This window comes from Glaciimonas sp. Gout2, assembly GCF_035018905.1.
Taxonomy (GTDB): domain Bacteria; phylum Pseudomonadota; class Gammaproteobacteria; order Burkholderiales; family Burkholderiaceae_D; genus Glaciimonas.
In genome coordinates this window covers 1-57,671 of record NZ_JASJXA010000024.1, presented here as the reverse complement: position 1 = coordinate 57,671, position 57,671 = coordinate 1, and the positions used below count along the sequence as shown (strand labels likewise).

Sequence of the window (57,671 nt, the reverse complement as noted above, 5' to 3'; positions counted from 1 at the left end):
TCTAAATTGAACGAAGACATGCTTAGGCTTGCGCAGCTACTTGTTTTTGTTTTTAACGATTAAACTTGCTTGCTCGCTTAATCGTTGCTTGCGTCATATTGCAACGCAGCCCATGATAATACAGTAATTTCGCCCGTGATACACGAAAAATGTTGCTGTTGCACATAAACAGCTTCAACAGAAACCTATAAGACCGTCGTTCGTTGTTTTTTTGTCGACTTCAGCCGCAGAGGAAAGCAAAACGTCCGAGACATCCGGACGTTGTTGATGTTTTAAGAAAATGGTAAGTGTTTACTCGGAGATGCCGCCCACGACTTTTGAGAAGCCGCCATCGACGTAGGTAATCTCGCCGGTGATGCCGCTTGCCAAATCAGACAGCAGGAACGCGGATGCGTTACCGACGTCTTCGAGGGTGACGTTACGACGTAATGGGGCGTGTTCGGCAACAAAGCCCAGAATTTTGCCAAAGCCTTTGATCCCGCTTGCTGCCAGTGTTTTGATCGGACCGGCGGAGATACCGTTGACGCGTACTCCTTTAGGGCCGAGCGACTCTGCAAGATAGCGGACACTGGCTTCCAGCGAAGCTTTCGCCAGACCCATGGTGTTGTAGTTCGGTACCACGCGGTCAGAGCCGAGGTAAGTCAACGTCAGTAATGCCGAATTTGGACGCAACATTGGTAACGCTGCTTTGGCCATTGCAGGGAAACTATAGGAGGAAATGTCATGCGCAATCTTGAAGCCTTCGCGGGACAAACCATCCAAAAAATCACCTGCTATCGATTCTGCCGGGGCGAAGCCAATGGCATGGACCATACCATCTAGCTGATCCCAGGATTTTCCCAGATCGGCGAATAATGCGTTGATTTGCTCATCGCTGCCAACGTCACAATTAAAAATGAGTTTACTGTCAAACTCGGCTGCAAATTTGGTAATACGGTCTAAAAAGCGCTCGCCGACGTATGTAAACGCGAGTTCCGCACCTTCACGTTTACACGCTTGAGCGATGCCATAAGCGATTGAGCGATTCGACAATACGCCGGTGATCAGGATTTTTTTTCCTTGCAGAAATGCCATGTTGACTCCAGATATGCGCGCCATGTGACGGCGGCGCGGTTGTGCGGTGCGTTCCTGCGCAATGACAAATACCAAGGTATCAATCGCAGTGTAACGGATATGTTTTTACGCGAACTGGGCCAGATTGTAGGGGTTCATTACGATCCCGGCAACTAGTCCCCGCCATATCGCGAATTATCTTGCGCTATCCCGTGATGTTTATCTCAGCATAGGTAAGCGTATTGATCGGAATATAAGGATTACTGCTTCCGTGTGCTACGGCTAGACGCGATTAGTTCACCCTTGGTATCTGCTGCGTGTGCTTTTTTGGAGGCGACGACTGTATTGTGTTTTGTTGCACTCCCTTTTCTCACTGGGCTTGCTACTTTTACAATGCGCTCTGTGCGTTGACCACGGCTATTTACCAACACGGCTTTATGATATTGCGTTCCAGTGGAAGCGCGTTTGGCCCCGCCATTGGAGGCGCCGGGTCGGTTTGGTACCTGCAATTGCAGACTTTGACCGCGGTTAATGCTATCGCGACGTAAACTGTTCCACGATTTGACCTGACTTATACTAACGTTGTAGCGCCCTGCGATGGATGCAAGCGTATCGCGTTTTCCAACTTTGACGAAAATGCGGCGCGTTTCTGGAATATCCGGTGCCACTGCCATCGTCGCATTGTCAGCGACTTCTGCTGTGATATCGCTATTTTGTGTTTCAGTTTTAGGCACCAGGATAGTTGATCCAGCCTTCAATACCATGCGCGGTGGAATATGGTTGACTTCGCGCAAGATCGCAGGTGTTGTGTCGAATTTGGCGGCAATCGCCTCAATCCGTTCGCGTGCATTTCCGACGGTGTGAGATGTCCAGGTGGACAATGATTTCGTCCATTGGGCAATATTTTTCTTAAATTTTTCTGCATTCGATTGCGGAAGCAAAATTTTGGTGTCCGAACTACCGATAATTACTGGTCGGTTAAATTGCGGATTGAGCGCCTTAAAATCATCAAGCGACAGTTCTGCCAGTTGGGCTGCTACCTTGACATCAATGTCACGGGTTTTGCCAATGGTTACAAAGTACGGTTCATTATCGATCTTCGGGAGCGCAATATTGTATGCGTCCGGTGCTGCGATGATATTTTTAACGGCTTGCAATTTGGGGACGTAATTACGCGTTTCCGCTGGCATTTGAGAGGCGAGACTGGCAAAGTCGGTTGGTAAACCAGCCGCCTGATTTCTGTCGATCGCTTTTTGGACTGAGCCCTGACCCCAGTTATATGCTGCCAGCGCCAGTTGCCAGTCGCCAAACATGCCGAACAAGGTTTGCAAATAAGTCAGTGCGGCGTCCGTTGACGCCAGAACATCACGCCGGTCGTCCTTAAACATATCTTGCTTGAGATTGAAATCGCGTCCTGTTGCGGGCATGAACTGCCATAGACCGACCGCTTTGGCGCTAGAAAAAGCTTGCGGATTGAAGGATGACTCGATGAACGGCAATAAAGCTAGTTCAGTTGGCATGCCGCGTTTTTCGAGCTCCTGTACAACGTGAAACAAGTAGGGAGATGCGCGCAATGTGGTGCGTTCAAAATAATCGGGACGCGAGCTATAAAATTCAGTTTGGGAGGTGACTTGTGCGTTGTCCAGGTCGGGAATGCTGAAACCTTTTCGTATTCTCGCCCAGACGTCGACCTGCGTCATACCAAGCACACCAGCGCTTGGATTGGCGGGGTCGATTAAACTAAAAGTGGGGGCGTAAATAGAAATATCGCTAGCATGGGCCAGCAGCGGATTGCCGAAAAAAGCGATGGCAGCAAGCGCGAATGTCTTGAATTTAAATGGCATGGAATCTTTTTTGCGAAACCGGCCAGTAGGGCCAAGTAATAGAAATATAGAGCGTAGTGTACGTAAGCAGCTTTTGTCGCGTCAAGCAAAAATTATGCTTTCTCAAGGAGATAAGTGATTGATTAATAGCGTAATTAATAACCTAGACCTTACAGCAGGACGACAATCCGTCACTTTAAGGGCGGTTGCCCTCTGGCAAGAGATAATCTAAGGCGTTGGATCATGGGGCGTGACGAAAGGACGGCTGTTGGATTTGGAGCATATTATTTGAAAGTATTTTTCCAAAGCCGCAGCGCGGCAAACGCAGCGATGGGATTATCTTGATCGGTATGTGGAAGATGATCGCTATGTCGCAAGCTGGCGATAATTTCCGGCTCTCCATAACGCAAAAAAGGATTGGTGGCGTTTTCCTCGCCAATACTCGATGGTATTGTTGGGATTTGGCGATCACGTTTTGCTTGTTCTGTCGCAATGCGACGGGTCAGTGCTCCGTTGCCAGGTTCAACTGCCTGCGCAAAACGCAGATTGGACATTGTATATTCATGTGCGCAATAAACTTGTGTTTCTGCGGGCAAGGCGCTCAGCTTTGAGAGCGACGTCACCATTTGGGCTGGTGTGCCCTCGAATAAGCGTCCGCATCCGCCTGCAAACAAGGTGTCACCGCAAAACAACCAATTTTGTTGGTTCGCAACATAGGCGATATGACCACTAGTATGGCCCGGTACATCCAGTACTGACAGTGTTAATGGCAGTTGCGGAACGTCAATAATATCGCCTTCCTTTAATAGTTTGGTAACATCAGCAATGACTTCATGTGCGGGGCCGAAAACGGGGACATTGGCATGCTGCAACAAAATTTGCACCCCGCCGACATGGTCAGCATGGTGATGTGTCAGTAAAATAGCGCTAAGTTTGAGTGTCAGGGTGCCCAGCGCGGCGATTACCGGGGCGGCATCACCCGGATCAACCACTGCGGCGTGACATCCATCATGTATAAGCCATATGTAATTGTCATTGAAAGCCGGAATCGCCACTACACTCAACGCGTTACTTAACAAGGCAGTCATGGAATATCCGTCTTCAAAAAAGTCTATTATAGCGCTCGGCCCGTGGCTGCAAACGCCAATTGGCCAATATATGCTTACCTGGGAACAGGCGCATCTGGACGCGATGACCGCAGATATTTTCGGCTTTAATGCGATGCAAATTGGTTTGCCTCAAATGGATACCTTGCGGGCGAACCGAATGCGTCACAAGTGGTTAAGTGATAGTGAACCGTTGGAGAATTGGGCGCAAAATAGGAACGAAAGTTGCAATAATTCCACGTCAATGCAGGCGGCGGGCCAAGATCAGATGCATGACCAAACACAAGGCAGAATGGAGACTAATCAGGGCCAATCAAAAATAGTTATTGCCCACGATTTCGCCGACCTGCCATTTGCCTCGCAAAGCCTCGATCTTGTCGTTCTGCCGCATGTGCTGGAATTTGCTGCCGAGCCGCATCAGGTGTTGCGCGAGGTGGAACGCGTGTTAATCCCCGAGGGCCAAGTCATTATTTGTGGCTTCAATCCAGCCAGCCTATGGGGAATACGGCAATCGACCGGTCGGCTTTCAGGCGCCCATTTTTTGCCGCAAAATGCCGAATTTATTAGCTTGCTCCGACTTAAGGATTGGCTGAAGTTGCTCAACATGGAAGTGAATCGCGGGCGTTTCGGTTGTTATGCACCGCCTTGCGCAACCGCGAAATGGCTGAACCGATTTTCATTTATGGAGAAAGCGGGTAACCGTTGGTGGCCATATTTTGGTGCCACGTATATAGTGCAAGCGATCAAGCGCGTTAAAGGAATGCATCTGATTGGTCCCGCGTTTAGCAAAAAAGCGATCAAGGCGGCTAACGGCGTGCCGGCGACGAACAGAACACACAAAGCAGGTAAGAATTAAGACGGCGATAACGCTGTAGATCAAAGAATTTAGATTTCTTTTTCTTTTCAATTAACAAACTACTAACGAATAAGATATCAAGCATGGACAAAGTAGAAATATTTACCGATGGCGCCTGTAAAGGTAATCCTGGCACTGGCGGTTGGGGCGCATTACTTATTGCCAACGGTAGCGAGAAGGAACTATTCGGCGGCGAGCGCAATACCACCAACAATCGGATGGAATTGTTAGCCGTCATCGAGGCCTTAAAGGCGCTAAAAAAGCCATGTGAAGTCATCGTTCATACCGATAGCCAATATGTTCAAAAAGGCATTAGCGAGTGGATTCATGGATGGAAGGCGCGCGGCTGGAAGACCGCAGCAAAAGCCCCGGTAAAGAATGTCGATCTGTGGCAGGCTCTGGATGCCGCGCAAGCACAGCACCAAATGGATTGGCGCTGGATTAAGGGGCATGCAGGTCATGTTGGCAACGAACGTGCTGATGAACTGGCTAACCGTGGCGTGACGACGGTCTTATAGTTCAGGCTTTTTTTTGCCCAATATCTAGGTCTTGTCGTTGATCTGGTCCCCAATTGGTACTACATGCACCCAAGGGCATGCATTTGCGGACAGTCCTTTTTTGTACACCTTTTAGTAGCAGCTGACCACTTCGCCAATCGTTGCTGACAATACAGATCACCATCAAATTGTAACAACGCCATCTTGGCTTTTTGTATACCTTTACCAGTTTTTAAAAATAAGTGACTATGCGACAAATTGTTTTAGATACCGAAACCACAGGCCTTAACCCGCGCACCGGTGATCGGGTCATCGAAATCGGCTGCGTTGAATTGATTGACCGTCGTTTGACAGGCAATAACTATCATCAATACATTAATCCTGAACGCGACTCTGAAGACGGCGCGTTGGCAGTTCATGGATTGACCACAGAATTTCTGAGTGATAAACCAAAATTTCGACAGATTGCCGCCGAACTTAAAGAATATATTAACGGCGCAGAAGTCATCATTCACAACGCACCGTTCGATCTGGGCTTTTTGGATGCTGAATTTAAACGCCTGGACCTTGAAACTTTTAGTAGCGAGATTGACGGCGTGATCGACACGCTGGTGCAAGCTAAGGAAATGTATCCCGGAAAGCGGAATTCGCTGGATGCGCTCTGTGATCGCTATGGCATTTCAAATGCGCATCGGACTTTGCATGGCGCTTTGCTCGATTCTGAGTTGCTGGCAGAAGTTTACCTTGCCATGACGCGCGGTCAGAATAGCTTTAGCATTGATTTTGGCGATAACCAGGATGGAGAGGGTGAAGATGGGGCGCGTTTGCCATTAACGCCTTTGGCGGAAATTTTCGTTCGTCTTGCCAGCGTCGACGAGCTTGAATTGCATGAGGGTGTGCTAGGGACCATCGACAAAGAGGTTCGAGGCCTCAGCGTCTGGCACAAATTACCTGCGGAAATTGCATCTAATTAATAGTAGGGCGCCATATGAGTCCTGCGTTCTGGTGGTTGATGGTCAATCTTTGCAAGAAGCTTTAAAATAAGGTTGTACAGATGCGAGTGTTGTTGTATTATTCTGTCCTGTTGCAAACGGGCGGTTAGTTCAGCTGGTTAGAATACTTGGTCGACATCCAAGGGGTCGCAGATTCGAATTCTGCACCGCCCACCAGAATATAAAAGGTCTTTCTTCGGAAAGGCCTTTTTCATTTTCAGCGCCATTCTTAGCCGTTCCCCGATTCGCGTGCCAGTGCATGCCTAGACATTGGGCGCATTGCTAGAATCCCAGACGCGTCGCGCACTCCCAATAATAACGTTAGGAAAATCATGATTTGTCATCAGTGCAAGACGGAAAGCCTCACGACCGATTTAACATGCACGCAATGCGGCGCTGATCTGGTTGGCAAAACAGGCGGTGCAAATTCACCGCCCATTCAAAAAAAAGTGCCACTCAATCCCAGATATTATGGACAGATAGCGTCGTGGGTTGTGATCTGCTTGTTTGTGCTGCTTTATAAGCTAGTACTTCCGGCATTCATAGTAAGTACCATTTGGGAAAACTCGACAATCTTTGGTGTTGGCGTTGCATTGTCGTGGATTGCAGGACGCTTAATTGGCAAGATTCTGGCGCAGAAAAAAGCAAACTGACGGCCGTCAACATTAGGCAAACCTTTTAAGCGGATGCCAATCTGGACAATAGAGTATGCAGATGCGTAGCTATGACAAGCTCGGATAAAGTAGTCTTGTTTTTTCCATGGTAGGATATTCCTAACAATGAGGAGACTACGATGCCATCCGAACTTTTAGGTACGTATGAAATTGAGTATTCGGCCGTCTTATTGCCTGACAGCGAGCATTGGGCCGCATATCTAACCATCTTTGCGCCGTCACCCAATCCCATGCACCGGAATAATATTTTTCCTAATCAACGGGTTTCCGTTGAGCACGTCTTTGCGAATCAAGAAGACGCGGAGCGAGAGGCGCAAAAAATCGGCGCTGAGATGATCAATAAGTGCAGCTCCAACAAAGCTTGATGCGATAGAAGGTTGATGCAGGTAAGATGCCCGAGTTAGCTGTTGAGCTACTCCAAAGAAGTATCAAAGGACGGATCAAATCGCCAGCAACACAGCTAGGGCAATGATGGCGGGAAGCGCCTGAACGATCAAAATTTTCTTGCCCACCGTTGCTGCGCCAAATAAGCCAGCAATGATGACGCATAGCAGGAAAAACACTTTGATCGAGAATCCGTTTGGTCCCAACCAAAGTCCCCACAACAAACCGGCAGCTAGAAACCCGTTGTATAAGCCTTGATTCGCTGCTAATGCCTTGGAGGCGGTGGCGAATTCTTGCGTCAGGCGAAACGTTTTCAGTCCTAGTGGTTTATCCCAGAACACCATCTCAAGTATTAGAAAATAGACGTGTAGCAATGCGACTAAGGTAATTAAGATAGTTGAAATAATACCAATGGCAGCGGTCATGAATTTTATCCTTTAATAGCGCAGAGTCATGATGCAGACGATGATGTCAATATTGCAATTTAATGAAAAAAGAGAGGTCAATCGGAGGTCAATACGATTATCCAGTCTGGGGCGGGTTATCTTTTGTCGTGGTGACATTGCTGTATTTCGAACAGGCCAAGATTCACTTGCGTTGCCTTCCCTTTTCCCGTTGCAGAAACCACTCTTTTCGCGCACGTAATCTCAGGGGAGCGTGTTAGCGTGAGTCGTCTTTCCAATAAATAGTTAATATTAGGCCATTATTTAGTGCGGCCACGCACGATACTACATAATTTTATGGCTTTTTATAACGAATAGTTTTTGCTCAATCTTGCTGTTGCGCCGTCGACTAGGGGGTGTGTTTTGTCATCACGCAGCCGAGCAGCACTTTCAATCAACGATACCGATTAGAATTGGCATCTAAATAATGTGGTTAGTAGATGCACTCCTTGCGGCTTCCCATATTTACTGCCCCATATTCACACTTCGCAAATAAGATTATGCACATTCTGTTGGTAGAAGATGACTCAGTACTTGCCGACGGCATTTTGCGGATATTCAAAGGTCATGGAATGGTCGTTGACGTGGTGCAGAATGGCAGCGATGCTGACGCACTGTTACAACGCACCGAGATTTCCGTAGTGGTGTTGGATATCGGTTTGCCGGGTATGGATGGTTTTGAAGTCGTCCGTCGCTTGCGCGCCCGTGGCAGCCATATTCCCGTGTTGTTGCTGACCGCACGCGACTCCGTCCAGGATCGGGTCTACGGTCTGGAGATTGGGGCCGACGACTATCTGGTGAAGCCATTTGCGACACAGGAATTGGTGGCACGGGTAAGGGCTTTATTGCGACGCAGCGCGCCACAGCCGCTGGAGATGCATTTGGGTGGACTCTCACTCAATACGTCGTCCCGCAGAGCAAAAATCAATGGTAAGTCGATTGAACTCTCGGTACGTGAATGGGCAGTCCTTGAATATCTGCTGCAACAAGCGTCCCGCGTGGTGTCGCGGCAACAGATCATTGATGCGATTTTACCTTGGGGTGCGGAACTGACCCTTAATGCGGTGGAAGTTTATATCTCGCGTATTCGACTGAAAATTGCGGATGCCGGAATTGAAATTCGTACTATACGAGGATTCGGTTACATGCTGGAAAAAGTCGAGCTATGAACAGTATTCGGATCAACCTGCTGATGTGGCTAATTGTGCCGCTCCTCATTGTGAATTTTGTTGGCGCTGGCCTTAGTTATTGGCTGGCTTGGGTACCTGCACAAATTGCCTTCGATCAAAGTCTGGCAGATGCTGGCTGGGCCATGGTTCCCCGTTTGCAGGAAAAGAATGGCCAGGTAGAAAGCACGTTGTCGCAACAGGCTGAGCAAGTATTGCGAGTCGATCACTTTGACGCCATTTATTTGGTGGTGCGAAGCCAAGATGGGAAGTTGCTCGCTGGTGATGCGGATTTTCCGGCGCTGCCGCAGCAAAAAGCATTAAACGAGCCTACGCCCTATGAAGGTCAAATGCGCGGTGAGCCGGTGCGAATAGTGGCACTCCAGACGACGGTTGGGCGCCAGCAGGTATTTATCGGCGTCGCAGAAACGCTACGTAAGCGTAACCATATTCGATCCGTCATTTTTTTTGCGCTCTCTATACTGGAGGCGCTATTAGCGATTATGTTGATTGCGACGATCTGGTTTGCTGTGAGCAAAGGCTTGTTGCCGCTGAAAAAAATGCAGCTGGATTTGAATTTACGTAGCCACGACGATTTATCCGCGTTGGATGAAAACAATGTGCCGCTGGAACTTGGGCCAGTAGTGACGGCTATCAACGGTTTGCTCAACAAGGTGCAAAACGGCGCTCAGCGACAGCAACATTTTCTGGCAAATGTCGCGCACCAGTTACGAACCCCGTTGGCTGGATTCAGAACGCAATTGGAATGGTTACTACAAAAGAACGCTAGCGAACCGGAAACCGCGCATTCGATCAAACTCATGGCATCGTCGACCGAGCGGATGATCCGCCAGACTAATCAGTTGTTAGCCTTGGCAAGAGCGGAGCCGACAAAATTTGAAAAAGAACGGCTGGAAGTCATTGAATTAAATAAACTGGTGGAAGAGTCGATTCAGCATTTCGTCGAAGAAGCCGATAAAAAGGCTATCGACATCGGTTTTAATCTGCATAAAACCCGTGTAATGGGAGATCCATTTCTATTACGTGATCTGATCGATAACCTGATCGATAATGCGATCCGCTACTCACCTGGCAACGGCACTGTCACTGTTAATACGATACAAGGCAACGATGGCGGCATTTTCTCGGTAGAGGATTCGGGGCCCGGCATCGCCGCCTCGGAGCAAGAGTTAATCTTTACGCGCTTTTATCGTATTGATGACAATATTGCTGGCAATGGCCTGGGATTAGCGATTGTGCGCGATATTACCAAAGACCATGGGGCCAGAATCACCGTGGAACCCGGACCGACATGCGGCACCATATTCTCAGTGCTTTTCCCCTTTCCTATTCTTGGCACTCCCACTAAGTTGCAGTCTTAGTTGCAGTCTTAGTTGCAGTCTAAATTGCTGCTCTAATTGCAGGTCTGTCGCCCCACAATCATCCATATTGGCAGCGGTCATCTGGATGGCTTTGCTTCGATTGCGATGTTGGCATCTGCATTCCGTCCGCGTTCTATTTAGTCTCTTACCATCAATTGATCGCTTATCTTTTGTTTGTCAGGATTTTGTCAGGTTTCCTTCAGGTTATTGACAGGATCGGTGGTTATTCTGTAGTAGTTCCTTCTGGAATCGCAAGGAATCCTGTCAATTAGTTAGGTTCCCTGTGCCATATTACTTACTGGCGCTAGTTCCGACTCAATGACTTATTCCACTCGCATCCTATTTATTTACATCCTGCTAGCGCTGGGCATGACGATATCTTCGGCAAACGCACAGGATGCGCTGGTGCCGTGTCGACGGTTTCTGCACCAGATTGAATGCGTGACCGTGCCGCTTGCAACGTCAGGTGAAGATGCCGACGCTAAGCAGTTTGTGGCACCGACTAACGGCTTAGGGAAAATTTATCTGATACGGCCCGGAACAATGGAGCCGAAACAAAAGACTGAGATTTTTTTGGATGGTAAATGGATCGCCAATTTGGCTCCGATGACCTACCTGGTGATGGAAACCAGCTCCGGTACGCACACTGTAAGTTCCAATCTACAAGCGGCTTCATCTTTGTCATTAGATGTTACTGGTGACAAAAATACGTATGTTAAAGAGCAGTTATACCAATTTTTCAATAGTGAAAAAATTGTTTTTGAAATCGTCGATCAGCACACCGGACAGGCCGACGTTTTGAAATCTGCCTTGATCAGCAAGGTTCCCGCCACGAGAGTTGATCAACCCTCCAAGCCCTGAAGCCATACATTGATGTCGCATTCTTTTTACAACACCTGATAAAGCGACGAATGCAACAGAATTACATTGATGTTGGGAAGATCAGCCCGATCAGCGAACAACGATTCTTACTATAAGTACCATCATGCAAAAGTCTATCCTGCCTAGAAAAAAAAATGTTTGTATTCTCGCAATCGGTGTCCTCGCTATTGCCGGAATCGTTTGGATTACGTCAAGCAGTAAAGGTGTTATCCATGCAGCAGATGCCAACGCTGAGCCAATCCCTAATTTGATTAGAAAAGGCGATCAGATTTTAGTTCCTTTGCATTCGCCGCTGCGTGACCGTCTTACCGTGCAATTGGTTGCGGCAATGGATACCACACATGCTCTGGAATTGCCAGCGCAAGTAGAAGCCGATCCTTCCCGGACCATCAATATCGTGCCACCGGTTGCGGGAAAAGTGTTGGAGCTAAAGGTTGGCCTTGGCGATCATGTCAAAAAAGGACAGCTGTTGCTGGTGATGACGTCGGGTGATTTTGCGCAAGCAGCGTCGGACCAACAGAAGACCCGCGATACTTTGCAGCTGGCGAAGAAGATCGTTGATCGCCAGCGCGGCGTTCAAGACGCTGGCGCAGGCGCGGCGAAGGATTTGGAGCAAGCTGAAAGCGCAAGCATTCAGGCGCAGGCTGAGTTTACTCGCGCTGATACGCGGTTGAAATCCTTGGGTGTGGTAAGCGCAGATAGCAATGGACGCCGCCTCAATATCGTCGCGCCTACTTCCGGCAGTATCACGGCATTGTCAATCGGCGTCGGTCAAAGCGTCAATGATCCAACCGCGTCGATGATGACGATAGCGAATCTGGATAACGTCTGGATTACTGCCAATGTGCCTGAAAATTTAGTGTCATCCATCAAGACCGGACAGCAAGTGGCGATCCATTTGCCAGCTTATGCTGATATGCCATTTAAAGGCAGCGTCAGTTTTATCAGCGATGTTTTGCAACCGGATACACGTCGTGCGTTGGTGCGTATCAGCATGCCTAATGCCGATGGAAAATTAAAGCCAAACATGTTTGCAAGGGTGTCGTTCGCCGTCGCTCAAACATCCGCGCCAGTAGTGCCAACTTCGGCATTACTCATGAATAACGATGACACTACCGTTTTCGTCGAGACGACACCGTGGAAGTTTGTAAGGCACAAGGTTGAACTGGGTAGTGAAGCAAACAGCAGCGTCCGTATTCAAGCCGGCCTCAACGTCGGGGATCGGGTTGTGACTAAGGGCGGAGTGCTTCTTAATGATTAATAACGTCGTCCGCTATTGCCTGCAAAAGCGCTATGCAGTGATTCTGGTGACGATTTTGGTGGCGCTGTTTGGCTATTATTCGTGGACCCGTATGGCGGTAGAAGCTTATCCTGAACTGTCCGATGTCTCCGCACAGGTGACGACCCAGGCGCCCGGTCTGGCTGCGGAAGAAATTGAGCAACAGATCACGATACCGCTAGAACGTCAATTGAGCGGCACGCCTGGTTTGGTACATATACGCTCGTCCAGCACATTTGGCTTATCCCTGATTACACTGACGTTTAAAGATGGTGCTGAAGATTACTGGGAGCGTCAGCGCGTCACTGAGCGCATCGCGCTGGTAACAATGCCAACAGGGATTACACCAACTCTGGATTCGGTCAGCGGTCCTTCGGGCGAAATTTATCGCTACACGCTTGAGTCTGATAGCAAGAATTTGATGGAACTGTCAGAGATTCAGCGCTGGATCGTCATCCCCGAATTACGGCAGATTCCAGGTATTGCGGATGTGGGCAATTTTGGCGGCATGACGATGGAATATCAGCTTGAGATTGATCAAAATCAATTGCAGCGCTTTGGCGTTTCGCTACCGGACGTGACCACTGCGATCAATAACAATAACGCCAACGCAGGCGGCAGTCGTATTTCCCGTGGTGAGCAGGGTTATGTCGTACGTGGACTGGGGATGATGCGCAGCTTGACGGACCTTGGCAATGTCGTGGTCAAGCAAGTCAGCGGTGTGCCGGTTTTGGTGCGTGATCTCGGCAAACTGCAATACAGTCATCAAGAACGTCAGGGAATTCTTGGCAAGGACAACAATCCCGATACGATTGAAGGCATCGTCAAGCTATTGAAATATCAAAATGCGTCCGAAGTGATCAAGGATGTGCATGCAAAAGTGGCACAGTTACAGAAACAATTGGCGCCGCAAGGGGTGCGAATTGTTCCTTATATTGATCGCGATGAACTGATTCAACTGACCGTCCATAAAGTCAGCCACACGGTGCTGGAGGGAATTGGCCTTGTATGTATCGTGCTGATTTTGTTTCTTGGTAGTCCGCGTAGTGCGCTGGTTGCAGCGGTGACGATTCCGCTGGCGTTGGTAGCTGTTTTCATTATGATGTATTTGACCAAAATGCCAGCGAATTTATTCTCGTTGGGCGCAATCGATTTTGGCATCATTGTGGATGGTGCAATTGTTGTGACGGAAGCGATTTTGCGGCGGCGCGAGGCCAAGCCAACTGAAGAGCTAACCGAGATAGAAGTTCGTGCAGCGACCACCGAAGTGATCAAGCCGATTTTCTTTGCGACGTTGATTATTATTAGTGCGTATTTGCCGTTGTTCGCGTTTGAACGTGCTGAAGGAAAGCTGTTATCACCAATGGCGTTCACCGTCAGCTACGCGCTGATCGGTGCGCTTATTTGTAGCATCGTTCTGGTGCCTGGATTGGCCTATATGGCGTTGCGAAAGCCACGCAAAATATTTCATAACAAGCCCCTCGAATGGTTAAGTACAGGTTATCGAAATACACTTGGTGGTATGTTGAACAATCCATCGATTGCGTATGTGATTGGTGTGGTGGCATTGGTCGGTGTGATTGCTTTAGGTGCTGTTACCGGGCGCGAGTTCATGCCGCAGCTGGATGAAGGGACGCTTTGGTTGCAAGTCCAGATGCCATCTGGATTGTCGCTGGAAAAAGGCAGCGAAATGGCGGCCGAATTAAGGCGTACGCTGCTATCGTTCCCTGAAGTTTCTTATGTCGTCACGCAGCTTGGTCGTAGTGATGACGGTACGGATCCATGGACGCCGTCGCATATGGAAGTGCCGGTGGGGTTGAAACCATATAACACCTGGCCTCCTGGAGAAAATAAGGCCGATTTTGTTCGACGTCTCAACGCACGGCTAGTGCAGCTGCCTGGCTTTTCTATCGGTATTAGTCAGCCGATTAGTGACGGCGTTAATGACGCGGTGGGTGGCGCGCATAGTCCGTTGGTGATTCGCATCTATGGTGAAGATTTCAAAGAGTTGCGTCGCATCGGCAATAACATTGTTGACGTTCTGCACGGCGTACGAGGAAGTGCTGACGTATCGATTTTTCAGGAACCACCGATCCCACAGATGGTGATTGATATTGATCGGGCTGCCGCTGCCCGTCTCGGTATCAATATTGCCGATATTTCTAACTTGATACAGACCGGTATCGGAGGCGCGCCGGTGACGCAGATGTATGTTGCCGATCGTATCTATAACGTGACGGTTCGGTTCCCCAAGGATAGTCGGAATGGTCCCGAGGCGCTGGGAAATTTGCTCCTTACGGCATCCAGCGGCGCGCGCATTCCGCTTTCTCAATTAGCGCATATTCGGGCTGGAACTGGCGAAAGTACGATTACGCATGAAAGTACGCACAGGCAGTTAACCGTACGACTTGATTACGCAGATCGGGATTTGCTTTCCTATTATAAAGATGCGCAAGCCAGGGTCGCTAGCGATGTGCAGTTTGATCATTCCAAATATCGTTTGGAATGGGCCGGCCAGTTTGAAAATCAGGAGCGGGCGCAAGCACGTCTGATTGTGGTCTTCGGTCTGGTACTGGGTTTGATGGCGCTTATTTTATATGCCGGATTTGGCAAATTGCGCCAAGCCATGCTCATTCTGGGTGTAGTGCCGCTGGCCGCACTGGGCGGCCTGATCGCATTGCGTGTCACTGGCAATACTATTAACGTTGCGACCGGCGTCGGCTTCATCGCTCTATTTGGTGTTGCGGTACAAAACGGCATCATCATGGTATCCAACATCAATCGGGTGCGACAACAAGGTGTGATGTTAATGGAGGCGGTTTTGGCGGGCGCCTCTGAACGTTTCCGCCCGGTGCTTATGACTGCAACCGTAGCGTCGGTTGGCATGTTGCCAGCCGCGCTGGCAACCGGTGTCGGCACCGATGTACAGCGCGGCCTGGCCACGGTCGTTGTGGGTGGATTGGTGGTCGCGACGCTGTTGACACTGTTTATTTTGCCCACATTCTATTTCGCTCTAGAGCGTTGGATAGAACGGCGTAAAGGGGTAAGTCCGACGCCCGATGGCCGCTAGTCGATTAAAAAATGAGATCGGCGATCCAGAGTAGGTCAAAGATTGAATAGGTTAAATCATGAAAAAATGTACGTTGCAGTCTCTCGCAAGTCCTCCGTTATTGGCAGTCGCCATGGTGTTGGCCGGTTGCGCAGTTGGCCCTGACTTTAGGCAGCCCGACGCACCATCGGTGCAAGGCTATTCCAAAGAGCCTTTACAAACTAAAACCGTTTCTGCCGAGACAATGGGTGGGACCGAACAGCAATTTGTAGCCGGTATGGATATTCCGGCGCAATGGTGGACGTTATTTCAGTCAGCGCCCTTAAATACGGTGATTGCACAGGCATTGAAGGCCAGCCCGGATTTGCAGTCGGCGCAAGCTGCTTTGCGGGCGGCGGAAGAGCAAGTCGCGGCGCAGCGTGGAAGCTTTTTCCCGACTGTTGATGCGAGCTTCACGCCGACGCGTCAGAAGGTGCCGACGACGCCGATTCAGTCGGAAACGTCGGTCTTTAATCTGCATACGGCACAGCTCAATGTGTCTTACAACCTGGATGTTTTTGGCGGTAATCGGCGTCAGGTCGAAAACTTGCAAGCACAGGCGGCACAGCAACGCTTTCAGCTCGAAGCGGCTTATTTGACGCTGACTTCAAATGTGGTCGCAGCAGCTGTTCAGGAGGCGTCCTTACGGGCGCAAATCGCTGCGGCCCAGTACGTCATCCGCATGCAGACTAAATTGCTGGATTTATTGCAACGTCAGTACAAACTGGGTGATGTGGCGCTGGCTGACGTATCTATCCAAAATGCGGCACTGGCGCAGACGCAGGCTACTTTGCCTCCTTTACAAAATGCATTGTCTCAGCAACGTGATCGATTGACTGCGTTGGCGGGGCGCTTCCCAAGTGATGAATTGGATGAAAAATTCGTTTTGTCACAATTAAGTTTGCCTCAGCAATTGCCAGTGAGTCTGCCATCAAATCTGGTACGGCAACGACCAGACGTGCGTGCTGCAGAGGAGCAGTTGCATGCGGCGTCAGCGGCGGTAGGCGTGGCGACAGCAAATATGCTGCCGCAAATAACGTTGAGTGCCAATATCGGGAGTTCGGCAAGTCAGCTCGGTAATTTATTTACGGGTGGAACCGGATTTTGGGGATTAGCCGGAGGACTGACGCAACCGTTGTTTTCGGGCGGCGCGCTGCTCCATAAAAAGCGGGCCTCTGAGGCGCTGTTTGAGCAAGCTGCTGCGCAATATCGTAGTACTGTGATTCTTGCTTTTCAAAATGTTGCCGATAGTTTGCGCGCGCTTCAATATGACGCCCAAACGCTTAAAGCGCAATTGGCGGCAGAACGGGCGGCAGCGCAAAGTCTGGAAATTTCTCGAAAATCAGTGCAACTAGGCGCAACCAGTCCGCAAACGCTGTTGACCGCGCAGCTAATCTATCAGCAAGCGATTATCAATCTGGCGCAGGCGCAAGCGGCCCGTTTTGCTGACACCGCAGCGTTATTTCAGGCATTGGGAGGCGGTTGGTGGAATCGGACAGATGACGCCAAATCAGTCGTGGCGAGTAACGTGCCAAAATAAAGGTGTAAACTTGATAAGTCGTTAAGTGGGTGATTTACCATTGGCTCGCTCTACATCGCAGATGGGGCTTAAACGGCAAATAGTCGACTAAAACGATACGTCCGCCGCTTATCGCTCGTTGGACGGCTGATGCGCAGCTACCCATATTGCGGTGGTTTTCTGGTATCATCCGTCAATCTGCAGGCTTTAGACCATCACAGCAGTCAAAACACGAAACAATATCTGTAAGAGCGAGAAAGGCATCCTGGTTATGACACCGCGAACTACCACCGCAATCTGCGCGCGACACTAGTCGAGGTCTTTTTCATTGTTGAGAAAGCGCGGCTGGTCCGCGTTTTTTTTCGTCTGCATTTTTGACCATTATTCATCAATTTATTTTATTTAATATGGCATCGCTGAATGTAGAGCGATGATCGATATGGAGTTCAAAATGGTATCAGTTACACTTCCCGATGGTTCACAGCGTCAATTCGATGCGCCACTGACAGTCGCCCAAGTGGCCGCAAGTATTGGTACAGGCCTGGCAAAAGCCGCGTTAGCAGGTAAAGTCGATGGCGTCGTCGTTGATACCTCATATCTGATTGAGCGCGACGTCGCCTTGGCCATCATTACCGACAAAGATGCCGAGGGCCTTGATGTGATTCGCCATTCGACCGCCCATCTGTTGGCCTATGCAGTCAAAGAGTTATTCCCCGACGCGCAAGTGACTATTGGTCCGGTGATTGAAAATGGCTTCTATTACGACTTCGCATATAAACGCCCGTTCACTCCGGAAGACTTGGTTGTCATCGAAAAGAAAATGGCAGAACTGGCAAAAAAAGACGAGCCAGTGACACGCCGGGTATTGCCACGTGACGAAGCGGTCGCTTACTTCAAGTCAATTGGTGAGGCGTATAAGGCTGAGTTGATCGAATCAATTCCGGCTGATCAAGAGGTTTCGCTCTATACCGAAGGGTCGTTCACCGACTTGTGCCGCGGTCCGCACGTACCTTCTACCGGCAAGCTAAAAGTCTTCAAATTGATGAAGTTAGCGGGCGCTTACTGGCGTGGTGATGCTAAAAATGAAATGCTGCAACGGGTATACGGCACTGCGTGGACTAAAAAAGAAGATCAGGAAGCCTATTTGCACATGCTGGAAGAGGCAGAAAAGCGCGATCACCGCAAACTAGGCCGCGCTTTAGATTTATTCCATATGCAGGAAGAGGCGCCAGGTTTGATTTTCTGGCATCCAAAAGGATGGACTATCTGGCAACAAGTTGAGCAGTTCATGCGCCGTGTCTATCAAGATAATGGTTATCAGGAAGTAAAGGCACCACAGATTCTGGATCGTTCGTTGTGGGAAAGAACCGGGCACTGGGAAAATTACCGTGACAATATGTTCACAACTGAATCGGAAAATCGCAGCTATGCGCTGAAGCCGATGAACTGCCCGGGCCATGTCGAAATATTTAACTCTACACTGCATAGCTATCGCGATTTGCCGCTGCGCTTTGGCGAGTTTGGTCAATGCCATCGCAACGAACCGTCCGGCGCTTTGCACGGCATGATGCGTGTGCGCGGCTTTACGCAAGATGATGGTCATATTTTCTGTACCGAAGATCAGGTCCAGAGCGAAGTTGCGGCTTTTGATAAAGTGGTACGTGAAGTCTATGATCGATTCGGTTTTACCGAAGTCGCGGTCAAACTAGCCCTGCGACCGGAAAAACGCGTCGGTGAAGATGATGTGTGGGACAAGGCTGAGGACGCACTACGCGACGCTCTGCGTGCGTCAGGAACCACTTGGGAGGAATTGCCGGGTGAGGGTGCGTTTTATGGTCCGAAGATTGAATATCATCTGAAAGACTCTATTGGTCGCTCATGGCAATGTGGCACGATGCAGGTCGATTTCTCAATGCCTGGTCGTTTGGGCGCGGAATATGTGACAGAAGATAACAATCGCAAGGTTCCGGTCATGTTGCATCGGGCGATTGTAGGTTCGTTGGAGCGTTTCATTGGTATTTTGATTGAAAACCACGCTGGCGCGATGCCTTTATGGCTGGCACCGGTTCAGGTTGTTATTTTGAATATCTCGGATGCACAGTCGGAATACGTGCAAAGTGTTGCACAAACGCTGAAGAAACAAGGATTTAGAGTAGAGGCAGATTTGCGTAATGAGAAGATTACCTATAAAATACGCCAGCATTCTTTGCAAAAACCGCCCTATATCCTCGTTATTGGTGATAAGGAGCGTGATGCAAATACAGTGGCCGTGCGTGCGCGGGGTAATGTCGATTTAGGTGTCATGTCAATTGACGCATTGGTAGAACGCCTTAAAATTGAGGTCGAAACCAAAGCCTGAACGGAAAACCCAAAGCGTGGAAGCACGGCTTATCTATTTGATTTTTAAAGGAAACTGCAATAGCTACGGACAAGTCACATCGCATAAATGGTGAAGTAACAGCACCTGAATTGCGTCTAAGCGGCGTCGAAAACGAACCGCTCGGTATCGTTTCGTTGGCGGAAGCCTTTCGTCTGGCTGAAGAAGCTAACGTAGATCTGGTGGAAATTGCGCCGACTGCTCAGCCTCCCGTTGCGCGTCTGATGGACTATGGTAAGTTTAAATACCAGGAACAGAAGAAAGCCCACGAAGCCAAATTGAAACAGAAGGTTATTCTGGTCAAGGAAGTTAAATTCCGTCCGGGTACCGATGATGGCGATTACGGCATCAAACTGCGCAATTTGACCAAGTTTCTTGAAGACGGCGATAAAACCAAAATCACCTTGCGTTTTCGCGGTCGTGAAATGGCCCACCAGGATATCGGTGTGCGCATGTTGGAACGCCTTAAATCTGATCTTGAGCCGTTCGGACAAGTTGAGCAGTGGCCTAAGATGGAAGGGCGCCAGATGATCATGATCATTGGCCCTAAGAAAAAGAAATAATACAAAGAAGGAGTGAATGATTCGGATGACTCCGTTGATTGCATTTCTTTTCAAATTTTGTGATCAGGTGACCGATTTATCGCCCGCCCGATCCAAAAGCAACGGACTTGATTCCGTTGCAAAATCTGGTCACGGAATTGGGTGGTCAGGTTTAAACAAGTGAGAGTAGGCATACAAGTGCAACGATTGTTGCCACCTACAATCATGTTAAAAAAGGAGCTGTCCTTAAGGACAGATAGAATCATGCCAAAAATGAAAACGAAAAGCGGTGCTAAGAAGCGCTTTCGCGTCCGTCCGGGTGGAACTGTTAAGCGCGGTCAAGCGTTCAAACGTCACATCCTGACCAAAAAAACAACCAAGACCAAACGTAATTTGCGTGGTTCAGTCGGTGTCCATGAAACAAACATGGTATCCGTCCGCGCAATGTTGCCGAACTCATAACCTCACACTATTAAGGAGTTACTATGCCTAGAGTAAAACGTGGGGTTACAGCTCGTGCCCGTCATAAAAAAGTTCTAGCCCTTGCTAAGGGTTACCGCGGTCGCCGCAGTAAAGTTTACCGTGTTGCCAAGCAAGCAGTTATGCGCGCTGGTCAATACGCGTATCGCGATCGTCGTAACAAGAAGCGCGTCTTCCGTGCATTGTGGATCGCCCGTATTAACGCCGCTTCTCGTGAGCATGGCGTTACATACAGCGTATTCATGAATGGTCTGAAACGTGCCTCTATCGAACTGGACCGTAAAGTCCTGGCCGATATGGCAGTGATGGACAAGCCAGCGTTTGCTGCGATTGTCAATCAAGTTAAAGCCATCATCGCTGCGTAATTAACGACGTAGTTTTGCTAGTGCAGCTGAGTTGAGGTCACCTCAGGTAACTTTAATTTATGAAGCATGCGCAATCCCGAGCGGGGCAGAGGTGTATACCTTATGCCCCGTTTGTGTTTTTTAACTGCCATTTTATTCTGTATCGAATACGATTTCATTCGTTTGTCTTTGCTGAATTTTTAATGGTTTCTTGTTCCTGTTTGCTTTGGAAATGAGAGTGTGGATAGATTAAAAGTGTGTTGTTACGCCGCCTGGATGCCCTTGGCAATTGGACGATAGGTGTAACGCAGTGGATGCGGATAACGCCGTTATTTAAACACTTTTTTAATTTCTCCCCTTCATTACTAATGCTTATTGGAATTTTTCGGCTTCCCATTGGAGCAGGAAAAACTGCATGAACTCCCTAGAACAACTTGTAACGCAAGCCCAGGCTGATTTTATTGCCGCAATTGATGCGGCTGCGCTGGAAAACGCCAAAGCCAAATATCTTGGCAAAACCGGTCAAATTACCGAGCAAATGAAAGGTCTGGGCAAGCTCGGACCGGACGAACGTAAAGTGCAAGGTGCCGTGATCAATGTCGCCAAACAGCAGATCGAGAACGCGCTGACCGCGCGCCGTGATGCGCTGGCAGACGCGCAGATGCAAGTCCGTTTGAATGCCGAGGCAATTGACGTGACTTTGCCTGGTCGTGGTCGTGGCGTTGGCGGAATTCATCCCGTGATGCGGACCTGGGAACGGGTTGAAGAAATTTTCCGGTCGATTGGTTTTGATGTGGCCGACGGTCCCGAAATCGAAACAGATTGGACTAACTTTACCGCATTGAATAGCCCGGAAAATCATCCTGCGCGCTCAATGCAGGATACCTTCTACATCGAAGGCAATGACACACAAGGCAAGCCGTTGCTATTGCGTACGCATACCAGTCCGATGCAGGTACGCTATGCGCGCATGAACAAGCCACCGATCAAAGTAATCGCACCCGGTCGCACTTATCGTGTGGACAGTGATGCTACCCATTCGCCGATGTTTCATCAGGTTGAAGGTTTGTGGATCGCTGAAGATATCAGTTTTGCCGACCTCAAGGGTGTGTACCTGAATTTCGTCAAAGCGTTTTTCGAAACTGACGATTTACAAGTCCGCTTCCGACCTTCTTATTTTCCTTTCACCGAACCATCGGCCGAAATCGATATCGCATTTGGCAGTGGCCCACTAAAAGGGCGTTGGTTAGAAGTGTCCGGTGCAGGTCAGGTTCACCCGAGCGTTGTGCGCAATATGGGTCTTGACCCTGAGCAGTTTATCGGTTTTGCGTTCGGCTCAGGTCTCGAGCGCTTGACAATGTTGCGTTACGGGATCAGCGACTTGCGTCTATTTTACGAAGGCGATTTGCGCTTTTTAAAGCAATTTAATTAGAAATCGCGCTCGCCCAAGACGTCTCGGATGCTATGTGCCGCCTTCATGGCGAGCAAGCTGATCCGAGTCTTCCATGATGAAAGGTTTTTGAAGGTTTACTATGCAATTCTCTGAAAGCTGGCTGCGTACAATGGTCGATCCGAGCATGACTTCGGACGAATTATCCCACTTGCTGACGATGTCAGGCCTCGAAGTAGAAGAGGTCGCGCCGGTTGCGCCGCCGTTCACGAATGTCGTGGTTGGCCACGTGTTAGAGATCGCCAAACATCCGAACGCAGACCGACTCAATGTGTGTCAGGTCGATGTTGGAACCGGCACTGCGTTGACAATCGTGTGCGGCGCATCGAACGTTCGCGCTGGCCTTAAAGTGCCGTGCGCGATGCCGGGAGCCATGCTGCCGCCGGGTGCTGACGGCAAACCTTTTGAAATCAAAGTGGGCGAGTTGCGTGGAGTTGAATCGCACGGCATGTTGTGTTCGGCCCGTGAACTGAAATTATCCGAAGAAAACGAAGGTCTGCTGGAATTGCCCGGCGATGCTTCAGTAGGAATGAATTTTCGTGATTATTATGAGCTGAATGATCTGAAATTCACGATTAAACTGACGCCGAATAAGGCCGATTGCCTTTCCGTATTGGGCGTGGCGCGCGAAGTGTCTGCATTAACCGGCACCGAACTTAAGCATCCAGCTTACCAGGCAGTAAGCGCCAATATTTCAGAAGTATTGCCGGTCACTATTTCGGCACCAGATTTATGCGGCCGTTTTTCGGGCCGCGTTATTCGCGGTTTGAATGCCAGGGCTGCGACGCCGCAATGGATGAAGCAACGTCTGGAACGCAGCGGTCAACGCTCGATATCGGCACTGGTGGATATCTCCAATTATGTAATGCTGGAACTCGGTCGTCCGACCCACGTGTTTGATCTGGATAAAATCCATGGCAGTCTTGATGTACGTTGGGGAAAAACGGGTGAGTCACTCAAGCTGTTAAACGGCAATACCGTTAGTGTTGATGAGTGGATTGGCGTTATTGCAGACGAACAGCAAATCGAATCGCTGGCCGGTATCATGGGTGGTGACGCGACCGCTGTTTCGTTGGAGACGCAGAACATTTATCTCGAAGCAGCGTTTTGGTTTCCGCAAGCGATTCAGGGACGCGCACGCCGGTTTAATTTTTCCACAGATGCCGGGCATCGTTTTGAACGGGGCGTTGATTTTGCGACCACGGTTGAACATATCGAACGGATCACAGCGTTGCTCATCGAAATTTGCGGCAACGGCGATACCAAAGTCGGTCCTGTTGACGACCAAAAAATTAACTTGCCGTTACGCTTGCCCGTCACCGTTCGCACCGCTCGCGCTGTGAAGGTGATTGGTGTGCCGCTGACCGATGCACTGATAGCGGATATTTTTACACGCCTTAATCTGACGTTTACGCAAGAGCCGGGTATTTTTTCGGTTACACCGCCGTCCTACCGTTTCGATATCGAAATTGAAGAAGACCTGATCGAAGAGATCGTGCGCGTGTACGGTTTTGAAAATATACCTGCATTGCCGCCGGTTGCGCCGAATGAAATGTTTATTGCGCCTGAAAATACGCGCTCTTTGTTCGCAATCAGCCATAAGCTAGCCGCGCTGGACTATCAGGAAGTGATTAACTTTAGCTTTGTCGAAGAAGCCTGGGAAGTTGACTTTGCGGCTAACGTGCAACCAATCAAACTGATCAATCCTATCGCTAGTCAGATGAGCGTGATGCGTTCTTCATTGATCGCCAGTTTGGTCGCAAATGTGAAATACAACTTGAACCGTAAAGTGAGTCGCATCCGTATTTTTGAATCTGGTACCGTATTTTTGCGTAACGTAGATAGCCAGGACGGCGCGTTAGCAGTCGCAGGGTTCGATCAACCGAAACATGTCGCAGGTCTGGCGTACGGTCCCTACGCTGAAGAGCAATGGGGACAGGTTAGCCGCGTCGTCGATTTTTATGATGTAAAGGCAGATCTCGAGGCCTTATTCGCTCCGGCAATATTGCGCTTCGCTAAGATTGATCATCCGGCCTTGCATCCTGGCCGCTCGGCACAGGTCATGTTGAACGGCAAGGCCGTTGGATTCATTGGTGAGCTGCATCCGCGCTTGCAGCAGAAATATGACCTTCCGCTGGCGGCAGTTGTATTTGAGATTACGGTAGAGGCTTTACAGCAACGCGAAGTTCCCAAGTACGTCGACATTTCTAAATTCCCGGCAGTGGTACGGGACCTCGCGGTGGTCGTCAATCAAGGTGTTCCCGCGCAAGATTTGCTGGATATTTTTGCCACCGAAAAGAGTACTAACAACGCCTGTCGAATTCTGCAAGCCTTTGTTTTATTTGATGAATATCATGGCAAGGGATTAGAAAATGACGAAAAAAGTCTTGCTTTCCGGTTTACCTTGCAAGATACTGAAAACACCCTTCAAGACGATACCGTTGATGCTGCCATGACCGCTTTGATTGCGGCAATTGGAAAGATTGACGGCGCGAAATTGCGCAGTTAAGCAAACGCTGGATTGTTAAAAAACATAAAACCTGTCAGGTAATACACATTTGGTAGGCTGACATTTTGACGTGAAGTTTGTGCCAGTAGTAAGTGTCGTTGGTAGGTTTTTTCATGCCAGCTTTGAGCCAACCTTAAAGTTAATCTTTATGGTTGGAAAATAAGGTTATGCTTTAAAGCAAGCTCCAGGTGCGTGACTGAGAGGCGCTATGACGAAGCTGTTCGTGCTGAAAAGTCGCATAAGTAGAATGCTCGTTTTTTTGACGTGGCGAATCGCAAAACAGGGTGAGAACAACGGAATGAACGCAGAATGAGCGATATGCAGGCAGTTGAGTTTGAATCGGTATTGGACGCTGATCTGAATCGGGCGATGCGCGAGGCACAAGCGCGCTCGCAGGCTGAAAAAGATTTACCGACATTAACAAAAGCCGAGTTGGCGGAGCTTTTATTTGAACAAGTTGGCCTTAACAAGCGTGAAGCCAAAGATATGGTCGAAACTTTTTTTGATGAAATGCGGAATGCGTTGGAACGCGGCGAAGCGGTTAAGTTATCAGGCTTCGGTAATTTTCAATTACGTGACAAGCCACAAAGACCTGGTCGTAACCCTAAAACCGGTGAAGAGATTCCTATTTCCGCGCGTCGTGTCGTCACTTTTCATGCCAGTCAGAAGCTTAAAGGCATGGTCGAAGCGACTTCGCAACAACCTTTTTCCCTCGTTCTTTAAGCTAATTCATGAATGATCGTATTAGTAAATCTGAGGTTATCGTCTTGCCGCCTATTCCTGCAAAGCGCTATTTCACTATTGGTGAAGTAAGTGAACTTTGTGGCGTAAAACCGCACGTTTTGCGTTATTGGGAGCAGGAATTTACGCAATTGAAGCCGGTTAAGCGGCGCGGTAATCGTCGTTATTATCAACATCATGAAGTATTGTTGATTCGGCGTATCCGCGAACTGTTATATGAGCAAGGTTTCACCATTAGCGGTGCGCGTAACAAACTCGATGGCAGGATGGCGCAGGCAGAAAAAGATTCTATGGCCGCCGCCGCGGAAGCTGCACAGAATAAAATTAACCTGATCGAAGTACGCCATGAGTTGGAGCAAATTTTAGCTTTGCTGACTTTAGTCGCACCTGAAAAAAACTCGGCATCCATCACGCAGTAGTTGGTGTTTGCTGGTGGTTGTCATACTGTGCATGGGCCTCGATGGTGCCGTTAAAGAGTCGCATAAAACTTTCCAAAAGGTGCATGAGAGTTTCATAAGCGCCGCCTGAAAATACGGCGGCACTTGTTGACAGATACGTTGCCTTGTTTCGCTCACCTCAACCGATCATTTTTCGTCTCATTCTTATGCTCAGCGACCCGCGTTTCCCCAATCTGTTTATCCTTAATCATCCGTTGATTCAGCACAAGCTGACCCATATGCGTAGTAAGGATACGTCGACGCGTACTTTCCGCCAGTTGTTGCGTGAAATTACCCAATTGATGGGATATGAGATCACGCGGGATTTGCCGTTGACGACACAGCGTATTGAAACGCCTATTCAACCTATGGATGCGCCGGTAATTGCCGGACGTAAGCTTGCCGTGGTGCCAGTTCTGCGTGCAGGTATTGGTATGAGTGATGGCTTGTTGGATTTGGTGCCATCTGCCCGCGTGGGACATATTGGCGTCTACCGCGATCCTGCCACGCTGGAACCGGTTGAGTATCTTGTGCGTTTGCCGGATTTGGCTGAGCGCACGTTTATTCTTTGTGACCCGATGGTGGCGACAGGCAACTCAGCCGTGTACGCAGTCAATGTACTTAAGCAACGTGGTGTGACCGATGCGCAAATTATTTTTCTAGCGCTGGTTGCCGCACCAGAAGGCGTGCAAGTATTTCAGGATGCGCATCCACACGTTAAATTATATGTGGCCAGTCTGGATTCACACCTTGATGAGCATGCGTATATTGTTCCTGGCTTGGGTGATGCAGGGGACCGGATATTCGGAACTAAATAAATCAGGGCTTAAGCAAAGTCAGTCAGCAGCGCGGTGCTTTCATCGCGATTTGCCTAATGGGAAATTTGAAAGTTAATGACAGCAAAAACGCTCGCGCTCCGGTTGTTCCGGTTCGCGAGCGTTTTTTGTTATTAACAGACATTCTTGGCAAGGGTGAACGCGGTCACGCTGACCTCAACTAAGGCAGGATTTTATTCGGCAACCTTGATGATTAATTTGCCGAAATTTTTACCTTCTAGAAGACCGATAAACGCTTGCGGTGCATTCTCCAGGCCGTCAACGAACTCCTCGCGATATTTAATTTTTCCAGTTTTTAACCAGCCGCTCATTTCGCTAAAAAACGCGTTATGACGTGGGGCATAATCTGAATTAATAAATCCTTGTATCTTCAGGCGGCGGGTCAATATCGCACGTGAAAGTATTGATGAGCGATCTGGTCCTTCCGGTAATCCTGTCGCGTTATAGTTGGCGATTAAGCCGCATACTGGAATACGTGCAAATGAATTCAACAGCGGTAGTACGGCATCAAATACTGCACCACCAACGTTTTCAAAATAGACGTCAATCCCTTTATCGCAGGCTGCGGCCAGTTGCTGTGGAAAGTCTTTGCTGCGATGATCAATACAGGCATCAAAACCTAGCTCATCGACTGCATATGTGCACTTTTCTGCACCGCCTGCGATTCCTACGACGTGACATCCTTTCAGCTTAGCGATTTGTCCTACTAAAGAGCCAACCGCGCCGGTTGCAGCAGCAACGACCACAGTTTCGCCAGCTATCGGCTGACCGATATCGAGCAAGCCGACATACGCGGTAAAGCCGGGCATGCCCAGTACCCCTAACGCGTGCGATGGCTTAAGAAGATGAGGATCAAGTTTTGTCAGACCGGTGCCATCGGACAACATATAGTCTTGCCAGCCGCTATAGCTGAGCACAAGATCGCCTACTTTGAAATCAGAATGCAGCGATGCCTCTACGCGGGCGACTGTGCCAGCGCCCATAACCGCATTCACCGCCACTGGCTCAGCATAAGATGGGGCGTCGCTCATACGACCACGCATATAAGGGTCAAGCGACAGGTACAGAGTGCGCAGCAATAGTTGACCGGTTGCTGGCGTCGGGACAGCCGTTTCTTCTAACCGAAACGTTTCGGCCGTCGGCGCGCCATGTGGACGGGCGGCAAGGACGATACTGCGATTGAGTGTGTTGTCTTTAGGCATGGTTAAGTCTCCTGAAAGTTGAACCAACGCCGGTGTCCCGGCGTTGTCGGTAGGATGGCTATCGAATGAAATAGCATTGCATTAGTTTATGCGAGAAAAAGAAATCCGGCCCGGTAGTGACGCAGTAACGCTCACGCACTATTCGCAGCTTATTAAAGGAACAGATGCGTACGGTTGCGGTTACGCGTACGCCACGTCATTCTGATCCGGTATGGATGTCTCTTTTACTATAAAGCGCCTTCAAGGATTTTGCGACTCACTTCCAGCGTAATATCCTTGTGTTCGCCTAACTTTGTCATCCCGTGCGCACTCAATTGTGTCACCACAATATCAATGGCAGCCTGACCCAATTCATAATCTCCGAGGCGAGTTTTAATGCCCATGCTTTCAAAGAAATCGCGGGTGTTCTGGATAGCTTGATCAATTCGGGCATCTTCGCTACCTTCTGTGATGTTCCACACTCTCGCAGCATATTGCAGCAGTTTGGCACGCTTGTTTTCGCGTTGTACTGTCAATAGCGATGGCAACACGATTGCCAGGGTACGGGCGTGATCAATGTCATATTGCGCCGTCAGTTCGTGGCCGATCATATGCGTCGCCCAATCTTGCGGTACGCCGGCACCGATCAAACCGTTCAATGCCAATGTCGCCACCCACATCAAGTTAGCACGCGCATCATAGTCGTTGGGTTCGGCCATGACGCGAGGACCGGTTTCAATCAGGCTCAGCAGCAATCCCTCAGCAAAGCGATCCTGTACCTGACCATTTACCGGATAGGTCAAATATTGTTCTACTGTGTGCACGAAGGCATCGACAACGCCGTTGGCGATTTGACGTGGTGGCAAGGTAAAGGTTTTACTCGGATCAAGTATCGAAAATTGCGGATAAACCAACGGGCTATGAAAGGCGAGTTTGGCCTGGATTGATTTACGCGTCACAACGCCGCCATTGTTCATTTCTGAGCCGGTGGCGGGCAATGTCAACACCGTCCCAAAAGGTAAAGCATTGGTTATATTGACGCCACCTTTGACGGCGATATCCCAAGGCTCACCATCGAAGTGTGCGGCTGCGGCGATAAATTTGGTGCCGTCAATGACGGAGCCACCGCCCACGGCTAGCAGGAAATCGATCTTTTCACGGCGCACGTGTTCTACGGCACGCATCAGGGTTTCGTAGGAAGGATTGGGTTCGATGCCGGAAAATTCCTGCACTTCGCGTGTGCCCAGCGCAGCTTTTACTTCATCAAGTGTGCCATTTTTTTGTGCGCTTGCACCACCGAATAAGATCAATACGCGCGCATCAGTTGGGACTAATGTAGATAGTTTGGCGACGGTATCGCGACCAAATACAATTTTTGTTGGATTATAGAGTTCGAAATTAAACATACGATTCCTTATTAGTTATAAATTAGACCGGTCGACTAGCTAAAAGACGAGTCAATAGGGCTGTCATGTAAATCAAGCGATGTGGGTTAGAAATAGCTTTTGATTGTTTAAAGCATTCAGTTAATAGGCTGAATGAACAGGGAGATTCTCGTAAACAAATGTAAGACTGCTAAGGAAGCGGTTTTACCCTTGTTTCAAAACGCTGATGGTGGTCTCCATGGCGTTTTCGAGAGGGCGGCGATCACGTTGTAGCTTGGCAAGGAGGCTTGCGCCCAGCCACATTTGGTAAAGCATTTCAGCCGTTTTTTCGGGATTAAGCTGAGAATCCAGAGAACCTTCTGTGATGCCCTCGGTAATGCAAATAGCCAACTGCTCCATGAGGCGTTTGGTCCCTTTGCACAGTGCAATGCGCATATCGTCCGACAAGTCGGCAACTTCAGCGCCCAACTTCACCACCATGCATCGTCCCTTGGGGTCGTGGCTTGACTGACTTTCAACCCATCCTCCCCAATACTGCAAGAGCCGGTAACGTGCTGATTGTGCCGTATTGGAAGCATCGAAGGGAGCGTGCAGTATTTGCTTGAGCTTAACCAGATATTCATCAAAATATTGCTCAAGAAGCGCGCAGCCGTATTGTTCCTTTGATCCAAAGTAATGGTAAAAAGATCCTTTTGGAATATCTGCAGCGCTCAGAATTTCGCTTAATCCAACGCCCGCGAAGCCTTTGACCGCAATAATTTGCTGTCCAGCGTCGAGTATGTGGCGTTTGGTGATGTCGTAGGTTGCTCGCATGATATTAGCAAGTATAGCGTAAATTAGACCGGTCGTCTAAAGTTGGTAGGAAATCGAATTTGAATCATGTAATGCCGCCTCAAAAGAGCCTATTTTTGGTGAATCTCTTTATGTAAGCCTTCAATGCCGGTCATCGTTGGAAAATGTTTATCCGAGACCGCTTGAGATGAGAATAATCGGAGCGCATAAAATGTGCACCAATCATGCGCACTCTTTTCGTCAACGCATTGCGTACACCCAACAGCAGAAAAGAGGCATCAAACGAATGAGGGTTGTGCGAATGTGAATATACTCAATCAGTCACTTATCCGTTATCCTTCAAGAATGTATAAAGACACTTTTTTGGTAGTTGTCAGGCATATTTGTCCGATGGCTTATGTTCGCCTCATGTTCACTCAATTTTCCTCCACTGTTAATGACTTCTCGCGCTAATCATCATCTCGATACCTATCTGCTTCGCGTCTTGCATACTTTGCTGGTGGAGAAGAGTGTGTCACGCACGGCGATTAAGTTGGGGCAATCGCAACCGACTATCAGCAATACGTTGAAGCGCTTGCGCGAGTTGACCGGCGATGCCATTTTAGTGCGTGGCAAAACGGGAATGGTAGCAACCGAGCGCGGGCAGGAACTATTGGCGCTGGCGAAGGAAGGACTCGATGTATTTGAAAAAATCGGCGCACCGGTAGCAGCATTTGAAGCAGGAAGCACTGCACGGATATTCCATGTAGGAACGCCGGACTATCTGAACGTTTTGTTGATTCCCTCGATCATTGAACAAGTGCGGCGGCGCGCTCCTGGCGCCAGTCTGATGGTGCATGCACTTGATGCTGGGCTGGATTATTCTAATGCGCTGGAGACCGGACGGCTGGATCTGGTCATCGGTAATTGGCCCGATCCGCCTGAGCATTTGCATCTTGCGCAACTGTTTGAGGACGAAGTCGTCTGCATGATGCACCGTGATCACCCGGTTGCCAAAAAGGGACTGACGCTAAAATATTACGTTGAGATGCCGCACCTTGCACCGACTCCATACATCGAAGGCCATCGGAGCAGCATTGATGCGGCTTTGGCGGAGCAAGGATTAAAGCGCAACATTCAGGTGGCGATTCCCTATTTTGCATTGGTCCCGCATGTGTTGGCAAAGTCAGATTTGATTTTTACGACCGGTCGTCAGTTCGCTAATTACTTTGTGAAGGACTGGCCGATTCAGGTGTTCCCGCTTCCGTTCGATATGCCCAAAATGCGGTTTTATATGTTGTGGCATACGCGCTCGCATGTTGCGCCCGATGTGGTGTGGTTGCGTCGGCTGATTTCTGAAGTCGCCGTTGGACTTGGTATGTCCGCCACTTGATGTTAGGGGGGGGGCACTCCCGAACCGTCTTACGGGTTCGGTAGCGTTTATTCCTCGTAATTGCTTTTAGCCTGCACTCAACATAAACCTAAGTAATTACGCATTTATACGCGATTGATTTTACTCATCACCGTAATCAATTGAAGGACGTATTGGCATCTTGCGTGATGTGGCACGGGCATATTGCGGTGGCCATGGTGTTTCGGCACGCAGCGCATCCGCAGCGTGTAGTGGCCAGTTAGGGTTGCGCAACAATTCACGCGCCAGCAAGATCAGGTCGGCTTGTTCGGTGCGCAAAATGTGTTCAGCCTGAATCGGCTCCGTAATCATGCCAACTGCACCGCTGGCAATGCCTGCTTCTTTTTTAACGCGGGCCGCAAATTGCGTCTGATATCCCGGACCGACCGGAATGACGGCATTGGCCGCATTGCCACCAGTCGAGATATCCACCAGATCGATACCCGCTTCCCGTAGCAATACGCTCAAAGCCACTGTTTCATCCGGGTTCCAGCCGCCCTCGACCCATTCTGTCGCAGAGACCCGCACAAACATCGGTAACTCTTGAGGCCAGACCTGACGGACAGCAGTGACGACTTCCATGACCAGACGTATGCGGTTTTCAAAGCTGCCACCGTATTGATCGGTGCGGGTATTGCTTAATGGCGATAGAAATTCGTGCAACAAATAGCCGTGTGCTGCATGTATTTCGATCAGTTTGAAACCAGCCTTGTGGGCACGTTCTGCAGCAGCGACAAACGCTTGCACTATATCGGCAATTTGTTCCACCGTGAGTGCTAACGGCGTTGCGAAACTAGTGTCGAAGGCCAGTGCCGACGGTGCTACCGTTTGCCAGCCACCTTGCGCTAATGGAATGCTGCCTTGCGTCGATTCCCATGGTCGCGTGACACTGGCTTTGCGTCCGGCATGGGCTAGCTGAATGCCGGCTACTGCGCCTTGCTGAGCAATGAACTGCGTGATCCGGCGTAATGGCGCAATATGTTCATCTTTCCAGATGCCAAGATCCTCGGGTGTGATTCGGCCATCGGCAACGACCGCGCTCGCTTCAACAATCACCAGTCCAGCGCCGCCCACCGCACGACTGCCCAAATGCACCATGTGCCAGTCGTTAGCAAAGCCATCCTGGGCCGAATATTGACACATCGGAGCGACGGCGATCCGGTTTGGCAGCGTGACGCTACGTAAAGTTAAGGGTGAAAATAATAAGCTCATAGCGGTTTTCCGATCAAAGGGTTTTAGATGATGCCATTATTAAATTGCAGTGCCAAATTGCAGCGCCGCCAGACTCGCGTAAAGGCCATTTTGTGCGACAAGTGACGCGTGGTTTCCTGTTTCGACTATATGGCCGTGTTCCAGCACGATAATCCGATCGGCCCGTTGGACTGTCGCCAAACGGTGAGCGATCACCAGCGTGGTACGACCGACCATGGCAGCTTCCAATGCGCCTTGGACAACACGCTCAGATTCGGCGTCAAGTGCGCTCGTGGCCTCATCCAGTAACAGTAATGGTGGATTTTTCAACATGGCGCGGGCGATCGCAATGCGTTGACGCTGGCCGCCAGATAAACGTACACCGCGTTCGCCCAGAAACGATTGATAGCCTTCAGGAAGCCTGACAATAAACTCATCGGCGGCTGCCATGGTCGCCGCTGCGATGACTTCTGCATCCGTAGCGTCGACCCGACCGTACCGAATATTTTCCATCGCATTGGCAGAAAAGATGACGGTGTCTTGTGGAACGATCCCGATGGCATCACGTAAACTATGCAAATCCAGAAACTTAATGTCTACGCCGTCCAGTTTGATGCTGCCTTGTTGCGGGTCATAGAAGCGCAGCAATAGTTGAAATAAAGTGGTTTTACCCGCGCCGGAAGGACCAACGATCGCGACGGTCTCACCGGGACGAATAGTCAACGAGAACGCTGATAACGACGCCGTGTCTGGACGGGATGGATAATGAAAGGCAACATTTTCCAGCGTTACTGCCGCACCTTGTTCGGTACGTGGCGGCAAGTTTTCAGGTACTAATAATGACTGAACAGGTGACTTAGCCGATAATAATTCGAGTAAGCGTTCAGTCGCGCCGGCAGCGCGTTGCGTATCGCCCATGACTTCTGCCAACGCACCGATTGAACCGGCAACCAGCGCTGCGTACAAGATAAATTGTCCCAGTTCACCGCCACTCATTTTGCCTTGCACGACCGCGTGCGCGCCCAACCATAGTACGAATACGATCGCACCGAACACTAGTAAAATCGCCATCATGGTTAACAACGAACGGGCGCGGATTCGCTCCATTGCAGTTGCGAACGCACTTTCAATGGCGCCTTTAAAACGGTTTCCTTCGATGTTTTCATGCGTGAAGGCTTGTACAGTCGGCATCGCATTCAAGATTTCACCCGCCATCGCCGAGGCGTCTGCAACACGATCCTGCGAGGCGCGAGACAGTTTTCGTACGCGCCGTCCAAACCAGACGATTGGTAGCACTACCAAGGCCAGCATGACGATGATGATCGAGCTCAGTTTGATACTGCTGACGAACAACATAATCAAGCCGCCAGCGAACAGTAAACCATTGCGTAACGCCATTGAAATACTGGTCCCGACCAGCGCCTGAATCAGCGTGGTATCGGTCGTGATGCGAGAGAGCACCTCGCCAGTTTTGGTAGTCTCAAAGAATTGTGGACTTTGGGTCACGACGTGGGAGTAGACAGCGCTGCGCAGGTCCGCAGTGACGCGTTCACCAAGCCAGGACACCATGTAAAAACGTGCCGCGGTGGCTACGCCCAAAATACACGCGACGCCGAATAAAGCCAGAAAATACAGATCAATGTGGCTTGGGTCCTTGATGCCGTTTCCACCAAAGCCCAAATCAATCATTTGTCGGAAAGCGTAAGGGATCGCCAACGTTGAGGCAGCGGCGACCAATAGCGCAATCCCAGCCAGTACAAATTGGCGCTTATAAGGAGAAAGGTAGGGAATTAATCCGGCTAAAGTAGCTAAACTGCGTTTTTGAGGGACTTTTGTTGTGGTTGTCATGTTACTTTTGATTTTGTTGCTAACTGGTTAATTTGTTGCGCTGTGTTTGCGGCATGGCATTTCCGCGTGTAAATTTGAACCAAGTGTCTGACCTGAATGTCGATACTCTGATAAATTATACAAATACTACTATCACTGGGTATCAAACTAGTTTGCTAGTGTAGTAGATGTTGCGAAGCAGCGCAGAATTGTCGGTAATTCATCTCAATTCTTAGCGTACGCGGTGCTTTTACCTAAATCTCATCAAAATATATAGCCTGATGTTGGACGCCTTAGTTCGATAAATACTATTTTTACCATTCTGGAGACTTCCTTGGCTCAACAACAACAACCGGAGCAGCCGGAAAACTGCACGCCGCAAAGTTATATTGAGGATGCGATCGTTACGCAGCTTGAGGCCGGATTAATGGCACCTCAGGCGTCAACATCGCCCAAATATCTCTACGATACGCTCGGCTCGCGTCTGTTTGCTGCGATTTGTGAGTTGCCGGAATACTATCCGACCCGCACCGAAGCAATCATTTTCGATCAGTATGCGTCACAAATCGCGACGGCGGTGGGGCGTAAGGCGACGTTGATTGATCTTGGCGCTGGCAATTGCGCCAAGGCCGCCAAGCTTTTTCCTAGTTTGCAGCCCAGTGAATACGTAGCGGTCGATATTTCCGAGAAATTTTTGCAAGAGGCAGTGGCGGGTTTGCAGCAACAATTTCCCCACATCGCGATGACTTGTCTCGGCATGGATTTTTCGAACGAGCTTGAATTACCCGTATCGATCTCGCGCGAACGTAGACAATTTTTTTATCCGGGATCATCCATCGGTAACTACACGCCGCTTGAGGCGCTGAAATTTTTATTGCGGATTCGAAAAACCATTGGGATCGATCATAGCAACCATAGCGGTAAAGACAACGATGACGGTGAACATAAAAGTGGCGGTGGCGGCTTGTTGATTGGGATCGATCTCATCAAAGACAAGGCAATTCTGGATGCCGCTTATGACGACGCATTGGGAGTGACTGCATCGTTTAACCTCAATCTTTTACAGCATATTAATCGTCTGTTGGATGCCGATTTTGAACTTCGTGAATGGCGTCATCGCGGCTTTTATAATGCTCAACAACATCGTGTAGAAATGCATCTGGAAGCTAAGCGCAACGTGACTGTGCGCTGGAAAAATGGTGGAAGCCGCCAGTTCGTGGCAGGCGAGCGTATTCATACTGAGAGCAGTTACAAGTATACGCAGCAGAGTTTTACCGCGCTGCTGCAGCAAGCCGGTTTTGGCAAGATTCAGACATGGTGTGATCCGCATGAGTGGTTCATGGTGTGTCACGCGCAGGGAGGATGAGAATGGGTGCTTTGACAGTAGAAAAAGTGGCGGCCCCGACCTTGGCTATGGCGACATTAGCGGCCTTGTTTGCCAGGCTGCGTGAAGATACGATGGCGCTTGTGGCACCCTTGGAGGCAGAGGATTGCTGCGTGCAATCGATGCCGGATGCAAGTCCGGTTAAGTGGCATCTGGCGCATACGACCTGGTTTTTTGAGACATTCATTCTGGAACGATTCGAACCGAATTTTCAGCCATTTCATCCTGCGTTCCGCGTTCTATTTAATTCTTATTACGACGGTATTGGTCAGCAACATCCGCGCGCGCAGCGTGGCTTGATAACGCGCCCGTCATTGGACGAGGTATGGGCTTATCGCCGCAATGTAGACGAACGTGTATCGCAAATATTTTCTTTAGAATTACCATCTGCAAGTGCTGATGCGTTGGCCGCCCTGGTCGAATTAGGATTGCATCACGAGCAGCAACATCAAGAGTTGTTGCTGACGGATATCAAACATCTATTTTCGATGAATCCGCTAAAGCCACCTTATAAATTACTCGAAACATCTTTGTATCAAGTTGCGCCAAGGGATGTATTGCCGCAAATAGCGCTATCACACTGGCAAAAATTCGATGGTGGTATTGTGGAGATCGGGCACGATGGTGTCGGTTTTTTCTTTGATAATGAAACACCGCGCCATCGCCAATTTGTTGAGCCATTTTTTATTGCAACACGTCTGGTCAGTAATCGTGAATATCTCGCTTTTGTTGAAGATGGTGGCTATCAAAATCCCTTGTTATGGCTTGCCGCAGGTTGGGATTGGATTACGCAGGAAAAATTGACTCATCCTATTTACTGGCAAGAATCACATTCCCAATTTGATTCGACATGGCAGGAATTTACCTTGAATGGTTTGCAGCCAATAGCGCTGGATGAGGCGGTCGCACACATTTCATTTTTTGAGGCCGAAGCGTACGCGCGTTGGGCGGGTGCGCGACTTCCGACCGAGGCCGAATGGGAGAGTGCGGCTAACGTTGCCGATCACGATGAGACCGATTATTTTGGGCAAGTCTGGCAATGGACCACGAGTAGTTATGGGCCGTATCCGGGCTACACTGCGCTTGAAGGCGCGGTAGGTGAGTACAACGGTAAGTTTATGGTGAATCAATATGTCCTGCGAGGGTCGTCGTGTGTGACACCAATTGGTCACACACGATTGAGCTATCGCAATTTTTTCCCTGCGACTGCGCGTTGGCAATTCAGTGGTGTACGATTAGCGAGATCATCGTTGCCGCGCCTTGACTAACTAACTTTTTCTGATTTTTCGGACAGTTCCGCAATTAAAAAATCGATAAAAACTCGGACCGCGGGCAGGAGTCCGCGCTGCGTCAGATAGACCAGTTGCAGCGTGCCCGAAGGCATGCCCCAATTTGGCAAGACGCGCAGCAGTTCTCCGCGGGCGATTTCGTCGTCACAATTTTCTGATGGCAGCATCGTAATCCCAAGGCCGTGCAATGCGGCTTGTTTTCGAATGGTAAAGTCTTCCACCGCTAGTCTTGGATCGACTACTAGTGTGTACCGCTCGTTGTTGGGGCCAACCATCGGAAAATGTGCACGACGATCCTGATTGACTGCACCGAGAAAAGGAAATTTTGCTAACGCTCGGGGGTGTTCCGGGACCGCGAATTGTTTCATTAAGGTCGGTGCAGCGACCAGATAAACTTCAGTCCGTTGCAGTCTGCGCGTGGCGAGATTGGGATCTTCCTCTTCAGGGGTACGGACGCGGACTGCGATATCAATTCCGTCCTCCAGCAAATTGACGCGCCGATTGGTCAATACCAGCTCGACACTTACGCGAGGATATCGCTCCAAAAAAAACGGGAGAGCAAGTGTCAACTTTTCACGTGCAATCGGCACCAGACAACTTACCCGCACATGACCGCTCGGTTCGGTCAGCGAACTGGTGACCGCGTTCTCCGCAGCTTCTGCCGCCGCCAAAACGATCTGGCATTGCTTGTAATAGCGACTGCCGATATCAGTGAGTGCAATCCCACGCGTATTGCGTTGCAGTAATCGGACGCCCAACCGTGCCTCCAGTTCCGAGATGCGACGCGATAGTCGCGACTTTGGAATCCCAAGGGATCTGCCAGCGGCCGTGAAACCGCCTTCTTCGACCACATTAGCGAAAAAATACAGGTCATTTAAATCATTCACAATTGTCTTTCATTGTTCTTTATATAGAACAATATATCTCAGTATTGACGACTAGTTCAATTTTGTGGTGCAAGGTAGGATGCTGTTAAACCATGCGCCAGGTTGGCGTTATCCGAATCTTTCATTATTTTATGACGTGCATCGGACGAAACAAGTCTTCAATTGCTCTGATTTGTCACAAATTTTGAACAGTTTCTACATTTATTGGACGGAATTATCATGAAATTATTACACATTGATTCGAGCATTCTTGGCGACGCTTCGGCTTCGCGCGCACTGACTCGTGAGGTCGTTGCTAATTTGACGTCGGCCGAGTCTGGCGTTGAAGTGGTGTATCGTGATTTGAGCAAAGACGTCACCGCACACATTTCCGGTGGAACGTTTGTGGCTAAGGGTACGCCCGCTGAACAACGCAGCGAGACGCAACAGCAAGAGGTTGCCTTCGGTGAGGCGATTTTGAACGAATTTATGGCGGCGGATGTGATTGTCCTTGGCGCGCCAATGTACAACTTTACCGTTCCAACGCAACTAAAAGCATGGGTTGATCAGATTTGTGTTGCGGGCGTAAGCTTCCGATATTCGGAAACTGGCCCAGAAGGTTTGGCAAAAGGTAAGCGGGTAGTGATTGTGGCGACATCCGGTGGCATACACGCTGGTACGCCAACGGGTTTTGCCCATGAGGACTACTTGAAAGTTGTTTTCGGTTTCTTAGGTATTACCGATATCGAAGTAATACGTGCCGATGGCTTGAATTATGGTCCAGATGCTAAAGAAGCTGGATTTGCCGCCGCACGTGTCAGTATCAACGCGTTAAATTTTGCTGTAGCTGCGTAAAACGCAATAACGGCTTAGTACTGTTTTAGTACAGTTGGGTAACGCCAAATTGGGTTAAGTTTATCGGTAATGACCGGGCTTTTGTCCGGTACTATACAACACGAAACACCACACGAGCGCACGTCTTTTTATGAAAGATGTGCGCTTTGTCATTGGTAACGGCAAAGCGCAACAGGTCCGTCATCCACAACATACGGTAATACATCAGGATTCAGGTTACGGCGATCGCGGGGTTGCCACGATAGCCGTCAGTCGTTATAGAGTCGATGAATGCTTATGCAGCAGCGGCTCTGTGGTTGTTTTCCTGATTGGCGGCTTCACTGGCAATGCCAATTTGTCGATTGATTGCGCTTAATACTGCTTTGAATGAAGCAGTCACGATATTGGCGTCGATACCCACACCAAATGCGGTTGGCGCGTCATTCAGGCGCAATTCAATATAACTGGCGGCTTGCGCATCAGCGCCGGCGCTGATGGCATGTTCATGGAAGTCCATGAGCTTTACATCCAGTCCTAATGCATTGACAAAGGCATCGATCGGACCATTTCCCTTCCCTTTGAGGGTTAGTTGTTGGCCATCGCGCATAATATCGAGTTCGATATTGATTGGTTCAGCTTTGCTTGAGTCTTCGGTCATGCGGTGCGCGCGATACACGTATGGGGTTTGTTTATCAAGGTATTCCTCCTTGAAGATCCGGTAAATGTCGCTCGAGACGATTTCTTTGCCAGTCGAATCGGCTGCTTTTTGAACTGCACGGCTGAACTCTATTTGCAAACGGCGTGGCATGACCAGGCCATATTCCTGTTCCAGCAAATACGCCATGCCACCTTTGCCGGATTGACTGTTAACGCGAATCACCGCATCGTAGCTGCGACCAAGATCAATCGGGTCGATTGGCAAATACGGGACTTCCCAAATGGCGTCAGCTTGTTGTGCTTCAAAGCCTTTTTTAATCGCGTCCTGATGCGAGCCGGAGAAGGCTGTGAAGACCAGATCGCCGACATACGGATGGCGGGGATGTACGGGCAATTGATTGCAGTCCTCAACACATTGACGAACGCTGTCGATGTCGGAGAAATCCAGGCCTGGATTCACGCCTTGCGTGTATAAGTTGAGTGCCAACGTGACCAGATCGACGTTGCCGGTGCGCTCGCCATTGCCGAACAAACAGCCTTCAACCCGATCAGCGCCTGCCATCACGGCCAACTCTGCCGCAGCGACGCCGGTACCACGATCATTGTGTGGATGGACGCTGAGAATGACAGAATCACGACGGGCCAGATTGCGGTGCATCCATTCGATTTGATCGGCGTAGACGTTTGGCGTGCTGCATTCGACCGTGGCAGGAAGATTAAAAACGATTTTCCGCTTAGGGGATGCTTCCCAGGTCGCAGATACGGCGTCGCAGATGTCCTTGGAAAAATCCAGTTCAGTCATACTGAAGGATTCAGGAGAATACTCGAATCGCCATTGTGTTTCTGGAAGCGCATCCGTGAGTTGCTTGATCAATTGCGTACCGGCGATGGCGATAGCTTTGATTTCGTCGCGGGACATCTTGAAGACGATTTTGCGAAATGCCGGCGCAACGGAGTTATACAAATGGACCATCGCACGCTTAGCGCCCTTGAGCGAATCAACAGTGCGACGAATCAGCTCTTCGCGTGATTGCGTCAATACGATGATCGTGACATCGTCAGGAATGCGATCTTCTTCAATCAGTTTGCGAACGAAATCGAAATCAGTTTGAGAAGCAGATGGAAATCCCACTTCGATTTCCTTTAAACCCACCTTTACCAGCAACTCAAAAAAGCGCAGTTTGCGTTCGGCATCCATAGGCTCGATCAATGCTTGGTTACCGTCGCGCAAATCGGTGCTCATCCAGATTGGTGGCACGCTGATAATTTGGTTGGGCCAAGTACGATCAGTCAATGGAATCGGTGGAAACGGGCGATATTTAGTAGCTGGGTTTTGCAACATCATGATGAGCCTCTATTAGAACTGGTGAAATTCGGAAAATAGTGTGTAGTGGCAAAAAGGTTGCCTGACGGCCACTTGCAGATTAACGCGAGGCCAGGCAACCGATCGGTAGTTTTAGCAGTCGCAATAGGGTTGCGCGCACAGGCAGTGTCATTGTCACGGCGCTTGTGTGTCTTGCGCCATATATAAATGCTAGGAAGGTTGGCTTGAAATACATTTTAAATTTGCTTTTCTGTTCGAGACCCTTTACCAGGATTCTCTGTTTTACTGCATTTGGTTTTTTTGCTGCTGGCAAGAGTCAAACATTTACCAGTTGCAATCTCGTTTGTACCTGAATTAATACGTAGTCGAGATCAAAGTGCGCGTAGTAGCGATAGCGCTATTAGCGGCAGTAGTAGCAGTAGCCCTGGCAGGGAGCCAGAGGTAAGCAACAGTGAGCGGGAAGAGAGTTTTGCAGAAGACATGGGCTTAATGTATGGGATATACGCTTGACGTGTCAAGCGATTCTGACGAGGTAGTTAAACTATTTTCTGGTGTTTGTATCTGACGAGCCGTTTGACTGCGTCAGGATGCTGGTTGAAATAACATTATTTGCCGAGCAGACCAATTAAGCCAATGACGATAAGGTATAGCGCGATGATGTAATTTAGCAGCCGCGGAATAGCCAGAATTAATACGCCAGCAATCAGAGAGACGATAGGCGTAAGGTGGAGACCGATATTCATGTTCCGTCCTTTCATAGATGTAAATAGGTAATATCTAAGGAAAACCCCGGCAACGACACCATGGATGCTCAATAGAACGAAGTGTACTTTTGTCGCCTGGCATTGAATGTAGGACAAATGGCAATTGTGTTGTAAGACTGCGAATTAGCGGCGCGATGCGGTCATTTCGAGACGAAGATTTTATCTTCCAACACATTAAAGAATACGTATTTGAATAACGGAGATTTGTTGATGTGAGATTCGTGTCAACTGACAAAGCATTGTTAACGTTTTTAAGCATTGAAGAATATCTTTATTTCGTAAAAAAATCGGCTTGGCTATTTGACTGTATCAGGAGGAGACCTTACACAGAATGACAGCGTGGCTACTGCCGATAAAACACATACACACGACAAACACCGTCTAAACAATTCGCTTTATACCAATCATTTCTGTACCAACCGGCTCAGGGTGGGGTACGGCCGGTTAAGACGTATGGCATAGCAGCGAAGTTCAGGCGGGATTACTCCCTTCCCGGGGAATGCGATTGGCCCAGTTGGCCGTTAAATTGGGTGCTACCAAAACATCTAGTTCGTACGACTACCAGAAATCAGGCGGGTAAGAAAAGTGGACGCGGAGCGCGGATGCTTGGGCATGGCTCGCTCTCCCACCAATGCCCATTGCTCTGATAACTGTTGGCAAGTAGCACGCAGTACTGGCGCTAGAGTCGGCAAGTCGGCTAGCGTGCGCAAATGATATTCAATGGTTGCAGCTGATTGCGCACAATCGCCAGTTCCCAGGCTGCGTGTGTTGTACTGCGATATACGTTGCAACACGGCAGACACCAACAATTCTGGCGCTATGTTGTGTGCATTAATATCTATCAATATCGTATCTGTGGGCGCGGAAGAGGCTTTGGATGTCACTGGCTTGGTCAAGATGGACTCCTTGTCAGATTTTCTGGTACCGTTTAAATAGTAATGATTCTCATTTGTATTATTGTCCGACAAATCTGGGAGCGCAAGCACTTATTTGTTTATTTTGTTTGCGTATATTTATTTGCAGCGGTGATAACGACCGTCACAGGGTATCAGTCGCAATCGCCACTTACGCTGCCATGCTAAATTTTGGTCGCCGCCGGTGAACTGAACAGGCGCTCACGCTTTTGTTCGTCGTCGAAATAAGATTGATAAGTCTTAATCAGATCGCTACGACTGATTATGCCGATCAGGCGCTTCGAATGGATATCCGATACGACTGGCAATCTTTCCAGGTGGTGTGTCGCCATTCTTGCGGCAGCGATACGGCAGGTCTCACCCGGCAACGCAACAATCAGGGATTGATGTTGGCCGGACTGGCTTAATATCATCGCAATGGATGAGGCAGGGTCAGCTTGCGGATGAATGCTGGCGCGATCAATCATGCCCACTAATTGCTGGTCTGCATCGACGACGGGATAGCAGCGATATTGTTGATCTATCCCAAAATATCGTGTCAAGGTTTCCCCTACGTTGAGATCAGACGGTATTGATACGACGACGCCGCTTTTTATTTCTTCGACATGCTGCCGTTCCAGTGGATCGACTCCGTATTCACGATAAATATGAAAGCCGCGACGGGCGATTTTTTCGGTCATGATGGAGCGCCGCATGGTTAATACCGTAAAGCCGTACGCTACGCCCGAGGTTAATAGCAGCGGCAGCAGGGCATTAGCGTCATGCGTCAATCCAAATGCAAATACCGCAGCCGTAAGTGGCGCGCCCAAAACACCTGCCAAAACCGCAGCCATGCAAACCAACGGCCACAAATGCATATCACCACCGGGTAATAGTGGGCCAAGGACGGTCCCAAGCCCCGCGCCAATAATCAACAGCGGCGCGAGCACGCCGCCGGACGTGCCAGAGCCCAGAGCCAGCATCCAGATAATGGCCTTAACCAGCAATAGGCTCACGACGACTTGCAACGCCAAATGATTATTTAGCAGGTCACCAATTACGTCGTAACCGACGCCCAACGCACGTGGCTCGAAATATCCGCCAATCCCCACTGCCAATCCACCGATTGCCGGCCACCACATCCAATGGATCGGCAACTTGCCAAACAGATCTTCGATCTTATACAGTGCGGTCGACATAAAGGCCGATAGCGCGCCTCCACAAATCCCTGCAATCACGCAAGAGAACATAGTCGCTAGACCGACTGCGCCGGTTTGTAGCGGGAATAGCGGACCTGCGTCCAACAGTAGTGGGCGGGTAAATCCGGCCACGGTGCAAGCAACGATCACAGGCAACAGGCTACGTGGTCGCAATTCGAACAGTAATAACTCAACGGCCAGCAATACCGCAGCAATTGGCGTACCAAAAATAGCCGTCATCCCGGCGGTGGCACCGGCAACCAGTAACGTTTTACGCTCTGCCGACGTCACGTGAAAATGCTGTGCAATCAGTGAGCCGATAGCACCACCTGTCATAATGATTGGTCCCTCTGCACCAAACGGTCCGCCGCTGCCGATCACGATCCCCGAGGATAATGGTTTCAAAATGGCGACCTTGGCCGACATTTTACTTTTGCCAAACAAGATCGCTTCAATCGCTTCCGGGATGCCATGACCTCGGATTTTTTCGCTACCAAAACGTGCAATCAGACCCACGATCAGTCCACCAATTATTGGCAGGGCGATGACCCAAACGCCTAAATGATGCTCAGCCGGTGAACGCACCGAGAACGACCACGTCTGAAAGAAAAATAAATTCGTGAAGAGGTGAATCAGCGCCAGTAATACAAATGCCGCCAATGTCCCGCAGCAGCCGATCACCACCGCGATCAATGAGATTTTTAAAAGTCTTGGATCGGCTGAAAAATCGCGTCGCAAATGATGAAGGTGGGCGTGATTCGATGCCTGTGTAGGAACGCTCATGATGAATGTTTAACATTGATATTTGGAATACGGAAGGTGTCTGTCAGTGTGTTTAATTCTTCGTGATGGAGGCTGGCGAGGGTTGCCAGGCAGCGTTCACCAGCCGGTAAAAGATGGACATTGACTTGCCGCCGATCGACTTCGCTGGTGCGGCGTTGTACAAGCAGTAGTTTTTCGCAGCGGGAAACTAGCGCGACAACGCTGTGGTGTTGTGATTGCAGACGCTCCGCCAGTTCACCCACCGTCGACCAGTCCCGACCGGGCGACCCTTTAACGTGCAATAGCAGCAAATATTGCTGCGGGGTGACACCGTTGCTCTGCGCAGCTTCTTCACTGAATCTTAAAAACTTGCGTAATTGATAGCGGAATGTTGAAAGCGCTTCGAAGTCTTGCTTCGTGAGCGGAGAAGAAGTTTCATCTGTCATTTTGGCATCGATGTTGGAAATGGAAGAATGGAATTATATCAAATTACGATATAATTTTTTGAGAAGAGGAAAACGTAAGATTAGAGGCTATAAAAAAACCCGCAACTAAGCGGGTTTGGATGCAACATAAAAGCGGTAGCCGAAGGCGCTTAGTTCCAACGTCCTGCTCGCCCGCCAATGCTCATTCTGCCAGCGCCCAACAGTAAAATCGCGAGCGCTATAAACAAATAAAATCCCTGTAACTCCAATCCCCAGCCACCGGTGCTGGACAAGGTCATTAGCTGTTTGCTGTGTACCAGCGAAAACGCAAACAACATATTGATGACGATGATTAAAGCGCCGACACGCGTCCAGATGCCTAGCAATATCATTATTGGCGCCAATACCTCGCCGACATATACCAGATAGGCGACTGCTGGCGGCAACCCTGCATTGCTGACTAAGCCGACGACAAAACCAGGACCATTAAAAATTTTTGAAATTCCGTGGAAAAGAATCAATATCGCCAGAGTTGCACGAAGGATGAGCTTACCAATGTCGTCACTATTTTGCATAATATTTCTCGCTGTTCTTATGTTGGTTGGTACTAAAAAAATTCTTTGTCAGTATATACATGGCGGTGGAACTTGCACATCCAGTGCAATTTCTTTGTCGATATTTTTTTGGAAGTCTCATGGTTTTTAAGCCATCATGTTTAGCTATACGCGCAAGAACTGTAATGTGCCCCGCTGCTGTTAACTAGCAATCGCACGATGTTGCATTTGATGTAAAGATCATCCTTTGGAGAGAGCGCAAGAGGTATAAACGTTGGAAGAAGCTTCGATGACCGCACATGTCTGTCTTGGATATCGAGGGAACGATTCATCCAAATGATGTCTAAATTGGACGGAGAAGAAGTATGAAAGAAAATCACTGTTGCTGTCTTTTACAAAGGACTTTGTATGCAGATTCGTCGAACAATGATTGTCGTTGCTTTATCCGCTGGATTGTTAGCAGGCTGTCAGAAAAAGCTCACACCTCTGCCAGAGACGACCATACCAACACAGTCCAGGACGCCCTCCACATTTAGTCCATCTCTAGCAATCACGCCAGCGATGCCCGTTACTCCAGCCTTACCCATCGTACCCGTGGCTCCTGTTACACCTGCAATACCTACAACGCGAGCACTGGGCGAGAGCAAGTAACGATCCTCAGTTTTGATTGATCAGGACAAACTAGTTACTTCAAGCATCGAGGCCATGTGCTTGTAAAAAATGATGTTTGGCGGACGGTAGTGACCAAAAAAAAGCATAAACTTCTACTGTTCCCAACTGGATATTGAGCGTTTTCTTTTTTTAAAAATTGCGAGATGCGCTCAAGCGCTAGTGGAAGTATCCGCTGCTCACAACCACCGGAACACCTGCGACACCAGCATTGATGACGCGCCGTGCAACGCCCTCAATTTTGGTCTGAAAAGCCCGATAAGTAGTCAATAGGTCAAGTTTTGGATCTTTAGAATGCGATAATACCGCAAGGGTCGCGGCAGGCACGAGGCACTGATAATGCCGATAATCGACGATTACTGAAAACAAAATCCCTGCGCGGGTTAAACGCGGTGAGGCCAGTACAGTATCCATCGTAATCTCCACAGGTGGGATTGTTAAGTGCCGATATCAGAAGACTTTTAAGCGTATTTCTTGCAAAACTATTGACTGCGCTGTCGTTTGCTTCAGCTGCTAGTCAAAATATATGGTGCTTTTTCGATATTGCTTGAAAAAAGAGTTACTAGCAAGAACCTACGTGAAAATAATGCGAACTTCTAATAACTTCCTTATTTAGAGGAGGCGTTTGCACAAAATTGGTGCTCAATTGGTGCGCACTTAGCTTACTGTCACGCGTTGCCATCCAATTATTAAGGCCAAGGCATTGGCGTGACATTGACATATTGCGGTTCATGCTCAGATTGGGACACATTACCTGCATGGTTGTCTCCTCCGGTTTCTTCGCCTTGAGCCAGTTTATGTCCCAAAATGTCGCTGATATCTTTTCCTGTCGCTGTGAAGTCGGATTGCATCAGTGGAAATGATTCGACCGGCCAGTTTTCAATTGCCCAGCTGGTAAATTCATCAAAACGGCGTGTTAGCTCTCGTGCGAATGCATCGCGTTTTTCCTTATCATTCATAGCGCTCTCCCGGTGATAAATTCATATGTGAGCCAGAAATCATTCATACCATCAATTAGACTGCGTCACGCGCGAAACGTTTTAATCTGATGGCACAATTTCTCTGATAAAAAATATTTTGGTCGTGTGAATTTTGTCTCTATATGAAAGTTATATATCTTATGAATAACTGGTATGTGAATAATTCAGCATACAACAGGTCAAGGAGTCGATATAGTTACACCTGTCTCCTCCAACACCTCCTAAGGTTTGGATTCAGCCCGCAACCGAAAGGTCATGCGGGCTTTTTTTTGTCTTTCGACTGCGGATCTCCCGTTGTCGCTCAAATATGTCGTTTGGTAGTGGATGGTTTTGTGGATGCTCCAACTTTGTGCTAAACCAAACTCAAGAAGCAAAAAATGAAATACTTCGCTGTGATGAGTTTGGGAGAGTATTGGTAGCGCGAAGAGGTAGTCAGAGGAAGGTTTTCACTGCTCGTACAGGCGCTTATTTTCAACAAAGTGATCCTGTGGAGCAGTATGACTGTTGCGGGCGTGTTAATGCGACATACAGTATGCATCCAATTCCTGCAGTAAACGTTGTTTCTCTACCGCTGGCAAAAAGCTGGCCTCGAAGCTATTTCGGGTAAGTTCGACCAAATCCGTTCGGCCAAGCTGAAGCGACTCGGCAACTGCCAGATAATTAGCGTTCATGTAGCCGCCAAAATATGCAGGATCATCTGAGTTGATAGTTACGGCCAGACCGGCGTGTAGCAAGCGAGCGAGATTGTGTTCAGCCATGTCATTTACCACGCACAGCTTCAGGTTTGACAACGGACAGACTGTTAGCGGCGTGCGTTGTTTCGCGAGTCGTTCCATCAATGCTGGATCTTCTTCGCTGCGCACGCCATGGTCGATACGCTCAACGTGAAGAACATCCAGTGCGTCACGGACATATTCTGGTGGACCTTCTTCACCAGCATGAGCGACCAGGCGGAACCCAAGTTGCCCGCAGCGCGCAAATACCTTCTCAAATTTTTCTGGCGGATTGCCGCGCTCGGCAGAGTCAAGGCCAATGCCGATCCACAAATCAAGATATTGTTCACGCAACGGAAGCGCAGCTTCTAGCGTAGAAAATGCATCTTCTTCCGATAGATGGCGCAAAAACGACATTATCATCGCACTACTAAAACCATGCGCGTCACGCGCCTCACGTAAAGCGCGCGCAATGCCGGAGAAAACAACGTCAATTCCAATGCCGCGCTCGGTATGGGTCTGTGGATCGAAGAAAATTTCAGCATGGCGCACGTTATCAGCGCGGCAGCGATCAATGTAAGCCGCTGTCATTTCATAAAAATCTTGCTCCGTTTGGAGCACAGCCGCACCGGCATAATACAAGTCCAGAAATGACTGCAGATCGCTAAAAGCATAAGCGGCCTGTAATTCTTCAATAGTTGCGTACGCTAATGTAACTTGATTGCGTTGCGCTAACGCAAATAGCAATTCGGGCTCCAACGTGCCCTCGATATGTAAATGTAGTTCGGCTTTTGGTAAACCTTCGATAAACGATTTGAGATCGGCGCTGAGGGCTGGGATATGCTTGGAAATAGTCATGGTTGTCTTAAATGTGCAGTCTAGAATCAGATGATCCCATGATTCTACAGAATCACAGCAACTCAATGAGTGATGGTGGTAAATTACACGCAGACAAGTTCAAACAAGACCATCTCATGACAGAAATAATTAAAATAGTAAAAGCCGATTTAAATAGCCTCCAGCACACGCATGCCATCATTGACTTGCTAAATGCATATGCATCGGGTCAGATGGGTGGAAATCATCCTCTTACCGATTACGTAAAAGAGAACTTGATCGGCGAATTCAAAAAAAGGAGCACTATTCAAATATTGCTCGCTTTTGTGGGAAGTCGGCCGGCCGGTCTGGCGATTTGTATAGAAGGTTTTTCAACGTTTTCTTGCCAGCCTCTATTAAATATTCATGATCTCGCGGTGGCGCATGCGTTTCAGGGGCGAGGTATTGGCCGGAAGTTGGTCGAGCACGTCGCGAATCTTGCAAAAGAACTGGGCTGCTGTAAAGTAACATTGGAAGTTTTAGATGGAAATACGCGTGCAAGCGATCTTTATAAATCCTGCGGCTTTGCAAACTATGCCTTGAGCCCTGAAATGGGTACAGCGATGTTTATGCAGCGGATGCTTTCGTAAATGGAGAGCCAACCTATTTCTATTTAACGATCGTCTGGTTCAGCGTACCAAGATGCGAGTTGATTTTATGTAGATTAGCAACCGTGAGCTTCAGATCGGCTTCATGTCCAATAGCGTTTATTGTTTAATGGGTTTGAACTTAATATTTATCTAGCATTAGCATGACCGCATCGTGTTCCCGTTCAAGTATATCCAAAGGTCTTTCTCTGTCCCCATCAAATTTGTCATGAGACGGTATTCAGTTTCTAGCAGTCGTGAATGATTTAGCCTCATCAATTTTAAACGTTGATGTGCGTCAAAAGCGCTTGGGAAATCTGGATATTATTAGGCCAGGAGCGAATTTTGTACGTTTCTGGACTTTTTATAACGCATTTCTGGCGAAGAAAAGGGCGCGCAGCGTAGAAATTTTGTTCGATCCTGCAAATGACGTAACAAGGTATCTATTACGATCATAATAAGATGCCTTGTCGTCAGAGTTCCCCAAATTCTATCTACATTTAAGTCAGCGTTGCCGATGCCACGCTGCTGACTTACCAGATCGATATTTCACGTCCGATTAATCTTGATGATCATCAAACCCATTCTCTGCAAAATAGCGCATAAGTTGAAGATCGGTATCCAGTTGTAATTTTTCCATAGCCGATCGCTTATGATGACTAATCGTTTTAATACTGCGATGGAGCTGTTGGGATATTTCAACAGCAGAGACGCCTCTTGAGAAAAAACGTAATATCTCAATCTCGCGTGGACTTAAACTGTTTCTGGGATCTCGATCTTCAACGGTGATCAACTGTCGCATCTTCATTAATTCTGCGCTACTTTTGCCTAAAAATATTTGCCCGTCGCATGCGTGATTGATCGCTTCCGCGATCTCTGCAATTTCACCTCCTTTATGCAGAATCGCGCTGACTCCCAATGTCAGTAAAGCATGATAGAGCGAGGTTTTTTTGGTTGCCGTCAGCACTACAACAGCCACGTTCGAGAATCGCTGCCGTATCTGCCGTATCATTTCCAGCCCATCGACTTCATTTCCCACTGGCATTGAAAGGTCGATCACTGCAACATTACAGTCCGCTTTGGCTAGCAGATCAAAGAGAGAACTAGGGCCAACGGCAAAACCTATTACAACCATATTTTTGCATTGCCGTACCAATGCATTAAGACCTGAAAGAGTGACGGGGTGATCATCTGCGATGACAACCCGAATTCTGTTTCCTAAAGAAAAGTTCGTATGATACATTTTTGCTCCATTTATAAATATTTATATATGGACTGAACTGTATAGCGCGCATCATTGTCTCGATACGAGAGAATTCTTGAAACGATGTCGTGTCATCTATTTTTTTCGAGAATAAACTTAGAAGACATTGAAAGTCTTAAGACTATTCATAATTTAGTGATTGAAAGTATCTTTTTTAAATCTTTGAGTGTTCTTTTTAATTTGATTTTTTCTTTTTCTTTGATTGGTAACTGGATATAAAAAACTGCATCAAGGTATTTTATTTTCAGTTTGTATTGGTTGTGGGATCAAAGTAATATCGACGCGGCGATTGCGTGATCGCTCCAATTCATCAATATTGTTGTTTAGCGGACGGGTATCGCCGTATCCCTGAATCGCAAATTGTGTGATCGGAAATGCAGACATTTCAATCAGCCAATTGCGTATCGCACGGGCACGGGCCTCAGACAGCAAGAGGTTTTGGTTGGGACTGCCGACGTTGTCGGTATGACCGGCGATTAGGGCAATTTTTTTTGGATTTGCCTTTAACTGCGATAACGTCTGATTTAATAACGGCGCAGCTCCAGCTTTGAGGGTCGCTTTCCCCGTATCAAAAAGTAGTACTGAGTTGAAGGTAATCGTACTTAAGTCCATAGGGTGATAACTGGCTATGGCAACATCAATCAATGGCAGAAAAGACGTTCCGCGATAAAATCCCCAACGCATTCCGAACGGAATTCCGAATTGAGCATGCGCCTGTAATCTTGTGCGATCTTGTATCAAACTATGTAAGGAATTACGTTTTTTATCATGCATGATGTCTGGTATTTTTAGGTAAGTATTAAGATTACCCGCCAGACGTTGAATGAACTGATAGTTATTCCATGCGGATGCAGCGAACGCGATACACAAGGCCGCTATGGCTATCCATAACGCATGGCAGAAGTTGGTCCATAATGGAGAAATATTGTGCCCTTTGAGGTCTTTTTGGTTCGTGAGCAGCAATGGTAAAAAGTCGGGTAAAGGAAACGGTTCTGTACTCGCTTTGGCTGGTACCGTTGGTAAACCGGTTTTTGTAGTTAACCATCTTGACCATGCACCTGCACGTGATGGGGTTCGCTCGACATCTGCTAAAAATATACCTGCTGGCATGAGCGGCGTAGTATCTGTCAGCGAGGACAGCGTCGTTATCATCGTAGTGTCATTCAGCCATTGGATTAAAGCCAAGGCTAAAACGCTTCGTCTTGTATCGCAAGGAAGAGAGGAAGTGGGGATGCTCTCAAGTTGTTGGCGGATTAGATCAAGATTTTTTCGTAAATAGTATTTACCGCGCTGAAGTTTGCCGGGATGAGTTGTCTGGCTAATCCAGGTAGCGGTGGTGGATGCGTACAGACCATGATGGCCAATCAGCTTTGCGTATACCGCCACATAGCATGGCAGCGTATATTCAGGAATGGTCGTTTCCGCTTTTAATGTAACGCCTGTTTTTTCTCTCTCTATTGCACGTAAGGCGCACTGCCAATGAGAGAATTCGGTACGTAGTGCAGTTTCATCAATACTGTAGTCAGTTAGGAGAGGTAGTAACACAGCTTGAGGAAAACGCTGATGAATGGCATATGACGAAGCAATCACCACTTTTAATTGTGCGGGCGTTTCAGCATATAGCCAGACTGCATGTGCATCCTCCCTTATTTTTTCAGACGCGCCGTTACTTGAAAAGAGGGCCGATGCATGCGGTCCAATTACTACAATCACAGGCAATTTTGACGGGGGCGATAAATCTAAAGTATCTGTCAGCAATCCTGACCTGGAAGTTATTTTTGTTAATGATAGCGATGCACCGAGAACAACGGCAAGAATGAAAATCGCAATAATGCCAAGCCATTGGAATTGCGATGCGAGCATAAAGAAGAGTTGAATAATGCTGAAAATTAAGACTGTGGACCATATTAATAATACGAAACGAGGGCGGGAGTAATACACGTTTAATCTTTCTTGGACATAATGGAATCCACCGGCTTTAACATCTGTAACCGATCAGCGCTTCGCGTTAATTGATAGGAAAAAGTACACCATAACGCTACGCCAAATACAATACCGAGCGTAGTCTTGCACAATAAGGAGAAAGCTGCAGCGCTTAAGAAATGGTTCCTTATCTTGGCTTTAGTAGTATCTGCGGACTGCACAGTCGAATGCGAATAACGACCAAGTAGTAAAATGAACCGCTGTCGTTCTGGCTCTTCTTCGCTAGCATAACGCCCCCTAAAACCTAGTCTGAGTACTAAATCGTAAAGAGCGATTCGGTCCAACGAGGGGTTAGTCTGAAGCAGTAATTGATTGATGCGCTCAAAGATATTGTCACCAGCGTTATTACTACTAAAAAAATGACTCTCTAAAGATGCGCTTTGCCATTCTGATTTTTGGAAGTCGGACAAATAGCGAACCGTTACGTCGTCCAAAAGTCCGCATTGTGCGTAACTGGCCTCTTCTATGATTTCCTGATCGTAGTCGGCGTCGCGCATTTTATTACGCAGTTGTTCAATCAACCCAGCACAGCGCGATCGCAAAGTATCGCTTGAAAAAATCTCGGTCTGCTGTGCCAACACGCTTACCTGAAGCCAGATGTCAAGCAGCAAGACTTGAAACAATTGATGTGAACGTGACAAAGTTATCCTAACGGCGTGGGTCATTGTAGGTTATTGAAAATAGAATGGTTTCTTGCATGTGATCGGTGGCGTTAAACTTTGCCTTTTTTTGTGTGATTTGGACACGTCCATGAGAATAAGTAAAACCGGACCGATTTCGGATGTTTACTCAAACCTGTTAGTCAATATTTGACAAAAAGTAAATGACCGGATATCACGATGTCGGAATTTATTTTTACTTGTCTATCTGATCTATCAACTTATAGGTCAGTATTGAAAATACTATTATTCGTCAACTTCCTATTCAGAAGCCGAAAATTGATTTTCTTGGTGTTGATCAGTCACGCACGAAAAATTAATTTTGCATATGGTGAGTATTCATTTCAAGTTATTTTGTCGAACTAAATAATTTAAGCGAGGGATTAAATATCCGTCTCATCCCACTTTGCCAACAAATCAGATGGAATAATATCGACTAGCTCAGAAAATCTTTTCCCTACCATTCGCTCTCCTTGACGTAATAAAACAATCACGGGACTACTTGGCTCGTTTTCTTCAAACCAATTACGTACGTCTTGCAACTTTGCAAGAGCAGACCACCGGTCAGTGGTTGGCTGTAAAGCATTATCAATAAAGCTCCCACTATTATTAGCACTTCTAGTCACCGTACATGTTGGTGGCAACTGTCCGAGTTGATCAGGCCCTATCAAAGTGGAATCAGGTTGTGGACACTGTACTGATCCATGCGACAACAAAGTCGGCTGTTCGTCTTTAACCATCATTGCTTTTGGGGTGTTTGTTTGTTGCTGATTAATTACCCATCCAAACGGTTGTAGCAACGCGCGCAAGGGGTCAAGATTGGGGGCGGCATCACCAAGGGTGACGTTGATCTTCTCGATCAATTTTTCACCCAGTTGCATAGCATCTGCCAGCGCCAAAACATGTCTGTCGCGTTTGGCGGATAGCTCTTTTAGAATGCGGTTAATTGCCTCCGGCATTAACGCATTTTTGATACGCGGCATCGCAGATGATTTTTCAATATCGCGTAGTTGTAGTTGCACACCGGCGACTTTAGGCAGCGCAATATTGCGTAGATCAGATAACACGCCATTTTGCTCAGCCAGTGCAGCCAGTGCGTTGGCTCGCATGACCGGATCGCGGTGATCCTCAAAAGTAAATGAAGGATGAATTTGCTCTGAATAACATTCCAACATAGACTTTAGCAGTGCTAGGCCATCCCTTAATCCTTCTGCGCCGTCAAGATTGATTCGACTTCGCATCAATAGGATGATCAGGCGTATGTCCTTGGTGCGTAAAAGAAGGGCGTGCGTATTTCGCTCGACGTCGGACCAGTTGATCGGGTCTGGAGTGCCGACGAAGTCGCCGAACTGCGCATCCGATTTTGTCGCTGTCGCGTTTTGGAGTAAGAGAAATGTAGGATCGTATTCCAAATTAGGACCGCAAGGCTGGTCAACGCAAATTGGCGCTAATAGTTCTCCATAACGAATAAGAGATGTGTCATTGCCTGGATTCATGTTTAGTCTTCTGAGTTCGAATATTGTATTGTTCAGGCTCAAACACCATCCCCGTAATAGGCTGGTGATCTTGAGACTTACCAAGCCAAGTGGAATAGCCTAATTTATGGACCGTATCGGCGCATGCAGAAGGTGCTTGATTTTTCTTTATTAATAGTTTTACATCCCAGGCATACTCATAGCCGATAAAGGCACGTACCCATTCGATAAGTGCCTGTAAATCGTTGCCTTGTGGCGTGAATCGTAAATATTGATCAAGTTCAAGCGGACCCAGGACTAAACGAAATTTGTGTTGACTATCAGCAATCGTGGTACCGAGCAGAGCGCCTTCGCCAAGGACTGAGGGCGTTCCAGGATGGCCTAATCGGCTGTAGTCAGACGTGGGAATGTCTATCCAATGCGGGATAAACTCTTGGATCAATACCGGCACGCCAAAATAATAGGAGAGTGTTGCCGAGATTCCATCGGGATTGCGCGCTTCGCGGACCAAATGGGCGACGCTCGCCAGCCTTGCATGCACCGGAAGACAGGAGTCTTCAGCTTCCTTTGGATCAATTCCCCCCAAGCTTCCAACATAAAGGGAGAAGGTTTCCTCGCCCCGACGATCAAGTGATGCAGTGGCTTGAGAGGATGCCCAGGCCCGATAGAATTGCGAAAGTGCCCGGTGATGAAATAGGTCGGCGAAGCGCATCAAAGTATCGTCATGATGGCCAACAATTCGCGTGTAGGCGAGCTCGGTCAGATGGAGCGGTAGTGGCCCTTGTGCACCCCATATACCAAGGCCATATAAGCGGATACCAAGTCGGCCATGACGAACCTGAATGGATGCAATTTCACGCGGCGCAAAGATCATTGTTGGCTGCTGGCCAAGGCGATACAACTCTTCGTCAGGAAGGTGGGCGGTCCCTGGTAAAGGCGCCATAGGGTCACGGGCAGCAACAGCCCGCAACAAACTCAGAAAGCCTGATTTCCACGGGGTTGCTTCATTGAACCACGCTTTTAATGTTTCCAGCGGTAATGGTGTGACGCTATCGCTTGACGACGAATTTTTCGTCTCGCTATACTCTTTTATTGGGAACGTCATACGTTGCCTCGTCCGCCCATACGCGCCGGCCATCTTGTAATCAGCCCCCTTTGAAGAGAGTGCAGTTCGGTTTCAGTGAACACATTGATAGCGACATGACGGGCCAGATAGTGTTCCAGGATCAATCCGAGAAGGTACGGACTTATACCCGAAAATCCGGTTTCATCGACAGTCAAGCTGCAACTTACTCCGCGACCGTAAACGAGTAATCCATTTCCCGAGAGGCGCCGCACTACCGGTTCGGTCTTGGTGCTGATTAAGCTATCAATTTGAACATTTTGTTCGCGTTCTCCCGAGGCAACGAAGAGGCGCAACATATTACGCATTGCTTGTCCACCATCGGCATGATCGAGGTCTGAAAGTGGCATGTAGTTAAAACTTAGCTGGCGAATCAACCGCCATGCAGTTTCTCCTTGGGCGAATGGTGCGCGCGGTGCACTGGGTGGGAAAATCAGACTAACGCCATCTACCGGAATAGATTCGGCCATATTCAGCTCGTTAATACCATTTTTGGATATAAGGAGAGGTAAATCCCGATTGGTTACAAGTGCGTCCACAGATAAATACTTTATATCATCCGAGTAAGGCGCCTCAGCCTGATCAACCAACGACACGAAAACTTCGGTGCCGATATAGGATGTGCCAGCTTTTTGCTTACGTGTATTGACTGACGTCAGCCGTTGTTCGCGCCGGATCGAGAAATAGCGACCGTTGTTACCGGCGTCGCTGTGCAATGTTTGATAGAGAGGATTAAAGGTAATCTCGTCGGCGTCCTGTCCTTGTTGTCCCAGCACCCGCGATGCCGAAAATACCTCGTAGTCTAGCGGTTTACTACGGTCGGGTATCAAATGAAAATCGGTTAAGCCGCGATCGACTTCTATGCGATCAGAACGCTTTGGAAATAGATTGACGATGGGTGTGCAAAATAACTGGAAACGTGATGCCTCAACGTGGGTCGCTAATGCGAGAGGTAGCCGATCCAATAAAATGACAATTTCAGCTTCACGACCGTGAATTTGAGCGAGGCCGGGAGCGAGTTGGGTTGCTGCAAAAAAATAGAATCGACTACGACAGGCAAAATATTCATGGAGAAGATTATGGCCATGAAAAGTATTCCACGGTAGTGGAAGTAATCCTTGATCTGGACGTAAACCCTCAAATTCGACGGCACCTTTATTTACTATATGGCCCTCGCCACGTGCCGCGCCATATTGACGTATTACCGATGCGATGGTTCCAGCATGCACCATTTCAAATAAATGCGAAGCAATACGTTCGTCTCCATTAATGAATATTGGTAATCGATCCAATTCTTTTAGTTCGGAAAAATTGACCTCGCCCGTGGTACGTAATTTTATGCGAAGCGCCCCTCGCAAACGTACGTTGGAAACCAAATGACGTTCTACATCCGGAATATCCGGAGGGACTGCTGCTAGTTTGGCTTCTATAATTTCGATTGGCCAGAGCGTGACATCCTGTCCACTGCGAAATTCACAAGCGGTTTTTTCTCCCGCTGGAATAGCGGCTGTAAGAGCGCTGTGACGAGGGACCTTAAAGCCACTGGTAAAGTCTCCTTCCTTGAGGCTTGGCCGCAGACGTGCTACAGACATAGATGGAGTTGGCGCGACATAGTTGGGATAAACAACCTCCAGAAGGCGCTGCGTAAAGCGTGGAAATTCAGCGTCCAGCTTTAACTGCGTGCGTGCATGGGTATTCTGGCCGATCGTGACCACCGATTCTGGTCTATCGTGACCGACCATTCTGGCGCATCGTGACCGCTCAT

50 protein-coding genes and 1 tRNA gene are annotated in these 57,671 nt (G+C 48.6%); 26 read left to right on the top strand and 25 right to left on the bottom strand.

What is annotated here, in order from left to right:
* Window positions 1–291 precede the first annotated feature (291 nt).
* From fabI to gloB, 3 genes are all read right to left on the bottom strand, one after another.
* The gene (fabI, locus tag QN379_RS15870; protein WP_322232474.1) at window positions 292–1,074 is read right to left on the bottom strand and encodes an enoyl-ACP reductase FabI; all 783 of its coding nucleotides are present in this window, start codon (window positions 1,072–1,074) and stop codon (window positions 292–294) included.
* A 239-nt stretch (window positions 1,075–1,313) separates the two neighbouring features.
* On the bottom strand, window positions 1,314–2,897 hold the full coding sequence (locus QN379_RS15865) for a transglycosylase SLT domain-containing protein (protein ID WP_322232473.1): 1,584 nt from the start codon (window positions 2,895–2,897) through the stop codon (window positions 1,314–1,316).
* 263 nt (window positions 2,898–3,160) lie between these two features.
* Complete coding sequence (gene gloB, locus QN379_RS15860; protein WP_322232472.1) at window positions 3,161–3,964, bottom strand: hydroxyacylglutathione hydrolase; 804 nt, start codon at window positions 3,962–3,964, stop codon at window positions 3,161–3,163.
* On the opposite strand from gloB, the gene QN379_RS15855 reads away from it, so the two are divergent.
* The 5 genes from QN379_RS15855 (at window position 3,963) to QN379_RS15835 (ending at window position 7,366) form a co-directional block, all read left to right on the top strand.
* Window positions 3,963–4,838, top strand: a complete 876-nt coding sequence (locus QN379_RS15855) for a class I SAM-dependent methyltransferase (protein WP_323507046.1) — start codon at window positions 3,963–3,965, stop codon at window positions 4,836–4,838. The genes gloB and QN379_RS15855 overlap by 2 nt on opposite strands.
* 83 nt (window positions 4,839–4,921) lie before the next feature.
* Window positions 4,922–5,356, top strand: a complete 435-nt coding sequence (rnhA, locus tag QN379_RS15850; RefSeq protein WP_322232470.1) for a ribonuclease HI — start codon at window positions 4,922–4,924, stop codon at window positions 5,354–5,356.
* A gap of 227 nt (window positions 5,357–5,583) precedes the next feature.
* Window positions 5,584–6,309 carry a DNA polymerase III subunit epsilon gene (dnaQ, locus tag QN379_RS15845; RefSeq protein ID WP_323507045.1) on the top strand — a complete coding sequence of 242 codons (726 nt, stop codon included), beginning with the start codon at window positions 5,584–5,586 and terminating at the stop codon, window positions 6,307–6,309.
* Window positions 6,310–6,427: 118 nt separating this feature from the next.
* A tRNA-Val gene (locus QN379_RS15840) sits at window positions 6,428–6,504 on the top strand.
* Window positions 6,505–7,120: 616 nt separating this feature from the next.
* Complete coding sequence (locus tag QN379_RS15835) at window positions 7,121–7,366, top strand: hypothetical protein (protein WP_322232467.1); 246 nt, start codon at window positions 7,121–7,123, stop codon at window positions 7,364–7,366.
* A 75-nt stretch (window positions 7,367–7,441) separates the two neighbouring features.
* Here the strand turns inward: QN379_RS15835 and QN379_RS15830 are convergent, their stop codons facing one another.
* The gene (locus QN379_RS15830; protein ID WP_322232466.1) at window positions 7,442–7,810 is read right to left on the bottom strand and encodes a DUF1304 domain-containing protein; all 369 of its coding nucleotides are present in this window, start codon (window positions 7,808–7,810) and stop codon (window positions 7,442–7,444) included.
* Between the two features lie 518 nt (window positions 7,811–8,328).
* Between QN379_RS15830 and QN379_RS15825 the strand changes: the two genes are divergently transcribed.
* From QN379_RS15825 to upp, 15 genes are all read left to right on the top strand, one after another.
* A complete protein-coding gene (locus QN379_RS15825) occupies window positions 8,329–8,997 on the top strand; it encodes a response regulator transcription factor (RefSeq protein WP_322232465.1) in 669 nt (222 codons plus the stop codon).
* On the top strand, window positions 8,994–10,376 hold the full coding sequence (locus QN379_RS15820) for a sensor histidine kinase (protein ID WP_323507044.1): 1,383 nt from the start codon (window positions 8,994–8,996) through the stop codon (window positions 10,374–10,376). Before QN379_RS15825 ends, QN379_RS15820 begins: the two co-directional genes overlap by 4 nt.
* A 318-nt stretch (window positions 10,377–10,694) precedes the next feature.
* Window positions 10,695–11,237, top strand: a complete 543-nt coding sequence (locus QN379_RS15815; RefSeq protein WP_322232463.1) for a hypothetical protein — start codon at window positions 10,695–10,697, stop codon at window positions 11,235–11,237.
* Window positions 11,238–11,361: 124 nt separating this feature from the next.
* On the top strand, window positions 11,362–12,519 hold the full coding sequence (locus QN379_RS15810) for an efflux RND transporter periplasmic adaptor subunit (RefSeq protein WP_323507043.1): 1,158 nt from the start codon (window positions 11,362–11,364) through the stop codon (window positions 12,517–12,519).
* Window positions 12,512–15,607: a CusA/CzcA family heavy metal efflux RND transporter gene (locus tag QN379_RS15805; protein ID WP_323507042.1), complete on the top strand. Its 3,096-nt coding sequence runs from the start codon at window positions 12,512–12,514 to the stop codon at window positions 15,605–15,607. The genes QN379_RS15810 and QN379_RS15805 overlap by 8 nt, the downstream gene beginning before the upstream one ends.
* Window positions 15,608–15,665: 58 nt before the next feature.
* A complete protein-coding gene (locus QN379_RS15800) occupies window positions 15,666–17,165 on the top strand; it encodes an efflux transporter outer membrane subunit (protein ID WP_323507041.1) in 1,500 nt (499 codons plus the stop codon).
* 430 nt (window positions 17,166–17,595) lie between these two features.
* On the top strand, window positions 17,596–19,503 hold the full coding sequence (thrS, locus tag QN379_RS15795) for a threonine--tRNA ligase (protein ID WP_322232459.1): 1,908 nt from the start codon (window positions 17,596–17,598) through the stop codon (window positions 19,501–19,503).
* Between the two features lie 59 nt (window positions 19,504–19,562).
* Window positions 19,563–20,084, top strand: a complete 522-nt coding sequence (infC, locus tag QN379_RS15790; protein ID WP_108439777.1) for a translation initiation factor IF-3 — start codon at window positions 19,563–19,565, stop codon at window positions 20,082–20,084.
* A gap of 243 nt (window positions 20,085–20,327) precedes the next feature.
* A complete protein-coding gene (rpmI, locus tag QN379_RS15785; protein WP_168055223.1) occupies window positions 20,328–20,525 on the top strand; it encodes a 50S ribosomal protein L35 in 198 nt (65 codons plus the stop codon).
* Window positions 20,526–20,548: 23 nt separating this feature from the next.
* Window positions 20,549–20,908 (top strand): 50S ribosomal protein L20, encoded by a 360-nt coding sequence (gene rplT, locus QN379_RS15780; RefSeq protein ID WP_168055225.1) that lies wholly within the window; start codon window positions 20,549–20,551, stop codon window positions 20,906–20,908.
* Between the two features lie 394 nt (window positions 20,909–21,302).
* The gene (pheS, locus tag QN379_RS15775) at window positions 21,303–22,319 is read left to right on the top strand and encodes a phenylalanine--tRNA ligase subunit alpha (RefSeq protein ID WP_323507040.1); all 1,017 of its coding nucleotides are present in this window, start codon (window positions 21,303–21,305) and stop codon (window positions 22,317–22,319) included.
* Between the two features lie 100 nt (window positions 22,320–22,419).
* The gene (gene pheT / locus QN379_RS15770; protein ID WP_323507039.1) at window positions 22,420–24,846 is read left to right on the top strand and encodes a phenylalanine--tRNA ligase subunit beta; all 2,427 of its coding nucleotides are present in this window, start codon (window positions 22,420–22,422) and stop codon (window positions 24,844–24,846) included.
* Between the two features lie 309 nt (window positions 24,847–25,155).
* Window positions 25,156–25,569: an integration host factor subunit alpha gene (locus QN379_RS15765; protein ID WP_322232456.1), complete on the top strand. Its 414-nt coding sequence runs from the start codon at window positions 25,156–25,158 to the stop codon at window positions 25,567–25,569.
* Window positions 25,570–25,577: 8 nt separating this feature from the next.
* On the top strand, window positions 25,578–26,006 hold the full coding sequence (locus QN379_RS15760; RefSeq protein ID WP_322232455.1) for a MerR family transcriptional regulator: 429 nt from the start codon (window positions 25,578–25,580) through the stop codon (window positions 26,004–26,006).
* 185 nt (window positions 26,007–26,191) lie between these two features.
* The gene (gene upp / locus QN379_RS15755; protein ID WP_323507053.1) at window positions 26,192–26,842 is read left to right on the top strand and encodes a uracil phosphoribosyltransferase; all 651 of its coding nucleotides are present in this window, start codon (window positions 26,192–26,194) and stop codon (window positions 26,840–26,842) included.
* A gap of 191 nt (window positions 26,843–27,033) precedes the next feature.
* Here upp and QN379_RS15750 read toward each other — a convergent pair whose 3' ends face one another.
* From QN379_RS15750 to QN379_RS15740, 3 genes are all read right to left on the bottom strand, one after another.
* A complete protein-coding gene (locus QN379_RS15750; RefSeq protein ID WP_322232454.1) occupies window positions 27,034–28,062 on the bottom strand; it encodes an NADP-dependent oxidoreductase in 1,029 nt (342 codons plus the stop codon).
* 227 nt (window positions 28,063–28,289) lie between these two features.
* Entirely contained in the window at window positions 28,290–29,447 is a 1,158-nt protein-coding gene (locus tag QN379_RS15745) for an iron-containing alcohol dehydrogenase (RefSeq protein WP_322232453.1), read from the bottom strand.
* A gap of 183 nt (window positions 29,448–29,630) precedes the next feature.
* Window positions 29,631–30,239, bottom strand: coding sequence for a TetR/AcrR family transcriptional regulator (locus QN379_RS15740; RefSeq protein WP_322232452.1), 609 nt, complete (start codon window positions 30,237–30,239; stop codon window positions 29,631–29,633).
* Window positions 30,240–30,654: 415 nt separating this feature from the next.
* On the opposite strand from QN379_RS15740, the gene QN379_RS15735 reads away from it, so the two are divergent.
* Window positions 30,655–31,590, top strand: a complete 936-nt coding sequence (locus QN379_RS15735) for a LysR family transcriptional regulator (protein WP_323507038.1) — start codon at window positions 30,655–30,657, stop codon at window positions 31,588–31,590.
* Window positions 31,591–31,710: 120 nt separating this feature from the next.
* Here the strand turns inward: QN379_RS15735 and QN379_RS15730 are convergent, their stop codons facing one another.
* Both QN379_RS15730 and QN379_RS15725 read right to left on the bottom strand, forming a co-directional pair.
* Window positions 31,711–32,820 (bottom strand): NADH:flavin oxidoreductase/NADH oxidase, encoded by a 1,110-nt coding sequence (locus QN379_RS15730; RefSeq protein WP_323507037.1) that lies wholly within the window; start codon window positions 32,818–32,820, stop codon window positions 31,711–31,713.
* A gap of 39 nt (window positions 32,821–32,859) precedes the next feature.
* Entirely contained in the window at window positions 32,860–34,647 is a 1,788-nt protein-coding gene (locus tag QN379_RS15725; protein ID WP_323507036.1) for an ABC transporter transmembrane domain-containing protein, read from the bottom strand.
* A 313-nt stretch (window positions 34,648–34,960) separates the two neighbouring features.
* On the opposite strand from QN379_RS15725, the gene egtD reads away from it, so the two are divergent.
* Complete coding sequence (gene egtD, locus QN379_RS15720; protein ID WP_322232448.1) at window positions 34,961–35,992, top strand: L-histidine N(alpha)-methyltransferase; 1,032 nt, start codon at window positions 34,961–34,963, stop codon at window positions 35,990–35,992.
* Window positions 35,989–37,278, top strand: a complete 1,290-nt coding sequence (gene egtB, locus QN379_RS15715) for an ergothioneine biosynthesis protein EgtB (protein ID WP_416186770.1) — start codon at window positions 35,989–35,991, stop codon at window positions 37,276–37,278. The genes egtD and egtB overlap by 4 nt, the downstream gene beginning before the upstream one ends.
* On the opposite strand, the gene QN379_RS15710 is transcribed toward egtB, so the two are convergent.
* Complete coding sequence (locus QN379_RS15710) at window positions 37,275–38,186, bottom strand: LysR substrate-binding domain-containing protein (protein WP_322232447.1); 912 nt, start codon at window positions 38,184–38,186, stop codon at window positions 37,275–37,277. The two genes, egtB and QN379_RS15710, sit on opposite strands and share 4 nt — an antisense overlap.
* 219 nt (window positions 38,187–38,405) lie before the next feature.
* Between QN379_RS15710 and QN379_RS15705 the strand changes: the two genes are divergently transcribed.
* Complete coding sequence (locus QN379_RS15705) at window positions 38,406–39,020, top strand: FMN-dependent NADH-azoreductase (RefSeq protein WP_323507035.1); 615 nt, start codon at window positions 38,406–38,408, stop codon at window positions 39,018–39,020.
* 274 nt (window positions 39,021–39,294) lie between these two features.
* Here QN379_RS15705 and leuA read toward each other — a convergent pair whose 3' ends face one another.
* From leuA to QN379_RS15675, 6 genes are all read right to left on the bottom strand, one after another.
* Entirely contained in the window at window positions 39,295–41,001 is a 1,707-nt protein-coding gene (gene leuA / locus QN379_RS15700; protein ID WP_322232445.1) for a 2-isopropylmalate synthase, read from the bottom strand.
* A 584-nt stretch (window positions 41,002–41,585) separates the two neighbouring features.
* Window positions 41,586–41,723, bottom strand: coding sequence for a DUF3096 domain-containing protein (locus QN379_RS15695; RefSeq protein ID WP_322232444.1), 138 nt, complete (start codon window positions 41,721–41,723; stop codon window positions 41,586–41,588).
* 566 nt (window positions 41,724–42,289) lie between these two features.
* A complete protein-coding gene (locus QN379_RS15690) occupies window positions 42,290–42,592 on the bottom strand; it encodes a hypothetical protein (RefSeq protein WP_323507052.1) in 303 nt (100 codons plus the stop codon).
* A gap of 230 nt (window positions 42,593–42,822) precedes the next feature.
* Entirely contained in the window at window positions 42,823–44,619 is a 1,797-nt protein-coding gene (locus QN379_RS15685) for a chloride channel protein (protein ID WP_323507034.1), read from the bottom strand.
* A complete protein-coding gene (locus QN379_RS15680; protein WP_322232442.1) occupies window positions 44,616–45,044 on the bottom strand; it encodes a MarR family winged helix-turn-helix transcriptional regulator in 429 nt (142 codons plus the stop codon). The genes QN379_RS15685 and QN379_RS15680 overlap by 4 nt, the downstream gene beginning before the upstream one ends.
* Before the next feature lie 149 nt (window positions 45,045–45,193).
* Complete coding sequence (locus tag QN379_RS15675; protein ID WP_322232441.1) at window positions 45,194–45,598, bottom strand: DoxX family protein; 405 nt, start codon at window positions 45,596–45,598, stop codon at window positions 45,194–45,196.
* A gap of 387 nt (window positions 45,599–45,985) precedes the next feature.
* Here QN379_RS15675 and QN379_RS15670 point away from each other — a divergent pair, with 387 nt between their 5' ends.
* On the top strand, window positions 45,986–46,228 hold the full coding sequence (locus QN379_RS15670) for a hypothetical protein (protein ID WP_323507033.1): 243 nt from the start codon (window positions 45,986–45,988) through the stop codon (window positions 46,226–46,228).
* 177 nt (window positions 46,229–46,405) lie between these two features.
* Here the strand turns inward: QN379_RS15670 and QN379_RS15665 are convergent, their stop codons facing one another.
* The 3 genes from QN379_RS15665 to QN379_RS15655 all read right to left on the bottom strand — a co-directional run bounded on the left by QN379_RS15665 (window position 46,406) and on the right by QN379_RS15655 (window position 48,797).
* A complete protein-coding gene (locus tag QN379_RS15665) occupies window positions 46,406–46,660 on the bottom strand; it encodes a DUF1488 family protein (protein WP_322232440.1) in 255 nt (84 codons plus the stop codon).
* A gap of 275 nt (window positions 46,661–46,935) precedes the next feature.
* A complete protein-coding gene (locus QN379_RS15660) occupies window positions 46,936–47,205 on the bottom strand; it encodes a hypothetical protein (RefSeq protein ID WP_322232439.1) in 270 nt (89 codons plus the stop codon).
* Window positions 47,206–47,741: 536 nt separating this feature from the next.
* Window positions 47,742–48,797, bottom strand: a complete 1,056-nt coding sequence (locus QN379_RS15655) for an adenosine deaminase (protein WP_322232438.1) — start codon at window positions 48,795–48,797, stop codon at window positions 47,742–47,744.
* Window positions 48,798–48,922: 125 nt separating this feature from the next.
* Between QN379_RS15655 and QN379_RS15650 the strand changes: the two genes are divergently transcribed.
* Window positions 48,923–49,405 (top strand): GNAT family N-acetyltransferase, encoded by a 483-nt coding sequence (locus tag QN379_RS15650; protein ID WP_322240143.1) that lies wholly within the window; start codon window positions 48,923–48,925, stop codon window positions 49,403–49,405.
* Between the two features lie 556 nt (window positions 49,406–49,961).
* On the opposite strand, the gene QN379_RS15645 is transcribed toward QN379_RS15650, so the two are convergent.
* From QN379_RS15645 to tssF, 6 genes are all read right to left on the bottom strand, one after another.
* Complete coding sequence (locus QN379_RS15645; RefSeq protein ID WP_322232437.1) at window positions 49,962–50,645, bottom strand: response regulator transcription factor; 684 nt, start codon at window positions 50,643–50,645, stop codon at window positions 49,962–49,964.
* Window positions 50,646–50,894: 249 nt separating this feature from the next.
* A complete protein-coding gene (locus tag QN379_RS15640) occupies window positions 50,895–52,607 on the bottom strand; it encodes an OmpA family protein (protein WP_323507032.1) in 1,713 nt (570 codons plus the stop codon).
* A gap of 2 nt (window positions 52,608–52,609) precedes the next feature.
* Window positions 52,610–53,290 (bottom strand): DotU/TssL family secretion system protein, encoded by a 681-nt coding sequence (locus tag QN379_RS15635; protein ID WP_323507031.1) that lies wholly within the window; start codon window positions 53,288–53,290, stop codon window positions 52,610–52,612.
* Window positions 53,291–53,691: 401 nt separating this feature from the next.
* Window positions 53,692–54,804, bottom strand: a complete 1,113-nt coding sequence (locus QN379_RS15630; RefSeq protein ID WP_323507030.1) for an ImpA family type VI secretion system protein — start codon at window positions 54,802–54,804, stop codon at window positions 53,692–53,694.
* Entirely contained in the window at window positions 54,788–55,888 is a 1,101-nt protein-coding gene (gene tssG / locus QN379_RS15625; RefSeq protein ID WP_322232433.1) for a type VI secretion system baseplate subunit TssG, read from the bottom strand. Before tssG ends, QN379_RS15630 begins: the two co-directional genes overlap by 17 nt.
* Window positions 55,885–57,671 (bottom strand): type VI secretion system baseplate subunit TssF (gene tssF / locus QN379_RS15620; RefSeq protein ID WP_323507029.1); only part of this gene is annotated, 1,787 nt, incomplete at its 5' end. The genes tssF and tssG, both read right to left, overlap by 4 nt.

What these genes read in the sequence shown, in the direction of transcription:
- fabI (WP_322232474.1), bottom strand. Translation starts at nt 1,074, where the DNA reads ATGGCATTTCTGCAAGGAAAAAAAATCCTGATCACCGGCGTATTGTCG.
- QN379_RS15865 (WP_322232473.1), bottom strand. Translation starts at nt 2,897, where the DNA reads ATGCCATTTAAATTCAAGACATTCGCGCTTGCTGCCATCGCTTTTTTC.
- QN379_RS15855 (WP_323507046.1), top strand. Translation starts at nt 3,963, where the DNA reads ATGGAATATCCGTCTTCAAAAAAGTCTATTATAGCGCTCGGCCCGTGG.
- gloB (WP_322232472.1), bottom strand. Translation starts at nt 3,964, where the DNA reads ATGACTGCCTTGTTAAGTAACGCGTTGAGTGTAGTGGCGATTCCGGCT.
- rnhA (WP_322232470.1), top strand. Translation starts at nt 4,922, where the DNA reads ATGGACAAAGTAGAAATATTTACCGATGGCGCCTGTAAAGGTAATCCT.
- dnaQ (WP_323507045.1), top strand. Translation starts at nt 5,584, where the DNA reads ATGCGACAAATTGTTTTAGATACCGAAACCACAGGCCTTAACCCGCGC.
- QN379_RS15835 (WP_322232467.1), top strand. Translation starts at nt 7,121, where the DNA reads ATGCCATCCGAACTTTTAGGTACGTATGAAATTGAGTATTCGGCCGTC.
- QN379_RS15830 (WP_322232466.1), bottom strand. Translation starts at nt 7,810, where the DNA reads ATGACCGCTGCCATTGGTATTATTTCAACTATCTTAATTACCTTAGTC.
- QN379_RS15825 (WP_322232465.1), top strand. Translation starts at nt 8,329, where the DNA reads ATGCACATTCTGTTGGTAGAAGATGACTCAGTACTTGCCGACGGCATT.
- QN379_RS15820 (WP_323507044.1), top strand. Translation starts at nt 8,994, where the DNA reads ATGAACAGTATTCGGATCAACCTGCTGATGTGGCTAATTGTGCCGCTC.
- QN379_RS15815 (WP_322232463.1), top strand. Translation starts at nt 10,695, where the DNA reads ATGACTTATTCCACTCGCATCCTATTTATTTACATCCTGCTAGCGCTG.
- QN379_RS15810 (WP_323507043.1), top strand. Translation starts at nt 11,362, where the DNA reads ATGCAAAAGTCTATCCTGCCTAGAAAAAAAAATGTTTGTATTCTCGCA.
- QN379_RS15805 (WP_323507042.1), top strand. Translation starts at nt 12,512, where the DNA reads ATGATTAATAACGTCGTCCGCTATTGCCTGCAAAAGCGCTATGCAGTG.
- QN379_RS15800 (WP_323507041.1), top strand. Translation starts at nt 15,666, where the DNA reads ATGAAAAAATGTACGTTGCAGTCTCTCGCAAGTCCTCCGTTATTGGCA.
- thrS (WP_322232459.1), top strand. Translation starts at nt 17,596, where the DNA reads ATGGTATCAGTTACACTTCCCGATGGTTCACAGCGTCAATTCGATGCG.
- rpmI (WP_168055223.1), top strand. Translation starts at nt 20,328, where the DNA reads ATGCCAAAAATGAAAACGAAAAGCGGTGCTAAGAAGCGCTTTCGCGTC.
- rplT (WP_168055225.1), top strand. Translation starts at nt 20,549, where the DNA reads ATGCCTAGAGTAAAACGTGGGGTTACAGCTCGTGCCCGTCATAAAAAA.
- pheS (WP_323507040.1), top strand. Translation starts at nt 21,303, where the DNA reads ATGAACTCCCTAGAACAACTTGTAACGCAAGCCCAGGCTGATTTTATT.
- pheT (WP_323507039.1), top strand. Translation starts at nt 22,420, where the DNA reads ATGCAATTCTCTGAAAGCTGGCTGCGTACAATGGTCGATCCGAGCATG.
- QN379_RS15765 (WP_322232456.1), top strand. Translation starts at nt 25,156, where the DNA reads ATGAGCGATATGCAGGCAGTTGAGTTTGAATCGGTATTGGACGCTGAT.
- QN379_RS15760 (WP_322232455.1), top strand. Translation starts at nt 25,578, where the DNA reads ATGAATGATCGTATTAGTAAATCTGAGGTTATCGTCTTGCCGCCTATT.
- upp (WP_323507053.1), top strand. Translation starts at nt 26,192, where the DNA reads ATGCTCAGCGACCCGCGTTTCCCCAATCTGTTTATCCTTAATCATCCG.
- QN379_RS15750 (WP_322232454.1), bottom strand. Translation starts at nt 28,062, where the DNA reads ATGCCTAAAGACAACACACTCAATCGCAGTATCGTCCTTGCCGCCCGT.
- QN379_RS15745 (WP_322232453.1), bottom strand. Translation starts at nt 29,447, where the DNA reads ATGTTTAATTTCGAACTCTATAATCCAACAAAAATTGTATTTGGTCGC.
- QN379_RS15740 (WP_322232452.1), bottom strand. Translation starts at nt 30,239, where the DNA reads ATGCGAGCAACCTACGACATCACCAAACGCCACATACTCGACGCTGGA.
- QN379_RS15735 (WP_323507038.1), top strand. Translation starts at nt 30,655, where the DNA reads ATGACTTCTCGCGCTAATCATCATCTCGATACCTATCTGCTTCGCGTC.
- QN379_RS15730 (WP_323507037.1), bottom strand. Translation starts at nt 32,820, where the DNA reads ATGAGCTTATTATTTTCACCCTTAACTTTACGTAGCGTCACGCTGCCA.
- QN379_RS15725 (WP_323507036.1), bottom strand. Translation starts at nt 34,647, where the DNA reads ATGACAACCACAACAAAAGTCCCTCAAAAACGCAGTTTAGCTACTTTA.
- egtB (WP_416186770.1), top strand. Translation starts at nt 35,989, where the DNA reads ATGAGAATGGGTGCTTTGACAGTAGAAAAAGTGGCGGCCCCGACCTTG.
- QN379_RS15705 (WP_323507035.1), top strand. Translation starts at nt 38,406, where the DNA reads ATGAAATTATTACACATTGATTCGAGCATTCTTGGCGACGCTTCGGCT.
- leuA (WP_322232445.1), bottom strand. Translation starts at nt 41,001, where the DNA reads ATGATGTTGCAAAACCCAGCTACTAAATATCGCCCGTTTCCACCGATT.
- QN379_RS15695 (WP_322232444.1), bottom strand. Translation starts at nt 41,723, where the DNA reads ATGAATATCGGTCTCCACCTTACGCCTATCGTCTCTCTGATTGCTGGC.
- QN379_RS15685 (WP_323507034.1), bottom strand. Translation starts at nt 44,619, where the DNA reads ATGAGCGTTCCTACACAGGCATCGAATCACGCCCACCTTCATCATTTG.
- QN379_RS15680 (WP_322232442.1), bottom strand. Translation starts at nt 45,044, where the DNA reads ATGACAGATGAAACTTCTTCTCCGCTCACGAAGCAAGACTTCGAAGCG.
- QN379_RS15675 (WP_322232441.1), bottom strand. Translation starts at nt 45,598, where the DNA reads ATGCAAAATAGTGACGACATTGGTAAGCTCATCCTTCGTGCAACTCTG.
- QN379_RS15670 (WP_323507033.1), top strand. Translation starts at nt 45,986, where the DNA reads ATGCAGATTCGTCGAACAATGATTGTCGTTGCTTTATCCGCTGGATTG.
- QN379_RS15665 (WP_322232440.1), bottom strand. Translation starts at nt 46,660, where the DNA reads ATGGATACTGTACTGGCCTCACCGCGTTTAACCCGCGCAGGGATTTTG.
- QN379_RS15660 (WP_322232439.1), bottom strand. Translation starts at nt 47,205, where the DNA reads ATGAATGATAAGGAAAAACGCGATGCATTCGCACGAGAGCTAACACGC.
- QN379_RS15655 (WP_322232438.1), bottom strand. Translation starts at nt 48,797, where the DNA reads ATGACTATTTCCAAGCATATCCCAGCCCTCAGCGCCGATCTCAAATCG.
- QN379_RS15645 (WP_322232437.1), bottom strand. Translation starts at nt 50,645, where the DNA reads ATGTATCATACGAACTTTTCTTTAGGAAACAGAATTCGGGTTGTCATC.
- QN379_RS15630 (WP_323507030.1), bottom strand. Translation starts at nt 54,804, where the DNA reads ATGAATCCAGGCAATGACACATCTCTTATTCGTTATGGAGAACTATTA.
- tssG (WP_322232433.1), bottom strand. Translation starts at nt 55,888, where the DNA reads ATGACGTTCCCAATAAAAGAGTATAGCGAGACGAAAAATTCGTCGTCA.